The organism is Hydrogenophaga sp. (assembly GCF_018780075.1).
GTDB lineage: Bacteria > Pseudomonadota > Gammaproteobacteria > Burkholderiales > Burkholderiaceae_C > Hydrogenophaga.
On sequence record NZ_JADMKB010000141.1, the window covers coordinates 1 to 50,600 of the forward strand.

General features: G+C 68.5%; 41 protein-coding genes and 1 pseudogene. 29 read left to right on the forward strand and 13 right to left on the reverse strand.

Going from position 1 to position 50,600, the window contains the following annotated elements; translation table 11 throughout:
- The 15 genes from IV088_RS22030 to IV088_RS22100 all read left to right on the forward strand — a co-directional run.
- Window positions 1-2,100 (forward strand): bifunctional aconitate hydratase 2/2-methylisocitrate dehydratase (locus IV088_RS22030; RefSeq protein ID WP_291106228.1); only part of this gene is annotated, 2,100 nt, incomplete at its 5' end.
- Between the two features lie 260 nt (window positions 2,101-2,360).
- The gene (locus IV088_RS22035) at window positions 2,361-3,302 is read left to right on the forward strand and encodes a BTAD domain-containing putative transcriptional regulator (RefSeq protein WP_291106230.1); all 942 of its coding nucleotides are present in this window, start codon (window positions 2,361-2,363) and stop codon (window positions 3,300-3,302) included.
- Between the two features lie 253 nt (window positions 3,303-3,555).
- Window positions 3,556-3,888, forward strand: a complete 333-nt coding sequence (locus IV088_RS22040) for a hypothetical protein (RefSeq protein ID WP_291106232.1) — start codon at window positions 3,556-3,558, stop codon at window positions 3,886-3,888.
- A gap of 9 nt (window positions 3,889-3,897) precedes the next feature.
- Window positions 3,898-9,423 carry an N-acetylmuramoyl-L-alanine amidase gene (locus tag IV088_RS22045; protein WP_291106233.1) on the forward strand — a complete coding sequence of 1,842 codons (5,526 nt, stop codon included), beginning with the start codon at window positions 3,898-3,900 and terminating at the stop codon, window positions 9,421-9,423.
- Between the two features lie 10 nt (window positions 9,424-9,433).
- Window positions 9,434-10,417 carry a hypothetical protein gene (locus IV088_RS22050; protein ID WP_291106235.1) on the forward strand — a complete coding sequence of 328 codons (984 nt, stop codon included), beginning with the start codon at window positions 9,434-9,436 and terminating at the stop codon, window positions 10,415-10,417.
- A complete protein-coding gene (locus IV088_RS22055) occupies window positions 10,417-10,668 on the forward strand; it encodes a hypothetical protein (protein WP_291106237.1) in 252 nt (83 codons plus the stop codon). Before IV088_RS22050 ends, IV088_RS22055 begins: the two co-directional genes overlap by 1 nt.
- Window positions 10,665-11,438 carry a hypothetical protein gene (locus tag IV088_RS22060; protein WP_291106240.1) on the forward strand — a complete coding sequence of 258 codons (774 nt, stop codon included), beginning with the start codon at window positions 10,665-10,667 and terminating at the stop codon, window positions 11,436-11,438. The genes IV088_RS22055 and IV088_RS22060 overlap by 4 nt, the downstream gene beginning before the upstream one ends.
- The gene (locus IV088_RS22065; RefSeq protein ID WP_291106242.1) at window positions 11,435-12,856 is read left to right on the forward strand and encodes a S8 family serine peptidase; all 1,422 of its coding nucleotides are present in this window, start codon (window positions 11,435-11,437) and stop codon (window positions 12,854-12,856) included. Before IV088_RS22060 ends, IV088_RS22065 begins: the two co-directional genes overlap by 4 nt.
- A 193-nt stretch (window positions 12,857-13,049) precedes the next feature.
- Entirely contained in the window at window positions 13,050-14,792 is a 1,743-nt protein-coding gene (locus IV088_RS22070; RefSeq protein ID WP_291106244.1) for a hypothetical protein, read from the forward strand.
- A 45-nt stretch (window positions 14,793-14,837) separates the two neighbouring features.
- On the forward strand, window positions 14,838-15,890 hold the full coding sequence (locus IV088_RS22075; protein ID WP_291106247.1) for a hypothetical protein: 1,053 nt from the start codon (window positions 14,838-14,840) through the stop codon (window positions 15,888-15,890).
- Between the two features lie 82 nt (window positions 15,891-15,972).
- Window positions 15,973-17,295 (forward strand): hypothetical protein, encoded by a 1,323-nt coding sequence (locus tag IV088_RS22080; RefSeq protein WP_291106250.1) that lies wholly within the window; start codon window positions 15,973-15,975, stop codon window positions 17,293-17,295.
- Window positions 17,296-17,315: 20 nt separating this feature from the next.
- Complete coding sequence (locus IV088_RS22085) at window positions 17,316-18,563, forward strand: hypothetical protein (protein ID WP_291106252.1); 1,248 nt, start codon at window positions 17,316-17,318, stop codon at window positions 18,561-18,563.
- Between the two features lie 10 nt (window positions 18,564-18,573).
- Window positions 18,574-19,497: a hypothetical protein gene (locus tag IV088_RS22090; RefSeq protein ID WP_291106255.1), complete on the forward strand. Its 924-nt coding sequence runs from the start codon at window positions 18,574-18,576 to the stop codon at window positions 19,495-19,497.
- A gap of 2 nt (window positions 19,498-19,499) precedes the next feature.
- Window positions 19,500-21,116, forward strand: a complete 1,617-nt coding sequence (locus IV088_RS22095; protein ID WP_291106257.1) for a hypothetical protein — start codon at window positions 19,500-19,502, stop codon at window positions 21,114-21,116.
- Window positions 21,117-21,243: 127 nt separating this feature from the next.
- Window positions 21,244-21,594 carry a hypothetical protein gene (locus tag IV088_RS22100; protein WP_291106259.1) on the forward strand — a complete coding sequence of 117 codons (351 nt, stop codon included), beginning with the start codon at window positions 21,244-21,246 and terminating at the stop codon, window positions 21,592-21,594.
- 21 nt (window positions 21,595-21,615) lie between these two features.
- On the opposite strand, the gene IV088_RS22105 is transcribed toward IV088_RS22100, so the two are convergent.
- Together IV088_RS22105 and IV088_RS22110 are read right to left on the reverse strand one after the other, a co-directional pair.
- The gene (locus IV088_RS22105) at window positions 21,616-22,485 is read right to left on the reverse strand and encodes a DUF364 domain-containing protein (protein ID WP_291106261.1); all 870 of its coding nucleotides are present in this window, start codon (window positions 22,483-22,485) and stop codon (window positions 21,616-21,618) included.
- 127 nt (window positions 22,486-22,612) lie between these two features.
- Entirely contained in the window at window positions 22,613-23,446 is an 834-nt protein-coding gene (locus IV088_RS22110; RefSeq protein ID WP_291106263.1) for a helix-turn-helix transcriptional regulator, read from the reverse strand.
- Window positions 23,447-23,568: 122 nt separating this feature from the next.
- On the opposite strand from IV088_RS22110, the gene IV088_RS22115 reads away from it, so the two are divergent.
- Window positions 23,569-23,970, forward strand: coding sequence for a hypothetical protein (locus IV088_RS22115; protein ID WP_291106265.1), 402 nt, complete (start codon window positions 23,569-23,571; stop codon window positions 23,968-23,970).
- Window positions 23,971-23,980: 10 nt separating this feature from the next.
- Here the strand turns inward: IV088_RS22115 and yegQ are convergent, their stop codons facing one another.
- Window positions 23,981-25,357 carry a tRNA 5-hydroxyuridine modification protein YegQ gene (gene yegQ, locus IV088_RS22120; RefSeq protein ID WP_291106267.1) on the reverse strand — a complete coding sequence of 459 codons (1,377 nt, stop codon included), beginning with the start codon at window positions 25,355-25,357 and terminating at the stop codon, window positions 23,981-23,983.
- A gap of 194 nt (window positions 25,358-25,551) precedes the next feature.
- On the opposite strand from yegQ, the gene IV088_RS22125 reads away from it, so the two are divergent.
- The 8 genes from IV088_RS22125 to IV088_RS22160 all read left to right on the forward strand — a co-directional run bounded on the left by IV088_RS22125 (window position 25,552) and on the right by IV088_RS22160 (window position 34,848).
- On the forward strand, window positions 25,552-25,854 hold the full coding sequence (locus IV088_RS22125) for a hypothetical protein (RefSeq protein ID WP_291106269.1): 303 nt from the start codon (window positions 25,552-25,554) through the stop codon (window positions 25,852-25,854).
- A 31-nt stretch (window positions 25,855-25,885) separates the two neighbouring features.
- Entirely contained in the window at window positions 25,886-26,044 is a 159-nt protein-coding gene (locus IV088_RS22130; protein ID WP_291106271.1) for a DUF3309 family protein, read from the forward strand.
- 168 nt (window positions 26,045-26,212) lie between these two features.
- The gene (locus IV088_RS22135) at window positions 26,213-29,116 is read left to right on the forward strand and encodes an aconitate hydratase (RefSeq protein WP_291106274.1); all 2,904 of its coding nucleotides are present in this window, start codon (window positions 26,213-26,215) and stop codon (window positions 29,114-29,116) included.
- Between the two features lie 81 nt (window positions 29,117-29,197).
- Window positions 29,198-30,127: a trypsin-like peptidase domain-containing protein gene (locus IV088_RS22140; protein WP_291106276.1), complete on the forward strand. Its 930-nt coding sequence runs from the start codon at window positions 29,198-29,200 to the stop codon at window positions 30,125-30,127.
- Between the two features lie 157 nt (window positions 30,128-30,284).
- Window positions 30,285-31,286, forward strand: coding sequence for a MoxR family ATPase (locus IV088_RS22145; RefSeq protein WP_291106279.1), 1,002 nt, complete (start codon window positions 30,285-30,287; stop codon window positions 31,284-31,286).
- Window positions 31,287-31,302: 16 nt separating this feature from the next.
- A complete protein-coding gene (locus IV088_RS22150) occupies window positions 31,303-32,343 on the forward strand; it encodes a DUF58 domain-containing protein (protein WP_291106281.1) in 1,041 nt (346 codons plus the stop codon).
- On the forward strand, window positions 32,340-33,410 hold the full coding sequence (locus IV088_RS22155; RefSeq protein WP_291106283.1) for a VWA domain-containing protein: 1,071 nt from the start codon (window positions 32,340-32,342) through the stop codon (window positions 33,408-33,410). The genes IV088_RS22150 and IV088_RS22155 overlap by 4 nt, the downstream gene beginning before the upstream one ends.
- A 220-nt stretch (window positions 33,411-33,630) precedes the next feature.
- Window positions 33,631-34,848, forward strand: a complete 1,218-nt coding sequence (locus IV088_RS22160; protein WP_291106285.1) for an FAD-dependent monooxygenase — start codon at window positions 33,631-33,633, stop codon at window positions 34,846-34,848.
- Between the two features lie 201 nt (window positions 34,849-35,049).
- Here the strand turns inward: IV088_RS22160 and IV088_RS22165 are convergent, their stop codons facing one another.
- Window positions 35,050-36,210 (reverse strand): patatin-like phospholipase family protein, encoded by a 1,161-nt coding sequence (locus IV088_RS22165; protein WP_291106288.1) that lies wholly within the window; start codon window positions 36,208-36,210, stop codon window positions 35,050-35,052.
- A 45-nt stretch (window positions 36,211-36,255) separates the two neighbouring features.
- Window positions 36,256-38,223, reverse strand: a complete 1,968-nt coding sequence (locus tag IV088_RS22170) for a TRAFs-binding domain-containing protein (RefSeq protein WP_291106291.1) — start codon at window positions 38,221-38,223, stop codon at window positions 36,256-36,258.
- 319 nt (window positions 38,224-38,542) lie between these two features.
- Between IV088_RS22170 and IV088_RS22175 the strand changes: the two genes are divergently transcribed.
- From IV088_RS22175 to IV088_RS22190, 4 genes and pseudogenes are all read left to right on the forward strand, one after another.
- Window positions 38,543-39,514 (forward strand): toll/interleukin-1 receptor domain-containing protein, encoded by a 972-nt coding sequence (locus IV088_RS22175; RefSeq protein WP_291106294.1) that lies wholly within the window; start codon window positions 38,543-38,545, stop codon window positions 39,512-39,514.
- A gap of 2 nt (window positions 39,515-39,516) precedes the next feature.
- The gene (locus IV088_RS22180) at window positions 39,517-40,800 is read left to right on the forward strand and encodes an OmpA family protein (protein WP_291106297.1); all 1,284 of its coding nucleotides are present in this window, start codon (window positions 39,517-39,519) and stop codon (window positions 40,798-40,800) included.
- A gap of 53 nt (window positions 40,801-40,853) precedes the next feature.
- A pseudogene (locus IV088_RS22185) lies at window positions 40,854-41,036 on the forward strand (IS481 family transposase); the annotation flags it as partial.
- A 39-nt stretch (window positions 41,037-41,075) separates the two neighbouring features.
- Entirely contained in the window at window positions 41,076-42,050 is a 975-nt protein-coding gene (locus IV088_RS22190; RefSeq protein ID WP_291106318.1) for a tripartite tricarboxylate transporter substrate binding protein, read from the forward strand.
- A gap of 126 nt (window positions 42,051-42,176) precedes the next feature.
- On the opposite strand, the gene IV088_RS22195 is transcribed toward IV088_RS22190, so the two are convergent.
- The 8 genes from IV088_RS22195 to IV088_RS22230 all read right to left on the reverse strand — a co-directional run bounded on the left by IV088_RS22195 (window position 42,177) and on the right by IV088_RS22230 (window position 49,920).
- Window positions 42,177-43,268, reverse strand: a complete 1,092-nt coding sequence (locus tag IV088_RS22195; protein ID WP_291106299.1) for a crosslink repair DNA glycosylase YcaQ family protein — start codon at window positions 43,266-43,268, stop codon at window positions 42,177-42,179.
- A 118-nt stretch (window positions 43,269-43,386) separates the two neighbouring features.
- The gene (gene kynA, locus IV088_RS22200) at window positions 43,387-44,265 is read right to left on the reverse strand and encodes a tryptophan 2,3-dioxygenase (RefSeq protein WP_291106301.1); all 879 of its coding nucleotides are present in this window, start codon (window positions 44,263-44,265) and stop codon (window positions 43,387-43,389) included.
- 14 nt (window positions 44,266-44,279) lie between these two features.
- Window positions 44,280-45,554: a kynureninase gene (kynU, locus tag IV088_RS22205; protein ID WP_291106303.1), complete on the reverse strand. Its 1,275-nt coding sequence runs from the start codon at window positions 45,552-45,554 to the stop codon at window positions 44,280-44,282.
- Between the two features lie 128 nt (window positions 45,555-45,682).
- The gene (locus IV088_RS22210) at window positions 45,683-46,387 is read right to left on the reverse strand and encodes a cyclase family protein (RefSeq protein WP_291106305.1); all 705 of its coding nucleotides are present in this window, start codon (window positions 46,385-46,387) and stop codon (window positions 45,683-45,685) included.
- Between the two features lie 103 nt (window positions 46,388-46,490).
- Complete coding sequence (locus tag IV088_RS22215; protein ID WP_291106307.1) at window positions 46,491-47,408, reverse strand: class I SAM-dependent methyltransferase; 918 nt, start codon at window positions 47,406-47,408, stop codon at window positions 46,491-46,493.
- A 16-nt stretch (window positions 47,409-47,424) separates the two neighbouring features.
- Window positions 47,425-47,745, reverse strand: a complete 321-nt coding sequence (locus IV088_RS22220) for a YkgJ family cysteine cluster protein (RefSeq protein ID WP_291106310.1) — start codon at window positions 47,743-47,745, stop codon at window positions 47,425-47,427.
- A gap of 8 nt (window positions 47,746-47,753) precedes the next feature.
- Window positions 47,754-48,701 (reverse strand): ornithine carbamoyltransferase, encoded by a 948-nt coding sequence (gene argF, locus IV088_RS22225; RefSeq protein ID WP_291106312.1) that lies wholly within the window; start codon window positions 48,699-48,701, stop codon window positions 47,754-47,756.
- 10 nt (window positions 48,702-48,711) lie between these two features.
- Window positions 48,712-49,920 carry an aspartate aminotransferase family protein gene (locus IV088_RS22230; RefSeq protein WP_291106314.1) on the reverse strand — a complete coding sequence of 403 codons (1,209 nt, stop codon included), beginning with the start codon at window positions 49,918-49,920 and terminating at the stop codon, window positions 48,712-48,714.
- A gap of 276 nt (window positions 49,921-50,196) precedes the next feature.
- Here IV088_RS22230 and IV088_RS22235 point away from each other — a divergent pair, with 276 nt between their 5' ends.
- A complete protein-coding gene (locus tag IV088_RS22235; RefSeq protein ID WP_291106316.1) occupies window positions 50,197-50,514 on the forward strand; it encodes a DUF3579 domain-containing protein in 318 nt (105 codons plus the stop codon).
- Window positions 50,515-50,600: the final 86 nt, after the last annotated feature.

Below are 50,600 nucleotides of genomic sequence, written 5' to 3' on the forward strand. Positions count from 1 at the left end.
AAGATCACCGTCACCGTGTTCAAGGTGCCCGGCGAGACCAACACCGACGACCTGTCGCCCGCCCCGGACGCCACCACGCGCCCGGACATCCCGATGCACTACCTCGCGATGCTGAAGAACACCCGTCCCGACGCGGCCTTCAAGCCCGAGGAAGACGGCAAGCGCGGCCCGATGCAGTTCATCGAAGACCTGAAGAAAAAGGGCCACCTCGTGGCCTACGTGGGCGACGTGGTCGGCACCGGTTCTTCGCGCAAGTCCGCCACCAACTCGGTGATCTGGGCCACGGGCCAGGACATCCCGTTCGTTCCGAACAAGCGTTTCGGCGGCGTCACGCTGGGCGGCAAGATCGCCCCCATCTTCTTCAACACGCAGGAAGACTCGGGCTCGCTGCCGATCGAAGTCGACGTGTCGAAGCTGGAAATGGGCGACGTCGTTGACGTGATGCCCTACGACGGCAAGATCGTGCGCAACGGCGAAACCGTGGTCGAGTTCAAGCTCAAGAGCGACGTGCTGTTCGACGAAGTGCGCGCCGGCGGCCGCATCAACCTGATCATCGGCCGCTCGCTCACCGCCAAGGCGCGAGAGTTCCTGGGCCTGCCCGCTTCCACGATGTTCCGCCTGCCCAGCGTGCCCGCCGCCACCCAGGCCGGCTTCACGCTGGCCCAGAAGATGGTCGGCCGCGCTGTCGGTCTGCCGGAAGGCCAGGGCGTGCGCCCCGGCACCTACTGCGAGCCGAAGATGACCACCGTGGGTTCGCAAGACACCACCGGTCCGATGACCCGCGACGAGCTGAAAGACCTGGCCTGCCTGGGTTTCTCGGCCGACCTGGTGATGCAGTCCTTCTGCCACACCGCCGCCTACCCCAAGCCCGTGGACGTGAAGACGCACCGCGAGCTGCCAGCATTCATCAGCAACCGGGGTGGTGTGTCCCTGCGCCCCGGCGACGGTGTGATCCACAGCTGGCTCAACCGCCTGCTGCTGCCCGACACCGTGGGCACCGGCGGTGACTCGCACACCCGCTTCCCGATCGGTATTTGCTTCCCCGCCGGCTCCGGCCTGGTGGCCTTCGGCGCCGCCACCGGCGTGATGCCGCTGGACATGCCCGAGTCGGTGCTGGTGCGTTTCAAGGGCGAGATGCAACCTGGCGTCACGCTGCGTGACCTGGTGCATGCCATCCCGCTGTACGCCATCAAGGCCGGTCTGCTGACGGTCGCCAAGGCCGGCAAGATCAACGCCTTCTCGGGCCGCATCCTGGAAATCGAAGGCCTGCCGGACCTGAAGGTCGAACAGGCGTTCGAGCTGTCCGACGCTTCGGCCGAGCGCTCCGCCGCTGGCTGCACCATCAAGCTCAACAAGGAGCCGGTGCAGGAGTACCTGAAGTCGAACATCGTGCTGATGAAGAACATGATCGCCGACGGCTACAAGGACGCCAAGACGCTGGCTCGCCGCATCGAGAAGGTGGAAGCCTGGCTGGCCAACCCCAACCTGCTCGAAGCCGACAAGGACGCCGAGTACGCCGCCGTCATCGAGATCGACCTGGCCGACATCAAGGAACCCATCCTGTGCTGCCCGAACGACCCGGACGACGCCAAGACGCTGTCCGAAGTGGCCGGCACCAAGATCGATGAAGCCTTCATCGGTTCGTGCATGACCAACATCGGCCACTTCCGCGCCGCCGCCAAGCTGCTCGGCAACAGCCGCGACATCCCCGTCAAGCTGTGGGTCGCGCCGCCGACCAAGATGGACGAGAGCGAGCTGATCAAGGAGGGCCACTACGCCAACTTCGGTGCCGCCGGTGCGCGCACCGAAATGCCCGGCTGCTCGCTGTGCATGGGCAACCAGGCGCAGGTGCGTGAAGGCGCGACCGTGGTCTCCACCTCGACCCGCAATTTCCCCAACCGCCTGGGCAAGAACACGTTCGTGTACCTCGCTTCGGCCGAGCTGGCGGCGATCGCGTCCAAGCTGGGCCACATCCCCACGGTCGCCGAGTACTTCGAGGCCATGGGCATCGTGAACAAGGACGGCGCGGCGATCTACAAGTACCTGAACTTCAACCAGATCGAGGAATACGTGGAAAACGCCAAGGGCGTGACGGCCTGATCAGTCCCGTTTCGCGTGCATCAGAAAGCGGCCCTTCGGGGCCGCTTTTTTTTGTCGGAGCCCTTGGCATCCAGGGGTGTTCCTGTTTCAACCTGTTTCTTGTGAGGCCAAGATGTTTCAGGCGGTCCCCCATGCGGAGTAACAGGGGCTGGGGCTCCCTTGTGGGGGGCGTTCAATTCATGGATAGTCGGGACCCCGCTTGGGCATGGGGCTGCTGGGCGGAGGAGGGCGTGTCCGTTGGCCCCTTAAGGAGAGACAGGATGTTGCGCATCTGGCTGTTTGGTTCTCTCAGTGTGGCTCACGGTGTGGACAGCGAGGGGGTGACGTCGATTTCAGGCCGCTGCGGCAGCCTTCTGGCGTACCTGGCGCTGGGCCGCGGACGCTGTTTCAGCCGGAGCGAGTTGCTCGGCATCCTCTGGCCGGTGCAGGGCAATGCCTCGGTGAACGCAGGCTCGTTCAACACCGCGTTGTGGCGCCTGCGCAGGATCATCGAGTGCGGGCCGGTGCGCTGCGGCGATCTCATCGCCAGCGATCGCCACGGGGGCATTGGCCTCAGTGGTTCGGCGGACATCTGGCTGGACACCGAGGAGTTCGAGCACAGCATCGCACCGGGGCTGGCCAAGCCGATCGAGCGCCTGGTCGACGCTGAGATCGACGGACTGCGCAAGGGCGTGGCGCTGTACAAGTCCGACATCCTGACCGACTTCATCGACGACTGGGCGCTGCGGGAGCGGGAGAAGCACCGCAGGCTCTACCTGAATGCCTTGTGGCGACTGATGCAGGTGGCGACCGTTCGTGGCCAGTTCGGCGAAAGCATCCGCCACGCGCAGAGCATCCTGGACTGTGATGCCCTGCGGGAAGACGTCCACCGGGAGCTGATGCGCCTGTTCGTGCTCAGTGGCCAGCGCGCGCAGGCGCTGCTGCAGTTTGAATCGTGCCGCCAGCTGCTGCGGCGGGAACTGTCGATCGGCCCGATGCGGGAGACCATGGACCTCTACCGCCAGATCGCGGACAACGCGGTGTCGGGCGTGCAGGCGGTGCCCGTGGTGCCAACCGGTGTGGTCGACCATCCGGCGCCTTGGCTGCCAACCCTGCCGCCGGACCCGCAAACCCCGCGCCAGCAGCTGGTGGTCGCGGCCCGGCAGTACCTGGCCCTGGCCGACAGCCAGCTCGAGTTGAGCCTGCGACCTCCCCTGGCCTGAACGGCCCGTCCCGCGATCCCGGGTGGGTGCCACCCGAGGCGTCCGCGCTCCAGTCCCCCTTGTGTTGACCCCAGGCCTGGCGGCCGCGTTGTTGCGCGCCTGGCGGGGCGCCGTGCGCGCCCGTCCGGTGGGCGTCACCGAACCGTCACCGTGCACCGACGGGGGCGTGATGTTGGCGTGATGTTGGTGTGATGAGGGGGTGATGTGCCGGGCGCAGAGTGCATTCAACACACCGAAAACGCCGAGTTCACCCATGGCATTGCTCGAAGACCGCACCGCTGTTTTCATCGTCCGCATCTGGTGTGAACGCGGTGACCAGCCCAGCAGGGACCCCGAGTGGCGGGGCTCCGTGGAGCACGTGAAAAGTGGTCAGCGGGTGTATTTCCGCCAGCTGGACGCGGTGCTGGACTTCATGAAGCCGCACCTGTCGGAGATCGGCATCGATGCGCAGCAGCGCTTCTGGGAGCGCATTTCGTCGGTCATGGACGACGACGGCGCCAGCGACACCGCCGGGTTCCGGGTCGTTGCACCGGACCGCGATGCGGCGGGCGATGCCGGGGTTTCTCCAACTTGCAAACACCGCTAGGAGCCGATCATGGCCGTTATCCGTGCAAACCGCGAGTCGATTGATGACCGTTTCAGCGTGCTGGGTTTCACCGTGCGCTCCGAGCTGCCCCTGTTCGAGATCGCCATCGCGACCGACCCGGAACTGCTCAGGCCCGAGCGGCGCGCCCAGCGCACGCCCGGCAACTTCCACACCAGCCGCCTGCTGCGCACGGCGCCGTCGCAACGCGGTGAGGCCGTGTACCTGGTGCCGCCCGAGGTGGTGTCGCGCTTCGTCGGCCAGCAGCGCCTGTATTTCGGTCTCGCGACCTACCGCGAGAGCGACCGCAGCACGCCGGTGTCGATGCGCATGCCGGACCGCGGGACGATGTATGTCAGCCTCTCGGGCCTGACCGAACGGGGCCTGCGCCGGTCGGTCCGAAGCCGTGGCCCCATGAGCCACGGCGGCGCGGCGTACGGTGGCGGTGGCGTCGAACTGGGCTGGGGGGGCGATGCGGCGGGCACCCCGCCGCCGCCGTCCCGCGACGAAGACCGCGCCGTGGCGCCCAAGGCCTCGACGGCCCCGGGCGCCGGTGGGTCCACGGGCTACAGCGACGGCTATTCGGACGAGCTCTGGACGCAGCCGGCGCCCGCCGCAGCCGCACCGGCGCCCACACCGCCCGCCGCGCCGGACCCGGCGACCGCGCCGAGCGCCACGGCACAAGGCCTGGCCAGGCGCAACGGGGTGTTGCGCCGTCCCATGGTGAGCGCTCGCTCGCTGCTGATCTCTTCCGACTACCAGCCCGCCAACTTCTGGGACGCGTTGCGCGCGCAGGCGGGGTTCTTTCTCGACAGCGCCATGTGGTACCTGGGCGTGCTCGACACCCGGGTGATGCCGCATTCGGCGGTCTGCCAGATCCGTGTGCCCGACGGGTCCACCGAGGGCGGGCTGCACGGCTCCGGGTTCTTCATCGGCCCGCGCCTGATCATGACGGCCGCGCACGTGGTGAATGGCCAGAGCGAGCTGATCGTCGTTCGCGGCAAGAACGGCGGCGGCACGGCGGGCGCCAACGAGCCCTTCGGCCGTTTCAAGGTCAGGACCTTCCGTCCGCACGGTTCGTACGGCACCCACGGCAGCGACTTCGACATCGCCCTGATCCAGGTGCCGGCGGCCAACGCGGTCGGCGCCGGCCAGTATTTCGACCTGGTCGAAGAGCTGACCCAGAGCCGTCCCGAGGGCGTGGTGGTCAGCGGGTACGCCGCGCTTTGGTACGCCAACGATCTGGTCGAACACTTCGTCAACGAGACCATCGATCCGAACCGGCAGCACCTGATGGGCGGCCACATCCGCGAGCTGCCGACCGACGAGACCTTCAGCTACAACATCCAGACCCTGGGCGGCACCAGCGGGTCGCCGGTGTACTGGATCGAAGACACCGGCGCCGGTCCCCAGGCCCACCTGGTGGGGGTTCACGTGGCCGCCCACGACGCGACCACCAACCTCGGCTGCCGCATCACCGCCAACAAGCTGACCTGGATCCGCCAGGTGGCGGCCGAGTGGGGGCAGACGCTGACGTTTTCGATGGGGCGTTTCGCCCGGAGCCTGTCGGCGGTCGATGAGGACAGCGCGCACGACATCGGCGGGCCGATCCCGGACGACGCCACCAGCACCGCGCAGGGCTGGCACGGCACCCGCGGCCTGAACCTGCCCGCGCCCGAGTACCCGATGGCCAGCCGGTTCGAGGCCGCGGCCAGCGGCAACTTCCGCGCCGTCAGCGGCACCCGCAGCATCGACAGGATTGTGATCCACATCACCGACGGCGGCGCCAGCATCAACGGCACCATCAGCTGGTTCAAAAACCCCGCGGCCAAGGTCAGCGCGCACTACGTCATCGGGCAGGACGGCGAGATCGTGCAGATGGTCGCGCACAAGGACGTGGCCTGGCATGCCGGCTCGGCCAACGGCACCAGCATCGGCATCGAGCACGTCGCCAACACCAAAGGACTGAACCCGACCCCGGCACAGATGTGTGCCTCGGCGGCGCTGGTCACCTGGCTGTGTGACCAGTTCGGCATCACCGCCGACCGCGCGCACATCCTCGGCCACGCCGAGGCCGACGGCAAGACGACCCACCAGGCCTGCCCGAACGCGGTGTGGGACTGGGTCTATTACATGGACATGATCACCACGCGCACCTGCTACGTGCCCGATGCCCTGGTGCCGAGGACACAGTCGCTGGCGCTTCATCGCCACGGTCACAGCCACGGCCTCGGCGAGCCGCAGGAGACGTCGCACGATGGCCTCACCGATCCCGACGCCATGGGCATTGATGGCGACATCCCCGACGGCGACAGCGACGCCGTGTCGCAGGCGCAGGCCTGGTACGCCCGTGCGCTGGGCGATCCGGCGCCGGAGTACCCGGGCGCATTGAAGTTCGCGCCCGCCCACCCCAACAACTACACCCTGGGCCGCAAGGCGGGCACGGCCATCGACCGCATCGTCATCCACATCACCGCCAGCAAGAACGACTACGACAAGACGGTGAAGAACTGGTTCCAGAACCCGAAGCAGATGATGGGCAACAAGCGCGTCCGCGTCAGCGCGCACTACGTGATCGGCCGTGGCGGCGAGGTGGTGCAGGTGGTGGCGCATGGCGACACCGCGCACCACGCCAACGGCGCGAACAGCCGCAGCATCGGCATCGAGCACAACGCCACCACCACCCGCGACCACGCGCCCACCGACGCGCAGTACCGCGCCTCGGCCAAGCTGGTTGCGTGGCTGTGCGCCCAGCTGGGCCTGCCCGCCGACCGCACCCACGTGCTCGGCCATTCCGAGGTCGATCCCAAGACGACCCACACGAGTTGCCCGAACTCGGTGTGGGACTGGGACACCTACATGGGCCACCTCGCCACCGAAGCCGCAGCGCTGGCCGGCGGCGCGGTCGCGCAGGGCCTGGGCGCGCGCCGTGGCTATTCGATGGCTCAGGAAATCATCACCCCGTTCTACGACCCCGCCGATCCAATGAGTGCGCTGACCTGCCAGGCCGACGCCTTCAGCCAGGCGCGCGAGGAGTGGTTTGCCGGCGTGCCCAACACCACGCTCTTCCCGCACTCGGCCATCTGTCTGCTCGAGATGCAGGACGGCGCCGGCAAAGTCGGTCGCGGCACCGGCTTCTACATCGGTCGCAACCGCATCCTCACCTGCGCCCACAACCTCTACAACAAGACCAGTGTCACCATCATCCCGGGCAAGAACGGCAACGGCGGCGGTTCCACCGAACCGTTCGGCCGCACCACGCTCACCTCCGCCTCATGGCGGATCCCTGCCAGCTACGCCGGCAGCAACAAGGCGACCGATCTGGCGGTGATCGACAACGTGCCGATCGATGCGCCCAACGGGCAGTGGTTCGACTCCCTGGAAGAGCTCAACCAGTCGCGGCCCGAAGGTGTCGTGGTCTGCGGTTATTCGTCGCGTTCGGAAAAAGTGCCGGAGCTGACCAAGGCGATCGACGGCTTCAAGCAGCACCTGCACGCCGGCTACATCGCCGCGCTGGCCGACGACGACAGCACCTTCAGCTATCCCATCCTCACGCTCAAGCGCGCCAGCGGCTCGCCGGTCTACTACATCAGCGACAAGAGCGGCGTACTGAGCTCCTACGTGGTCGGCGTGCACACCGGCGCCGACACCGACGACCTCAACCGAGGCTGTCGGCTGATGCAGAACAAGATCGACTGGATCGAAGGCCGCACCACCAGCCTGTCGCTGGGTGCGCCGGGCCGCATGGGCAGCCGTGCGCTGGGCGATGCGTTCTCGGTGCACTGGACCGATACGCCGATGACCTATCAGAGTGGCCCGATGGCGTGCTGGGCCGCCGCTGCATCGATGGTGGTGGGCTGGCGCGACCAGCAGTCGATCCCGGACACCGTGATCGCCGAGAAGGTGGGGGTGTTCGATGCCTTCAACAAAGGCCTGTACGGCCGCCAGCGCGGCTACGTCGCCGACGCCTGGAACCTGATGGCCGAAGCGCCGGCGTCCTACACCATCGAAGCCTGGCGCGACATGCTCGCCGCCAACGGGCCGCTGTACATCGACCAGGCGCTCAGCATCGGCGACGGCGGCGGCAGCGGCGGTCATGTGCGGGTGCTGGTGGGCATGACCAGCGGCGGCGCGGCGGACGGCTCCGACACCACCATGTACATGCACGATCCGGCGCGTGGGCCGATCAAGCTCTCGTTCGCCGATTTCCTCACGTTCTACGAAGACCGCACCCGCAGCACCGGCGGCTATCTGGAATTCCAGATCATGCATTCGGGCGGTGTCGCCGGTCGCAGCCCGGCGTCGGCCTCGGCATTCTCGTTGGGCGCTTCCCATGCCCGCTCACTCGCCCACGGCCGTGCGCTCGGCAACGATGGCCCGTCCGACATTCCGGTGCACCTGATCCCGCAGCCCAACAAAGACGCCTGCTGGGCGGCCTCGATGGCGATGCTGCTGGCGCACCGCCGGCAGCAGTCGCACACGCCCGAATCCATCGTCAACGAGGTCGGCGGCAGTCTCGCCAGTTCCTACGGTTGGGATCTGCTCAAGGCCGTGCGCGACCGCTACGGCTTCGTCGTCATCGACCAGCCGTCCAATGCCAGCATCTACCACTCGCCCAGGCAATGGGCCGAATGGCTCAACGCCCACGGACCGCTGTGGGTGGTGATCGTCGGCGCGCCGCATGCGGTGGTGGTGGCCGGCATCCGCGGCGACCTGGACGACGCCAACGCGGCCCAGGTCAAGATCCTCAATCCCTGGGACACGCGGATCGCGTTCGACAACGACCCGATTGAATTCCGGCCTCCGAACCACGGCTACGAAGACTGGCTGCCGTTCGCCGACTTCGCCGCCGACTTCGGCAACATGTCCCAGCCCGACTACGGCAACTGGCGCATCCTGCACCTGCCGGCGAGCGCCGTGAGCGCGCAGTCGCTGTCGGTGCGCGGCAACGGCGGCCTGCGTCTGGCGTCGCCGCCGCGGTCGGTGCGCGCCTTGAATCTCGACGCCACCGGCGCGCGCCGCGAACCGATCGAACCCAGCCGCGTGCTCGGCGTGCGCATGAGCCGGGTGATCGGCGAAGCCGGCGGCAGCCGTTGGGCGCTCGACCAGCTCGAAGGACTGAAGTCGCCTTCGATGCTGTCGCCCAGCGTGAGCTCGGCCGCGCCCACCGATGTCCGGATCGACATCAACGACTGGCCGGCGATTGATGGCGCGCCCACGCCGCTGCCGTTGAAGATCGAATTTCGCGCCGCGAACGGCAGTCTCGGCGATGTGCGCATCACCGCCGGCCTGCCCGCGAACCTGGCCTATGGGGTGGAGGTGGTCGCGAAGATCGAAGACGGCGCCGACGCCGATGGGGTGGCGCGCTTGCGTGTGCGCATCGACTACCGCTTCCGTGGCCTGTCGCAGGGCAATGCCGACGCCGTCATCGAGCTGACACTGCGTGGCGACGGTCGCTACGAACGCGAGAACGGCTGGCGCGACGCCAACGCCGAAAAACCCGATGTCGACCGGTACGCCGCATTGAGCCCGGCCTGAGGAGCGAACCGTGTCCGACACCACGCGCAACAGCGGCAGGATCTTTCCGTCCCGGAACGGAACGGCGATCTCGCGTGCGCAGGCGGATGGGCAGCCGGGCGCGCCGGCGCCGGCTGCCGGCTCCGGCACCCCCGCACCGGCTGCGTCGAGCAAGCCGCCCGCCACCGAGACCATCGCCCGCCGGGCCGGCGCGATGGTCAATGAAATCGACTTCCCCGGTTTCGTCTCGCAGCTCGTGCACGGCACCTTCGACGCCATCGTCGATGCCTCGATCCGGCAGATGGAGAGCTACTCCGGCCTGGTGTCGGCGGTGGCGAAGACGGTGGATCAGTTCACCGAAGAGAACGTGACCTTCAACCAGGCGCGCGACTGGCTGGTGTCGCGTTACCCCGGCGACGTGGTGCTCCAGCTGCCGGACGCCGCCGGGACCGAGCCCCGGCTCTCGCCACGCGCGGAGGAACTGAGCCCGGTGTGGCTGGCCGACTACGGCCTCGAAGGCCAGGAACTGAGCACCGAGCTGCTGGAGCAGCAGATCCTGCCGCAGGTGCGCAACAAGGTGGGTGCCGAGCGCCAGCAGCTGCTGGCCACCATGGTGCTGCTCGGCCTGAACCGTGTCGCCGTGCGCGACGGCAGCATCAGCGCCAAGGTCATGTTCCGCGCGGCGGCGCGCGATGCCGCCGCGGTGCAGTACGCCACCAGCAGCGATCCCCAGGCGGTCGCCACCTGGGGCGAGCGCGGCAGCCTCAGCCAGACCTCGCAGAGCACCACCATGGTGTCCACGCTCGCGGTCAACGCGCAGAACGAATCCACCGTGCGCGCCGACCTGTTTGGCGAGGTCAAGCTCAACTTCGTCAGCGAGACCCTGCCGCTCGACCGCCTGGCCGACGCCGCCAAGATCGCCCTGGTGCAGCAGCACTCGCCGGCCATGCGCCCCGCCGCGCCACCGCCCGCGTTGCCACCCGCCGCGCCGCCGGCCGCCGAAGGGAGGCCGTGATGATGCGCGAGCTCTCCCAGCTGCTGGACGATTTGCACGACGGTCTGCTGGCCATCGAGGCGCGCGAAGGCCTGCGCCTGTCCCAGGTCGACATGACCCTGCCGATCGATCTGCGGCCGGTGTTCCGCGACGGCGGCTGTGTGCTGCTTGCGGACTTCACCCGCAGCAGCGAGGTCAACACCTGGAGCGCCACGCCCTCGCGGTTGACGCTCGGCTGGAGCAGTGGTGGCGATGTGGGAGCCGCACCATGAGCACGCCGCTGCTGCAGGACGCCGGCGTCCCCTTCGACCTGTTCATCTCGTCGCTGACCGAACAGCTCGACAAGGCGCAGGCCTCGATGGCCATCAAGGCGCGGCTGGGCAAGCTGCCGCTGACCTTCGCGGTCAAGGAGGTGTCGCTGGACCTGCGCGCTTTCGTGCAGATCCTGGACGACGACATCTACCTGCGCCCGGCCGGTCCCGGCGAGACCGAGGCCAGCAGCATCAAGCTGCAGCTGACCACCATCACCAAACCGATGATCGACGAGAACAGCGTCGACTACAGCACCGAAGACCCGAAGTTCTCGCTGCGCGAAGCCCTGGGCGACCAGATCTCCGAGACCGAGCAGCGCCAGCTCGAACGCATCGGCGTGCGCACCGTGCAGCAGCTCAACGAGCTGAAAGAAAAGGCCGGCACCGACGTGATCGCGCGCCTCTCGCGCATGCCGGTCAACCGGCTGCAGCAGGCCCTGCTGCGCGCGGCGGCGCCGCGGGTCACCCGGGTCGAGCCCGGCGCCGGCACCGGCCCGGGCGACACCTCGGGCCGGGTGCACCTGAGCGCGCCCGGCCTGCGCCCCGGGCGCCTGCCGCGCGTGCGCGCGGCCGGGGAGAGCGTGGCCGTGGTCGGCGCCGAGGACGGCCGCATCGTGCTCGCGCCGATGGCCTCGCAGCTCGGGTGCGAGGCCGAGGTCGACTTTGGTGACGGGCAGGTGGCGCGTGTCGAACTGAGCGACGGCCGGCTCGGGCAATGGAGACCGTCATGAACACCCCCCGCACCGTGCGCGGCCGCCTGTTGCTCACGCTCAAGCTCGGCGAGATGCCGGAGCACGTGCCGGGCTGGCGCGCCTGCACCCACCACGGCGCCGAGATGGCCGAGCGCATCGACGGCGGCGTGATCGACCGCCTGCTGCGCCACCACGGCGGCGCGCTGCGCGCGGTGCGCCTGCACAGTGCACGCCAGCCGCGCAGCGCGCGCGCCGTGCCCGGCGCCTACCGCTTCGACGAGGTCGAGCAGATCAGCGGCGTGGCCCGGGTGCTGCGGGTGCAGGTGCGCGACCCGGCCGGCATGCCGGCGCTGCTGCAGGCGCTGGCGGAGCTTCCCATGGTCGAGCGGGTCACGGCCAACCACCTCAGCCACGCGCCGTTTGCCGACGCGCCCGGGACGGTGGCCGACCTCCGGACGCTGGACCACACCTGGGTGCGGCAATGCGCCCGCATCGACGAGGCCCTGCGCTACGAAGGCGGTGACCCGGCGGTGGTGCTCGGCCTGGCCGACACCGGGGTCTCGCTGACCCATGTCGAGCTGGCGTCGCGGCTGCGCGCGGGTTTCGACAGCGTGGACCTGGACCCCGAGACCGTGGGCGGGGTCACCCTGGTCGGTGACTACCGCCGCGCCGGCGAACGCCCGCAGGACGAGGTGGGCCACGGCAGCGGCTGCGCCGGCATCATGGCGGCTCTCGGCAAGGGCATGCCCCCGGGCGCCGCGGGCGCCTGCGGGCTCACGCCGGTGCGGGTGCTGGGCGCCGCGCTCGGCCCGGGCGACAAACGCGTGGGCGTGGGCGCGCTGGACAACATCGACGCCGGCATGAAACGGCTGATCGACCTGGGCGTGAAGGTCATCAACATGAGCTTCGGCACGCCCGAGTCCATGCTCGACGCCGACGCGCCACGGCCCCACGAGGAAGTCGTGCGCTACGCGCTGGCGCGGGGCGTGATCCTGGTGGCGGCGAGCGGCAACTCGGGCCTGAGCGAGCGCTACTTCCCGGCGGCGCTGCCCGGGGTCATCGCGGTCGGCGCGATCGAGCGCGGCCTGGGCCCCGCGTCCTTTTCCACCCGGGGCGGGCACGTGGCCCTGTGTGCGCCCGGCCGCGACATCCGCACCTGTGGCATCAGCGGCTACCAACTGGCCAGCGGCACCAGCTTTGCCGCCCCGCACGTGGCCGCGGTCTGTGCGCTGCTGGCGTCGCGCGCCCAGCGGCGCGCCCAGCCGCTGGACAGCGTCGAGGCGCGGGACATCCTGATCGCCAGCGCGCGGCCGTTTGCGGTGGCCGGCGTGACCGGTTGCGGCGCGGGCGTGCTCGATGCGCTGGCCGCGCTGCGGCGGCTCGACGCGGACATCGACCACCGGCTGCGAGAAGAAGACCGCCCTGCCGATGAACCCGACGCTCTGGCGGTTGCCTGAGCACCCAGGCCACCACCGATGACACCCGGCAAACAAGGAGAGAGCCATGGTCACCCGAAGTAAACCCACCCCCTCGCGCGCTGCCCCGGGCGCCGCGGCCTCCTCGCGCCGCGCCGCGGCCACCACCGCTGGCACCCGCCGGTCTTCCACCACCACTTCCGGCCTGCGGGCCCCAACCACCGAAGGACATACCATGAACCGCATCCTCCTGGTCGACCTCGGCGAGCGCGAACTGAAAGAACGGCAGGCGTTGCGCGCTCGGCGGCAGGTCTTAGAAACCATCCAGAACACCGCCGACACCAGCGGCGGCCTCAGTGTCCGCCAGCTGGAGGAGCTCGCCGGCATCGTCGAGAAGCTGCGCAGCGACGTGGTCGCCGACCCCTTCTACCGCAAGGTGGCCGCGACCTACGCGCAGAAACCCTGGGACGAGCTGGCCGACGCCGAAGACAGCGAGTTTGTCCACAAGTACGGCCTGATCGGCACCCAGCGTGTGCCGTCCAACTTCCTCGATGCACTGCAAGCCAGCGAACGCGAGATCGTCGGCATCTGCGGCCTGCTGCAGCTCGAAGGCACGACCGACGACAGCCGCCGGGGTTTCGTGCAGAAGGTCAGCGCCGCCCAGGGCGAGTACCGCGAGTGCCGGGCGCTGTTCGACGCCGCGTTCGAGCTGCTGAGCAAGAAGTACGTGGTCACCCTGCGTTCGCAGATCCAGTCCCGGCTGATCGACGAAGACATCTTCGGCTGCATCGAACCCGGGGGCGATCCGCAGGACCGCCAGCCGGTCAAGGAGATGCAGCCCAACGCGGCCGACAAGGTCTGCGTGCTCAGCGGGCGCAACCTGGCCGCGGTCGTGCGCAAGCTCGCGGCGGACGGGGTGAGCGCCAACGACCCCTGGCTCACCAGCCGGATCGAGAACACCTACGAGATGCAGAGCGGTGTGGTCGGTGGGGCTTCGCCGTCCTCGTTCGACATCCCGCTGCCCGACCTCGAAGAGGCCACCGACGGCGAGATCGTGCGCGAGAACCTCGACGCCGCCCAGGCCATCTACTTCTCCTACCAGCTGGAAGAGGCGCGCATGCCCCAGGTGGTCGAGCGCATCGTCGAGCTGTTCCGCGCCGGCCTGCTGCCGCTGAGCTACGGCAAGACCGGCGACTACCTCTACGGCTACTACAAGAAGGCCTCGGAGCGCATCACCGAAGGCGAGCGCCGCGACCTCTACATGCGCGCCTTCGGCGCGCCCGGTGGCGACCCCAGCATCAACCAGCCCAACCGCGAGTTCAACGACCTGTGGTGGCGCTTCGTGTCGTCGGTGTCCTCGTTCGGCCGCCAGCTCACCGTCGACCGCATGTTTCGCAGCCAGATCCCGCTGTCGGTCTCGCAGGAGCAGGTGCGCAAGGCCGCACGCGACCTCGCCGCCAGCCTGTCGCGCAACTGCTACGGCATCGCCTACCAGTTCTCCAAAGAGCTCAAGACCCTGATCATCGAGTACCGCGACCTGCTCAGCGACCAGGAGATCCGAACCTCGTTCGGCGCCCGCGACATGTGGCAGGTGATGGACCAGGTCAACGCCAACTACCTCGGCGGCACCCGCAACAGCCACCGTTACCGCACCCAGGCCAAGTGCGGCGCCATTGTCATCGCCTGGCTCTCGCGCAACCACCAGCGCCTGACCAACCGCCTGGGCGAGGTGATCTCGACCAACGCGCTCACCAACCCGCAGCTGCGCGGCAGCGACCGGCCCATGGAAGACCCCACCGACTGGGACCTGCTGCAGGCCTGCGAGCAGCTGATCGCGGTGGGGGGCATCGGGGACCAGCGGGTCGAAGATTTCTCGCAGCCGGTCGAGTCGCCGACGATCACCAGCAAGCCCATCGAGATGCCGCAGATGGCGCGCGATGCGCTGGATTCGGCGGGCATCAGCCTGCCGAGCTTCTGACGCTTCGCCGGTCGCCACGCATCCCCACGCTTCAGGAGAACTTCCATGTCCTATCCAGGCACCCGAGCCCACCCGATGAAGAACCTGGTGACGCGTTCGCTGAACGCCGCGTCGCAGGCGCTGGGCACCCGCGACCCCATGCCCTATGTCGGCGACCTCATCGAGCGCACCTTCTACCTGCCGGACGACGACGTCTCCTACGCCAACAACCGCCTCACGCCGGGCGCGGTGCCCTACGAACCCTCGTTCTCGGAGTCCGATCCCCACACGCTGCGCTTCACCATCGAACCGCTGGGGCCGGGTGCCTCGCCCGTGGCCCGCCGTGACGAGGCCACGCGCGAGATGCGCCGCCTGATCCAGCCCGTGTTCGGGCGTGACGCGCTGCGCTGGTTCGACAGCCGCAGCGAGGAGTGGCGCGGTTTCGGGGGCATGAGCTGGATGAACTTCGGTGCCTGGTTCGGCAGCGCCTTTGACGAAGACGGCCTGTACGCGGCGAAGATCTACTACGAGCTGCTGCCGTCGCAGATCGACGCGCTGTCGCCGACCCTCGCCGAGCTCACGCGCCGGGTGATGGCCGAGATGCCGACCCTGATGCCCATCTTCACCTCCATCGGCTGCAAGCGCGACAGCGGCAGCCAGCGCGTGACCTTCCTGCACCGGGGGGCGCTGGCGGTCAGCGCGCTCGGGCCGCTGATGAACCGCCTGGGCATCGGCCACCAGCTGCCCAGCCTGATGCGCATCGTGGGCGTCGCGCTGGGCGGGCGCTTCGAGCTGCCGGCGGGCGGCGTGCTGATCGGCATCCGCGAGACCACCGATGGCGTGGAGCTCAAGCTGGAGATCCTGCTGGCCGCGATCCCCGACCTGCCGGCCCGGTTTCTGGACCTGATCAAGCTGGGCCTGGCCGAGCGGCCGCGACAACTGCTGGCGCTCTCGCGCTGGCTCGATGCCTTCGGTGTCGACGACGTGAGCCAGCAGGGGCACTTCTCGGTGCTCAGCCTGCGGGTCACGCCCACCACGCAGGCCCGCATCAGCCTGTATGTGCGACCGATCGAGTTCGAGATGCGGGAAGCGATCGAGGAAGCCCAGAGCCAGCAATGACCCTGTGGGCGGGTCCGCCCGCCGCAGCCCCGATGAACCACCGGCCGTGTTCCACACGGCCACAGATCCGGAGCGACCCGCCATGTCCGCCATTTTTCCTCCCCGCACCCAGGTCGCCGCACGCCCCGCACCACAGCCTGCCAGCCGTGAAACGCTGGCCGTGGCCCGCCAGCAGGTGCGCCGACTGCTCGAAAGCAGCGACGCGTTCAACCAACTGACGCCGGACAAGCGCGAGAGCCTGGCCAAAGGCATGGTCCAGATCGCGAGCTACCTCGCCGAACCGGACGGCGTGCGCCTGAAGCCCGAGCAGCAAAGCCCGCAGGTGCGGGCGCTGGCGGGTGAGAACTTTGCCTTGAAGAAATCCGCCGGCAACAACACCGACGAAGAGGGCAAGTTCACCGCGCAGAGCGCGCGCGAGGGTGCGGCCGTCGCCGGTGCGCTGCTGGAAGCGGTGAACTTCCCGGACTTCTGCGCCGGGCTCATCGACGGCGTGTTCCATTCCATCGTCAAGAGCTCGATCGAACAGATGGAGGCCTACGCCAAGCTCGTCGCCGACGTGTCCAAGAGCCTCAACCAGTTCCGTGACGACAACACCACCCAGAACCAGGGCCGCGATCACCTGATCGAGCAGTTCCCGGACGTGTTCCAGCTGAGCATGGACACCGGCGAGTTCTCCTTCGGCGACGAACAGGCGGCCGGGCCGCGGGTGACGGTGCGCGAAGGCGTCAACGAGAAGAGCGCGGTCGCGAAGATCAACCAGTCGCTGCCGCTGGACAAGCCGATCGAGCGGCTGGACGACGAACTGGTCGAGGCGCTGCTGGTGCCGGCCGCGCGCACCCAGCTCGCGACCAGCCGGCAGCAGCTGCTGGCCACGATGGTGATGCTGGGCATCAACCGCATCGTGGTCACCGACGGCAAGATCTCGGCCAAGGTCATGTACGACTTCAAGGCGCGCGACAACATGCAGTTCCGCCGCAGCGCGCAGAAGTTCGACTACGACAAGAACCTCCAGAGCACCACCAGCGAAGGCACCAACGAGCAGAGCAGCAACGAATCCAACCGCGGCTTCACCCGTTCCGCCGACGGCGCCTACGACACCGGCGGCCGCGACGCCAGCTTCTACACCAAGGGCACCTACAAAACCACGGCGCAGCCGGTGCTGAACATGGCGTCGGCCTCGCAGACCTCGATCAACGCGAGCCTGGAAACCAAGGCCAGCCTGGCCGGCAGCATGGAGGTGAACTTCAAGAGCGACTACCTGCCGCTGGAGAAGCTGGCGAACCCCGAGGCGATCGCCGCGATCCAGATGAACGCGCAGCCGGGCATGGTCAAGACGATGGCCTCGCGCCCGCCCGCTCCCGCAGCCGGCGGCCAGACACCGGCCGCGACCGCGCCGACGGCCTGATGCACTTCACGGAGCCCGCCATGTCCGCCACCATCGTCCGCAACCCGCACACCGAGCCGGCCTGGCTGGACGACGATACCCTGCGTGCGGTGCGCCCGCAGGTGCGCCACCTGCTTGAATCCTCGGCCGGTTTCCGCGAGCTCGAACCCGAGAAACAGCAGGAGATCGCGCGCACCATGGTGCGCGTTGCCTCGTACATGGCCAACCCGCAGGGCCTGGCGAAACAGGAACTCACACCCGGCAAGGGCGTGCTCGCGAAAGCGCCTGCGCCTGCGCCGGCGTTGGCGGGGCAGGGCGCGCCCGCGCAGGCGCTGGCCAACCCGGTGGACCAGGCCAAGAACAAGGCGTCCGAAAAAATCGGCACCTTCGCCGGCAGCGACTTCGAGGCCGGCTCGGTGAAGCAGGGCGCCGAGAACTTCAAGAACTTCGTTGGCGCCGTCGATTTCCCGAAATTCGTCGGCGGGCTGATCCAGAACGTGTTCCAGGCCATCGTCGATGCATCGATCCAGCAGATGGAGGCGTATGCCGATCTGTTGAAGGCGGTGGCGCAGACCGTCGACCAGTTCGCGGCCGACAACATCAGCATGAACAACGCGCGCGACTGGATGTCGCAGCGCTTCCCCACCGACCTCGCCATCGACACCAGCGACACGGAGGCAGGCCCGCGCCTGGGCATGAAGAACGAAGACAGTGCCGAAGAGGCCCTGGCGCGCGTGAGCCAGGAGTTGCAGCTGGCCGAGCCCGTGACCGACCTGTCCGACGAGGAGCAGGAAGGCCGGCTGGTGATGGCCGCGCGCATGCAGATGGCGCGCAGCCGCCAGCAGATGCTGTCGTCCATGGTGATGCTGGGCATCAACCGCATCGTGGTGACCGACGGGCTGATCAACGCCAAGGTGGTGTTCAATTTCCGCGCCTCCGACGACGCCAAGCGCGACGCCAAGGCCTCGCTGTACGACCGCGACTCCAGCTACAACAAGAACACCAGTGTGGCCGGCGCGCACTTCGGCTGGGGCGGTGCGGCCAGCGCCAACACCAACGTGCAGAGCCACATGACCACGGTCTCGTCCTCGGTCGATGAGACCTCGAGTTCCAGCCAGGAGATGAAGGCCAAGCTCACCGGCGAGGTGCGGGTCAACTTCAAGTCGGACTACTTCCCGATGGAGAAGCTGGCCTCGCCCGGCATGATCGCCAGCATCCAGGGCAACGCCACGCCGTTCGATCCGAACACCCGCTCGAACCCCGCGGGTGCGCCGGCCGCGGCGGGTTGAGGGGTGGGCCATGTTGCGCCTCGCGCCGCCGCCACCGCCACCGCCCGCCCGCGCCCCGGTGCCGCACCCGCACGCGGCCCTGCTCGGCGCGGTGTCGGTGGCCCTGTCGGCGCTCGACCGCCACGAGCGGGCCCACGCCACGGCGCTGGCCGGCATCGACTTTGACCTGCCCGAGGCCGCGCCCACGGTCGACGACCGCGTCCAGCTCGACGCCGCCGCGCCGCTGTACTTCGCCAGCGAGCTGGAGCGGGCCGGGCTGCTGGTCACGGCCGAGCTGATCGCCGGCCTGTTCGTCAGCGGCACCATCACCCAGCCGCTGGGGCCGACCGCGACGCTGCTGCACGAATTCTGGCGGGGTCGGCGCGCGCGCTTGGATGCCGATGAGCGCAACGCGATCTTCGCGCGGGTGATCGAGACGCCGCATTTCGACCGCCTGATGCGCGCCCTGTGCGAGGCCATCGTGGCGCAGGCCGACGGCGTCGACCTGCGCGAGCAGGTGCTGCTGGCGACCCACGCGCAAGGTCTGGGGGCGTTCCTCGCGCAGCGGGTCGACCCGATGGCCGCCATCGCCGCGCGCGACATCGTCGAGACCATCAACACGGCGCTGGTGTTCCTGCGCGACCGCCTGCTGCAGGCCGCGTTCGGGGTGAACGACCTGTGGCGCCTGGTGGCCATGGTCGGCAGCCAGAACGGCGTGCCCCCCGGCATGGCCCGGGAGCACCTCGAACGGGGGCGCCACGGGCAGACCGTGCTGCTGTGGCTCGGGCAGCATGTCGCGGACAGCGCCATCCGCTTCGACCCGGCCCGGCCCGAGGACGTGGCGGTGATCGCGGCGGCGCAGCGCTGGCTGGCGGCTGCGCCCGCGGCGGCCGCGCCCGTGCGCCAGCCCGGCGCCGACGCCGCGCCGATGGCGCCCCTGTTGATGGCGGCTTAGCCATGATGGCCGCAGGCGCCCTGTCGACCGCCGCGGCGCCGTCGTCCCGCACGGCCCCGGCGCAGGCGCCCCCGCCCTGGATCCGCCAGGCCGTGCGCGATGTGCTGGAGCGCACGCCCCGCTACCACGGGCTGCCCCCGCCGCAGCGCCTGGCGCTGGCGCAGGCGATGGTCAAGGTGTCCACGCTGGCCGCCGAGCTGATTGCCGAAGAGGGCCAGGCCGAGGGCGAGATCGAGCGCCGCGACACGGCCAGGCCTGCGGTGCCGCTGGCCACCGCGCAGTCGGCACAGCCGGGGTTCGGCGAGAGCGCAGACCGCATCGCGGGCATCACCCGCAACGTGCTGAACGCCGTGTCGTTCCCGCGCTTCGTCACCGACCTGATCAACGGCGTGTTCAAGGCCATGCTCGACGCCAACGCGCAGCAGATGAACCAGTACGTGCAGCTGCTCAACGCGGTGTCGGCCTCGGCCGAGGGTTTCGAGCGCACGCAGTTCGGCCTGGTGCAGGTGCGGCAATGGGTGGCCGACCATTTCCCCGAGTCGATCGAATACGACGCCCCCGATCCCGAGGACCTGCCCAAGCCCGGGGAGAAGGTCGATCCGGAGGACATGGAGGAGTTCGCCAACATCCCCTTGCGCCTGCGCGGCGGTGCCTCGATGCCGGGGGAAGCCGAAATCCGTGCCACCCTGGGCGTGCCGCCGGAGGAGTCGATCGACGCCAGCAACCCCGAGAAGCTGGTGCCGTTCGCGCGCCGCTACCTGGCCCGTCAGCGCCAGCAGCAGCTGGCGACCATGGTGATGATGGGCATGCAGCGCATCGTGATCGACAGCGGCAAGATCAACGCGTCGATGCGTTTCCACATCGACACCCGCAGCGCCGCCAACGAAGACAAGGGCAGCGAGTTCGGCTTCAAGAACCGGGTGAAAGCCAGTGGCAGTTTCGGCGTCGGCCCCTGGGGCGCCAGCGCCGAAGTGGAGAACACCATCAGCTACGTGTCCACGGAACGCACCCAGCGCACCGAGGAGATCAACACCGACCTGGAGCTCAACTCGTCGGTGGAGCTGAACTTCCACACCGACTACCTGCCGCTGAACCAGATGGCGGCCCAGGCCCAGGCCGACCGCATCCGCAACAGCACCCTGAACCCCGCGGCCCCCATCCCGGACCCGTCCGCGGCGCGCAATGCGCGCCTGCAGATGCAGCAGCAATCGGAGCAGCAGCGCCGGGCCGGGGTGGACAAGGCGGTGGCCGAAGGATCGAAACCGCCTCCAGCTCCACCTGCACCTGCACCTGCACCTGCACCTGCACCTGCAAAAGTGCCTGCGCCTGCTCCTGCAAAACCGCCACCCTCACCGCCACCGCCACCGCCACCGCCACCGCCACCGCCATCGCCATCGCCATCGCCTTCACCTTCACCTTCACCTTCACCTTCACCTTCACCTTCGCCACCCGCACCCGCACCCGCACCCGCACCCGCAAACCGCCCGCCAGCTCCAGCGAACGCGCCGGCCCCAGTGAAGGCCCCCCCCACCGTCACGACACCACCGCCCAACGCGGCAAACACCGGCGGCGCCGCGCCGGCGCCCGCTCCCAAGGACTTGTTCAGCACGCCACAGTGACAGGATGGACGGGGCGGGAGGGGGGTGGACGGCATCGTTCCTTTAGGATGCGCGCAGGGAGGCGAAGCAGGCTCGGCAACGGGTGGCGGGTCCTTGCCTGCTCGTCATTTCAAACAAGGAACACACCATGACCCGATCCCTTCAAACCCTCCGCCGCCGCGCGGTGGGCGCCCTGTCTCTGGCCTTTGCCCTGGCGGCCCTGTCGGGATGCGGTGGTGGTGGCGGCGGTGGATCGGACATCAACACCCTGCACGACGCCTACAAGGCCCTCACCCCGGGCATGACCAAGGCCGAGGTGCTCGATCTCGTGCCGTTCAAGCCCTCGCAGGGCGCGAGCACCAGCCAGGTGCTGTGGGTGGAAGGCCAGGAGGCACTGGGCGTGCGCTTCAACGGCACCTCGTCGACCGGCGTGATCACGTTCGCGCAATGGGGCCTGTCGATCCCCGCCGGTGGCCAGAACGAGTCACGCAACTTCTGAGCCCGGCGGTCCCGCGGCAGGTCAGACTCCTTGGGTCAGCGCCCGCCAGCCCGGCCATGCGCCCCGCTCGATCGCGAACTTGCGCGTGGCACCGCTCCACGATGCACCGGCGGCCATGGCCGCGGCGAAGCCGGCCGGGTCGGTGATCCGCGTGCCGCCCAGCAGCGTCACGCCGCGCTCGAACAGGGTGTCGGGCCAGAGCCCGGCCGAAGGGCCGATCACCGCGAAGCGCGTGGCCCGGGGCGCGGCCGCGAGCATGCCGTCCAGCGTGTCATTGAGCAGCATGGTGGAGGTGCCAACCACCAGATTGCAGTCGGCCAGCAGCGCGCGGTCGAGGCCGATGGTCACGCCGGGAAAACGCTCGCGCTGGCGGGCCACCATGGCTTCGTCCATCTCCACCACCGACAGGCGCCCGCCGGCCTCGGCCACGCGCCGCACCAGCGGCGGGAAGAAGCCGATCATGCCCAGGTGGTCGGTGGCGGCGAGTTCCACATCGCCCAGCGAGTTGCCGGCCGGCGGCGGCTCGTAGCCCACGCGGCGCCAGACCGAATCGGTCATGGCGTTGATGGCGGCCAGCGCCAGGGCGCGCTCCACGGCGTTGCCGTCGAGCAGCCTGGACGCCAGGCCCATCGGGTCGGCGCCGGCCAGGGGCAGGGCACCGCCGCCGTGGGCCGCCAGCAGGCTGTTGAGCGTGTCGCCGAGCAGCACGTACGAGAGGCCGAAGGCGCCGTCGTCCAGCTCGATCGCGCAGAACTCGGCATCGTGTTCGCCCGGCGCCGCGTCGCGGTGCGGCACGTGCAGGCGGCGCACGCGGGGCGTGGGCCAGCGCTGGGCGATGGCGTCGAGCTGGCGGGTGATCGCGGTGGCGACAGGGATGGTGGGGGTGGTCAATGGAATTCCCTCTGTGCTGCGCCCTGCGGGGCTGAGCGCCTTCGGAGCGGCCGAGCGGCGCTCACTGGAGTACGTTCGCCCTGCGGGCTGCGGTGCGAGCTTGCTTGGGAACGGCCCTTCGCTGCGCTCATGCCGGCATGGTAGCGGTCATCGCGCGCAAGGCATCGGCGGTGGCTTCGTCGCCGGGAAAGAAGGTTTCCAGCGCCAGTTCCTGCAGGGTGATGTCCACCGGCGAGCCGAACACGGTGGTGGTGCTGATCAGGTGCAGGGTGCCACCCGGCGTCTGGAACAGAAAGGGCATGAGCACGCCGGGGTGTTCGCCGTCCAGGCGCTGTGCGGCATCGGCGGGCTGGGCCGGGTAGGCCATCAGCTCGGTCAGCAGGTCGGCCAGACCCTCGTCGCCGGTCTGGTGGATCTGCTGGCGCAGGCGGGCGAACAGGTGCTCGCGCCACTGGTTGAGGTTGGCGATGCGCGGCGCCAGACCGCCCGGGTGCAGGCTGATGCGCAGCAGGTTAACGGGCCCCTGCAGCAGCGCGGGCGCCACACCGGCCAGCAGTGGCGCGACCATGCGGTTGGCCATCACCAGGTTCCAGTGCCGGTCGAAGGCCACGGCCGGCCAAGGCTCGTGGCTGTTCAGGATGTGCTGCACGGCGCGGCGCGCGGCCAGCATGCTGGGGTCGTCCATGGTGTGCTCCCGGTACATGGGTGCGTAACCGGCCGCGACCAGCCAGGCGTTGCGTTCGCGCAGCGGCACGGCCAGCCGCTCGCACAGCCGCAGCACCAGCTCGCGGCTCGGGCTGGCCTTGCCGGTTTCCACGCAGCTCAGGTGGCGCGTGGACAGCTCGGCGTCCGCCGCCAGGTCAAGCTGGCTCAGCCGGCGCAGTTGGCGCCAGTGGCGCAGGTGGTCGCCGACGCTGGCGCGGCGCGTGGGGGGAGCGGCGAGGGTGGTGGAGGCGTGCATGGGCACATGGTAGAGCGGGTGCGCCGATGCTCCATGACCTGCGGGGTCATGGACCCGGTGCGTGCGCGGGCCGAGCATGGCGGCTCCCGTTCCTTCTTTTCAATCCCTTCAAGGAGTTCACCATGTTGAATCTGTCGGTTTCTGCGTTGCGTCGCGTGCTCTGGCTGGATGCCGCCAGTGGCCTGGGCATGGCCGTCGCCCACTTCGGGTTTTCAGACTTGCTGACCGGGTGGCTGGGCCTGCCCCTGGCCTGGCTGCAGGTGTCGGGTGTGATCGTCTGTGGTGCGGCGCTGCTGTCGGGCGCCCTGGCTTCGCGGGCCCGGCCTCCGGCGGCGGGCGTGCGCCTGCTCGCGGCGGGCAACTTCCTGTGGGTGGCCGCCAGCGTGTGGGCGGTCTGGGGCGCGGGCCTGCCGCTCACCACGCTGGGCGCGGTGTGGGTGCTGCTGCAGGCAGCGTTCGTGTTCGGCCTGGCCGAGCTGGAGTGGGCGGGCAGCCGTCAGGCGCAGGGCCTGGCGGTGGCTTGACCCGCTGACCTCAGAGAAGGCGCGCGATCAGTGCGCCTTCGGTCGGCGCACCCAGTGGCACCCAGACGCGGATCGGGCTGCCCTGCGCGACCTCGATGGCGGTGCCGTCCTGGTTGCGCATGGCGTCGAGCTGCACGACGCGGTTGCCGCTGGGGTGGATCACTTCCAGCTGGTCGCCCACGGCGAAGCGGTTCTTGGCCTCGACCTCGGTCCAGCCGTCTTCGCGCACCTGCAGCACCTCGCCCACGAACTGGCTGCGTTGGCTGGCCGAGTGGCCGGCGATGTAGTTCTGGTAGTCCTGCGCCGGGCGGCGCTCCATCAGGCCGCCGGTGTAGCCGCGGTTGGACAGGCCTTCCAGCTCCAGCAGCAGCTCGGGGTTGAAGGGCTTGCCAGCCACGGCATCGTCGATGGCGCGGCGGTAGACCTGCGCGGTGCGCGCCACGTAGTAGTGGCTCTTGGTGCGGCCCTCGATCTTGAGCGAGTCGATGCCCATGGCGGCCAGCTTGCCCACGTGCTCCACGGCGCGCAGGTCCTTGCTGTTCATGATGTAGGTGCCGTGCTCGTCTTCCATGATGGGCATCAGCTCGCCCGGGCGGCCGGCTTCTTCGATCAGCCAGACCTTGTTGGCCTCGGGGTGGCGCTGGCCGTTGCCCACGGTGGAGAAGGCGGCGGCCGCTTCTTCGTCTTCCTGCGCGAAGTTGAAGCCGTCGAGCTGCGCCAGCGGCACGGCTTCGCCGGTGTCGGTGTCGGTGGTCGCGGCCTGGGTCTTGTATTCCCAGCGGCAGGCGTTGGTGCAGGTGCCCTGGTTGGGGTCGCGGCGGTTGAAGTAGCCACTCAGCAGGCAGCGGCCCGAATACGCGATGCACAGCGCGCCGTGCACGAAGACTTCGAGCTCGATGTCCGGGCAGTCGTTGCGGATCGCGGCCACTTCATCCAGGCTCAGTTCGCGGCTCAGGATGATGCGGCTCACGCCCTGCTTGTGCCAGAACTTCACCGCCGCGCTGTTGGTGGTGTTGGCCTGCACCGAGAGGTGGATCGGCACCTCGGGCCAGAGGCCCTTCTCCATCTGCTCGCGCACCAGCATGATCAGGCCGGCGTCGGCCATGATGATCGCGTCGGGCTTGAGTTCGACCACCGGCTGCAGGTCGCGGATGTAGGTGCGCAGCTTGTCGTTGTGGGCGATCAGGTTGCTGGTGACGAAGAATTTTTTGCCCCGCGCGTGGGCTTCTTCGATGCCCTGCGCGATCTGTTCCATGCGGAACTCGTTGTTGCGCGCGCGCAGGGAGTAGCGCGGTTGGCCGGCGTACACGGCGTCGGCGCCGAAGTCGTAGGCGGCGCGCATGCGTTGCAGCGTGCCGGCGGGGAGCAGGAGTTCAGGGGCTTTCATCACACCTGGGATTGTCCCGCAAAGCGGGGGGTGCAGCCAGCGAGGGTGGCGTGTTCGCCAACGCACAGACCGTGGCCGAACGCCCCGCTACGCTGGGCCCACGCTGGTTGGACACAAGGGTTCGACCGGCCACAAGGGTGATCCGGGCGACCAGCGCCCCACCCGCCACCACCGCTTTCGCACAAGGATGCCCCATGAAACACATTGCCCTGATCTTGACGCTGCTGTCCACCATCGGTCTGGCCGCTTGCGACCGCACCCCCGTGGTGGTCAACACACCGCCCACCACCGTGACGGTGCCCGGGCCCGCCGGTCCTGCGGGCGCATCGGGTGCCACCGGCGCCACGGGCCTGCAGGGTGACACCGGCGGCCAGGGCGTGCAGGGCAGCACCGGCACGCCCGGCGCCACGGGAGAGGAAGGCAAGACCGGCAAGACCGGCGGCAGCACCACCGTGATCATCGAGCCGGCACCCCCGGCCCCGGCACCCGCCAATTGAGCGTCTCCCACGTCACACACAGGAGCCCATCATGAGCCTTGGAACCATACTGTTGATCGTGCTGATCCTGATGCTGATCGGCGTCTTTCCCAGCTGGCCGCACAGCAAAAGCTGGGGCTACGGGCCCAGCGGCGGACTGGGGCTGGTGGTGGTCATCCTGATCGTGCTGGTGCTGATGGGGCGCATCTGATCGCCCTCACACCATGCCCCTGAGCGCCGCTCAGGGGCAGGCCACCGTTTTGCCGGCCATGCCCCGGTCGGTTGACGGCCGTGGCGGGTCATATCCACTACAGCCAGCGCGGTGATGGCCTGAGCGGCAAGAATGGTCCGGTCGGGAATCCTCCCGAAGGAGTCGTTCATGCCATCCCGCGTTGATTTCGCGCATCCGTTTGCCACCACCGTCAAATCCTTCCGGACAGCGTCCGGCAAGAGCGGACGTTTTTATTCGCTGCCCGCCCTGGCGAAGCAGCACCCCCATGTGAGCCGCCTGCCGGTGTCGCTGCGCATCGTGCTGGAGAGTGTGCTGCGCCACTGTGACGGTGAGCGCGTGCTGCCCGAGCAGGTGGTGCGTCTGGCCAACTGGCAGCCCAACGCCGAACGCACCGACGAGATCCCGTTCACCGTGGCGCGTGTCGTGCTGCAGGACTTCACCGGCGTGCCCCTGCTCGCCGACCTGGCCGCCATGCGCAGCACCGCGCTGCGCCTGGGGCAGGATCCCCGGAAGATCGAACCGCTGGTGCCGGTGGACCTGGTGGTCGACCACTCGGTCATGGTCGATCACTACGGCACGAAGAACGCGCTGGACCTCAACATGAAGCTGGAGTTCCAGCGCAACCGCGAGCGCTACCAGTTCCTGAAATGGGGCATGCAGGCCTTCGAGACCTTCGGCGTCGTGCCGCCGGGCTTTGGCATCGTGCACCAGGTCAACCTCGAGTACCTGGCGCGCGGCGTGCACATGAAGGGCGGTCTCTACTACCCCGACACGCTGGTCGGCACCGACAGCCACACCACCATGATCAACGGCATCGGCGTGGTGGGCTGGGGCGTGGGCGGCATCGAGGCCGAGGCCGCCATGCTGGGCCAGCCAGTGTCCTTCCTCACGCCCGACGTGGTGGGCTTCGAGCTCACCGGCCGCCTGCGCGAGGGTTGCACCGCGACCGACCTGGTGCTGACCGTGACCGAGATCCTGCGCCGCCACAAGGTGGTGGGCAAGTTCGTCGAGTTCTTCGGCGAGGGCACGGCGTCGCTGCCGCTGCCGGACCGCGCCACCATCGCCAACATGGCGCCCGAATACGGCGCCACCATGGGCTTTTTCCCGGTGGACGACAAGACGCTCGACTACTTCCGGGGCACCGGCCGCAGCTCGGCCGAGATCGAGGCCTTCGAGGCCTACTTCCGTGCGCAGGGGCTGTACGGCGTGCCCGGCGCGCCCGGGGCTTCGCAGGCCCGTGGCGACATCGACTACTCGCAGGTGGTCACGCTGGACCTGGGCCTGGTGACCCCCAGCCTGGCCGGCCCCAAGCGCCCGCAGGACCGCATCGAACTCGGCCACGTTGCCCAGCAGTTCGCCGAGCTGTTCAGCCGGCCGGCCGCCGACAACGGATTCAACCGCCCGGCGGCGCTTCTGCACACGCGCCACCAGCCCGAGCTGGGCGAACCGGCCGACACCCCGGCACCCGAAAAGGCGACCCCCACGCCCCCGGGCGCGCCGCGCTTCGTGGCCGAGATGGAAGCCAACAAGCCCGCGCGCGCCACCGCCCATGCCGTGGTCGAGCCCCCCTCGCACGCCGCGCAGAAAAAGCTCACCATCGGCAATGGCGACGTGCTGATCGCCGCCATCACCAGCTGCACCAACACCAGCAACCCCAGCGTGCTGCTGGCCGCCGGCCTGCTGGCCAAGAAGGCGGTCGAGGCCGGGCTCAGGGTGCAGCCGCACATCAAGACCTCGCTCGCGCCGGGCTCGCGCATCGTCACCGAGTACCTGACCCGCACCGGGCTGCTGCCCTACCTGGAGAAGCTCGGTTTCTCGCTCGCGGGTTACGGCTGCACCACCTGCATCGGCAACGCGGGCGATCTCACGGCCGAGCTCAACGAGGTCATTGCGCAGAACGACCTGGTCTGCGCCGCCGTGCTCTCGGGCAACCGCAACTTCGAGGCCCGCATCCACCCCAACCTCAAGGCCAACTTCCTGGCCAGCCCGCCGCTGGTGGTGGCCTACGCCATCGCCGGCACCGTGTTGCGCGACCTCATGACCGAGCCGGTCGGCTTCGGCACCCGGGGCAAGGCGGTGTACCTGGGCGACATCTGGCCGTCCAGCGACGAGATCCACGCGCTGCTGAAACACGCGATGCACGGCAAGGCCTACCGCGAGAACTACGAGCGCATCGCCACCGAGCCGGGCAAGCTCTGGGAGCGCATCCAGGGCGTGGACGGCCTGGCCTACACCTGGCCTCAGAGCACCTACATCGCCGAGCCGCCTTTCTTCGAGGGCTTCGAGCTGGACACGCCCCCCAGCCTGTCGGCCTCGGTCCGTGGCGCGCGCATCATGGCCTTGTTCGGCGACTCGATCACCACCGACCACATCTCGCCCGCGGGCTCGATCCAGGAGCAGTCCCCGGCGGGGCAATGGCTGCTGGCGCACGGGGTGCTGAAGGCCGATTTCAACAGCTACGGCGCGCGGCGCGGCAACCACGAGGTGATGATGCGCGGCACCTTCGCCAACGTGCGCATCAAGAACCTGATGCTGCCGGCCGGCCCCGACGGTTCGTGCGAGGAGGGCGGCCTCACGATCTACCAGCACGAGGGCACCGGCCAGGGCCAGACCATGAGCATCTTCGATGCCGCCATGCGTTACCGCGAGGCGCAGGTGCCCACGGTGGTGTTCGCGGGCGAAGAGTACGGCACCGGCTCCAGCCGCGACTGGGCCGCCAAGGGCACGCAGCTGCTGGGCATCAAGGCCGTGATCGCGCGCAGCTTCGAGCGCATCCACCGCAGCAACCTCGTGGGCATGGGGGTCTTGCCGCTGCAGTTCCAGGACGGTGAATCGTGGGAGCGGCTCGGCCTGACCGGGGAAGAGGTGATCGACGTGCTGCCGCCGGCCGACCTGCAGCCGCAGAGCGAGGCCCGGCTGGTGATCGTCGGCCCGGACGGCGCCCGCCGCGACATCCCCCTGGTGCTGCGCATCGACACGCCGATGGAAGTGAACCATTTCCGTGCCGGCGGAATCCTCCCCCATGTGCTCAGGCAGTTGTTGAGCGCTTGAGCCGCTCGCGGCAACGCGGCATGATGTGTCCAACGGACCTGTCCGTCACCCCCGCCGGCCCCCGGCGCACCAGGAGTCGCCATGCGAAAGCCTGCCCTGTACAGCCGATCGGCGCGCGCCGCCCCTGCGCCGGCGCCCGCGGGTGACGGTGCTGCGGCGGCCCGGCCGGCCCCAAGCCAGGTGGGCCAGGTGTCCCGGCGGTCGCGCTGGCGCGCCGGCCTCGCCGCCGCCGCCGTCAACCCGCGCCTGATGTGGGCGGCGCTGGCCCTGCTCGGCGCCCTGTTGCTGGCCAGCGTGTGGCAACTGTCGGCGCACGGCCCCAGGGCGCTCACGCAAAAAGACATCGACGCCGCCGTGCTGCGCACGCTCACCACCCAGAACCTGCCCTCGCGCGCGGCCCGCGCCGCCGAGAAAATCCGCCCCGCCGTGGTGCGGGTCGTGTCCTACGTGAAGAACAAGAAGGGCGAAGACGTGGAGCACGGCGTGGGCACCGGCGTGGTCATCACCGACAAGGGCGTCATCCTCACCAACCTGCACGTGGTGCAGGCGGCCCAGACCATCAAGCTGGTGTTCGCCGACGGCTCCGAGTCGGGCGCCAACATCGCGGGCGTGCAGGCCCAGCACGACCTGGCCGTGCTGCAGGCGCTGGTCATTCCCGACGACTTTCACGCGGCCACATTGCGCACCACGGCCGACCTGGCGCCGGGCGACGAGGTGGTGGCCGTGGGGTTCCCCTTCGGCATCGGGCCCTCGACCTCGGCGGGCGTGATCTCCGGCCTGGGGCGTGCCTTCAAGTCGCCCGAGGGCGAGCAGGAAATCAACAACCTGATCCAGTTCGACGCTGCCGCCAACCCGGGCAATTCCGGCGGACCGCTGGTCACCATGGACGGCGAGGTGGTCGGCATCGTCACCGGCATCCTCAACCCCACCAGCCACCGGACCTTCGTGGGCATCGGTTTTGCTGTGCCCATCGAGAGTGCGGCCGGCGCCGCCGGTCTTCCCCCGTTTTAGATGAACACCCCCTGCGCCGCTTCGCGTCTTCCCCCTCTCTCGCCTTCGGCGGGAGGGGGACCGCACCTGCGGCCTGGCAAAGCCAGTTCCGCGGTGCGACTGGGCGAAGGCCCTTCATGCCTGCGTTTGTGCCTTGTTTGAATTTTTTGGAGCACCCATGAATTCCACTGAAACCCCCGACACCGCCCGGCTCATGGAGCAGATCCTCTACGAGGTGAAGCGCGTCGTGGTCGGGCAGGACCGCTTTCTGGAGCGGGTGATGGTGGCGATGCTGGCGCAGGGCCACCTGCTGGTCGAGGGCGTGCCCGGGCTGGCCAAGACGCTGACCGTCAAGACCCTGGCCGATGTGGTGCAGGGGCGCTTCAAGCGCATCCAGTTCACGCCCGATCTGGTGCCCGCCGACCTGGTGGGCACGCGCATCTACAACCAGAAGACCGGCGACTTCAGCACCTCGCTCGGCCCCGTGTTCGCCAACCTGCTGCTGGCCGACGAGATCAACCGCGCGCCGGCCAAGGTGCAGAGCGCGTTGCTGGAGGTCATGCAGGAGCGGCAGGTGACGATCGCCGGCGAATCGCACAAGGTGCCCAGCCCCTTCCTGGTGATGGCGACGCAGAACCCCATCGAAACCGAAGGCACCTACCCGCTGCCAGAGGCGCAGGTGGACCGTTTCATGATGAAGGTGCTGGTGGACTACCCGACCGACGAAGAGGAGTACGTGATCGTCGAGCGCGTCACCGGCCCGGCCGTGCAGGTGAACGCCGTGGCCACGACCGACCAGCTCGCCGCGCTGCAGGCGCAGTGCCGGCAGGTGTATGTGGACCCTTCGCTCGTGCAGTACGCCGTCAAGCTCGTGTCGGCCACCCGCGCGCCCGAGAAGCACGGCATCAAGGACATGGCGCAGCTCATCACCTACGGCGCCAGCCCGCGCGCCACCATCGGCCTGGTCGAAGGCGCGCGCGCCCTGGCCATGCTGCGCGGGCGCAGCTACGCCTACCCCGAAGACATGGTGGACATCGTGCCCGACGTGTTGCGCCACCGCCTGGTGCTGTCCTATGAAGGCCTGTCCGAGGGGCTGGACAGCGACGCGCTGATCGCCCGCATCGTGAAAGCGGTGCCCGCGCCGGCGCGGCCGCTGGAGCACGAGAAGAAGGTCGCCTGAACCGGGGATCGACGCCATGCTGTTCGGCCTCTTCAAATCCCGCGCGCCCGAGCCGCCGCCACCGCCCGCAGCGGGCACGGGCGAGAAAGCGGATGCGCTGCTGCGCCGGCTGGAGTGGACCGTGATCCGCCGGCTCGACGGTCTGCTGCAGGGCGACTACCGCACGCTCATGCGCGGCACCGGGCTCGACCTGGCCGACCTGCGCGAGTACCAGCACCACGACGACGTGCGCCACATCGACTGGAACGTGACCGCGCGCCTGCAGCAGCCGCACGTGCGTGTGTTCACCGAAGACCGCGAGATGGCGGCCTGGTTCCTGCTCGACCTCAGCCCCTCGGTGAACTTCGGCTCGGGCGAGCAACGCAAACTTGAACTGCTGCAGGGGTTTGTCGGCGTGCTCGCGCGCCTGATCAGCCGCCACGGCAACCGCGTGGGCGCAGCGCTCTATGGCGGGCGGGGCAAGGCCGTGGTGGACACGGTGTTGCCGCCGCGCGGTGGGCGGCTGCAGGTATTGCGCCTGTTGCAGCTGATCGGTCAGCCGCTTGCGACCGAAGGCCAGGGCAATGGCCCCACGCGTCTGGCCGACCTGCTGCGCACGGCCACCCACACCGTGCGCCAGCGCAGCACCGTGTTCGTGGTGTCCGACTTCATCAGCGAGCCCGGCTGGGAGCAGCCGCTGGGCGAGCTGGCGCGGCGCCACGACGTGGTGGCCGTGCGCCTGCTGGACCCGCTGGAGCTGAACCTGCCCGACCTCGGTCTGATCCATGTGCGCGACGCCGAGACCGGCGAACAGCTGCTGGTGGACACGCACGACAAGGGCTTTCGCCAGCGCTTCGCCCACATCGCCGCACAGCGCGAAGCCCAGCTGCGCGAGAGCCTCACGCGCGCGGGCGTGGACACGCTGGAGCTGGCCACCGACGACGACCTGGCCGACGCCATCCTGCGCTTCGTGGACCTGCGCAAGCGCCGCCACGGGCTGCGCCAGGGCCTGCCGTCGCACCTGTCATCGCGCCCGACCGCACCCTCCCGCAGGCTGGCGCAGGAAGGCACCCCATGAACGCACTGCCCTTCAGTTTCCTCTGGCCGCAGCTCCTGTGGCTGCTGCTTCTGTTGCCGCTGCTGGTGCTGCTGTACTGGTGGTTGCTGCGCCGGCGCAAGCAGGCCTCGCTGCGGTTTGCCAGCCTGTCCATCGTGCGCGAGGCCATGGGCAAGGGCCCGGGCTGGCGCCGCCATGTGCCGCCCGTGCTGCTGTTGCTCGCCTTCGCCGCGATGCTGCTGGCCTCGGCCCGGCCGGTGGCGACCATCTTGCTGCCGTCCACCCAGCAGACCATCATCCTGGCCATGGACGTGTCGGGCAGCATGCGCGCCACCGACGTGTTGCCCAACCGGCTGGTGGCTTCGCAGAACGCGGCCAAGGCGTTCCTGAAGGAGCTGCCTCGCCATGTGAAGGTGGGCATCGTGGCGTTCGCCGGTTCGGCCCAGGTGGTGCAACCCGTCACCCTCAGCCGCGAAGACCTCAACGCCGCCATCGACAAGTTCCAGATGCAGCGCGCCACCGCCATCGGCAGCGCCATCGTGGTGGCGCTCTCCGAGCTGTTCCCCGGGCAGGTGGATCTGGCCAGCGTCACCTATGGGCGCAGCAACGACCCGTTTGCCCCGCAAGGCCGGGCCATCGACCAGCCCCGGGCCGAGGCCGAGAAAAAGCCCTTCGAGCCGGTGCCCCCCGGTTCCTACAGCTCGGCCGCGGTCATCCTGCTCACCGACGGCCAGCGCACCACCGGTGTGGACACGGCCGAGGCGGCCAAGATGGCGGCCGACCGGGGCGTGCGCGTCTACACCGTGGGCGTGGGCACGGTGGACGGCGAGGTGATCGGTTTCGAGGGCTGGTCCATGCGCGTGCGGCTGGACGAAGAGACCCTCAAGTCCGTGGCCCGCGACACCAAGGGCGAGTACTTCTACGCCGGCACCGCCGAAAACCTCAAGCAGGTCTACGAGTCGCTGAGCACGCGGCTCACGGTGGAGAAGAAGGAAACCGAGGTCTCGGGCCTGCTCGCGCTGGCGGCCGCACTGCTGGTGCTGATGTCGGCCGGGTTGTCGCTGTTGTGGTTCAACAGAGTGTTGTGACCCCCACGCTCCGCCGCTGCGCGGGTCGCTGCCCCCCAAGGGGGCTGGGCCTGCCTTGGGGCGGCCCGGCGGCTGGCCCGATGGCCCTCACACTCCGCCGCTGCGCGGGACGTTGCCCCCCGAGGGGGCTGATCCGGCTTGGGGCGGCCCGGCGCCGGATCGTCTCTGCGTCTGACTTTCATCAACGTTGTTGGTGCCCTGCGCGGGCACAATGGCCGGCATGACAAACAAGGTGGTGGTGGCAGGTGGTGGCATCGGTGGCCTGGCCTGCGCGTTGGCGCTGGCCCGCGCGGGCGTGGAGGTGGACCTGCTGGAGCAGGCGGCCGCGTTCGGCGAGGTGGGCGCGGGCCTGCAGCTCGGCCCCAATGCCGTCCGGGTGCTGCACGCGTGGGGCCTGACTGAGGCGCTGTACGCCAGCGCGGCCTTCCCGGAAGCTTTGCACGTCCGAGACGCTCACAGCGCGAGCCCGCTGGGCCACCTGCGGCTGGGGGCGATGTCGCGAGCGCACTACGGCCAGCCCTACGCCACCCTCCACCGTGCCGACCTGCATGGCCTGTTGCTGGAAGCGGTGCAGCACGAGCGGCGGGTTCACCTGCACCTCGACACCCGGCTGGCCGGCTACGAGGAGGGCCCCACGCGGGTGAACGTGACCTGCGAGAACGAAGCGACGTTCGAGGCCGACGCGCTGGTCGGCGCCGACGGCCTGTGGAGCCGGGTGCGCGCCGAAATGCTGGGCGCGCAGCCGGCGCGCGTGAGTGGCCACCTGGCCTACCGGGGCATGGTCGCGGCGGAGGACCTGCCCGGGGTGATGCGCGAACCGCTGGTGACGGCCTGGCTGGGGCCGCACCTGCACGTGGTGCATTACCCGGTGCGGCGCGGCGAGTGGTTCAACGTGGTGGCGGTGGTCGAAGGCATGCTCGGTCGCGGGCACGGCGGGCCGCCAGGCAGCGACCCGCAAAGCTGGACCCACGAAGCGCGGCAGGCCGACCTGCTGGCCGCGCTCGGCCCGGTCTGCCAGGAGCTCAAGGCGATGCTCGATCGCGTGGGCGAGTGGAAGCTCTGGGCGCTCAACGACCGCACACCGTTGGCCAGCGCCGCCGAACACGCGAAGGGCCGGGTGGCCCTGCTGGGCGACGCGGCGCACCCGCTGCGGCCCTACCTCGCGCAAGGCGCGGCGATGGCGCTCGAAGACGCCTGGACGCTGGGCCGCCTGGCCGAGACGGCCGGCGATGCGCCCGATTGGCCAAGGCTGTTCGCGCGCTACGCCGAGACGCGCTGGCAGCGCAACGCCCAGGTGCAGGCCCGCTCGCAGCGCAACGGCACCATCTTTCACGCCAGCGGCCCGCTGCGCTGGGCGCGCAACGCGTCGATGGCGCTGCTCGGTGAGTCTTTGATCGACAACGCCTGGCTGTACAGCGGCCCGCCGGAGCCGGTGTGACCCCCCTGCGCCGCTGCGCGGCTTCCGCCCGTGGGATCACTGTGAACCACTCATCGACTCGACGGCGGCCTGCACCATTGAACACAGGCCAGCGCGCTTCGAACATCTCAGACAGAGGGGCATTGAGGTAAGGCCCATCAACGCTGGCCTTCCAGGCGCTATGGAGCATGCTGCACTTCACGGGTGCATCGGTGACCAGACTCAGCAGAAGCCGCGCAGGTGCTCCAGCGACACATGCCGCAGCGCGAATTCTCTACCGACGCGCTGTATGTCGGGCATGTGCTTGACCGAGTCCATCTCCTGCATCGCTTTCGTGCTGATGCCCGGCAGACCCATTGCAGACAGTCCTTCAGGCGTGACGTCCGGGTCATAGCGTGCGTAGGCGAACAGCTTTGGCCCGCTCCAGTTGGACGGCTCAACAGCATCGCTCAGCATGCTGCCGAATTCTCGATCAATGCGGCCGCCGAACCGGCAGTCGCCCAGCATCCGGCAGGCCATGTCCCAGCCTGCGGCGGCCGCATTCATCAGTGCGCCAGGCAGGGTGCTGGCGTTGTAGATGATGTGCATGTCGCTGGCCTCCAGATCCATCTGTGCCTTGGCCGCTCCGCCGGTGCCCACCGAAACGACGAGCAACCGGTCTGCACCTGTGGCCCAGTTCACCGCATAGGGCGCTGCCGTGGCCATCTGGAACGCCAGGAACGCGGGGTTGTTGTAGGTGGTCACACCTCCGTCGACAAAGATGAACGTGTAGGCATCGGGCGTGCCTTCGGCCAGCGTCACGATCTCAGGTGGAAAAAAGGTGGGCGCCGCCGTGCTGGCGCGCACCAGTTGCCAAAGCGGCAGGCGCAAGTTGCAGTCCTTGCGTGCCAGCTGGTTGTACCCGGCGAACGGGTTGTTGCTGATGGGCCATGGCGAGTCGGTGGTGGCATTGCGCATCACCATCATCAGCAGGGTGCGCAGGCCTGGACTGCCGAGCGTGGGGTCGTCGCCGAGTGCTTTTCCCAGCTCGATTCTCAGCAACGTGGCGAGCGGTTCGTCGTTGTACTTGTAATTCAGCCGCCGAAGCAGGAAGGCCTTGTCGAACATCTGCTCGCCGCTGTCCTCGTAAAACTGCCGGATACGCGACATCGACATGCCACACGAGACACACGCGGCGATGATCGCGCCGGTGCTGGTCCCGCAGACGAAGTCGAAGTAGTCGGCCAACACAAAGTCGGGCCCCTTGCCGAGACGGGTGCGCAGATCGTCCTCGAGCTTGGCGAGGATCTCCACACTCATCAAGCCCAGAATGCCGCCGCCATCGCAGGCGAGGATCTTCTTGGGGCCAGGAGCTTGCATGCGCTGGATCAGGGCTTCATTCATGGGGTCCTCCTTTGAGGGGCGCTCTCAGGTTTCGCGCTGTCTGGGTTACCCGAGCGCGCGGGTGTCGATCCAGTTCACGTTGCTGGTACGGCGCTTGACTTCGGTGACCATGTGCCTGGTGCCGCCCGGTCTGCCGGAGCCGCCACCGTCCCACAGGCAGACAAAACGCACCTTCTCCGGACCATGCGACAAGGCCGTGTAAAGCAGCCACAGGTTGCAGCGCTCGAATGGGCTGGAGCCTGCCGGAAGCGGCCCAAGTTCGGTGGGCATGGTGCGTGGCGGCTCGGCATGGGGCGGCTTGAGCCCTTCTTTCAGTGCGACGAAGCGCTTGCGCCAGGTCGCGCCGTCGGATGAAGGGTTGATGGACGACTCGATGAATTCGGGTTCCTGCGATGGCAGCAACAGCTGCAAGCGCACGCCGCGCCGGACGCAGGCCTCGGCAAAGATCAGGTCACCACCGGCCGCCCCCTGCGTCAGCGCCAGGTCGCCGGGGCCAGCCTGCAGTTCGTCGAGCACGCGCTCGATCTCCGAGGTGGCACGCGGCACCATCGAGGCGGGGAAACGAGGTTTCGCCCGCGTCGGGGTGTCCACCATGTGGCCGGAGAACAGGATCACCTGACGCGGCTGAAAGGGTGGCGTGCTGCGAGCGATCTCGCGGTCGAGGATCTCCAGTGCAGCGCTCGTCTCCTCGGGGCGGAATTGCAGGTCGCGCAGCAGTGTCAGTGTCTGACGCGTCGAGTCCAGCGCAAACCAGTCGCGCTTCGCCGCCGTCGCCACGTTTCGGAATTCCTTCTCCACGACATCACGTGGACGCACCAACAGGCACAGCTCGGCATAGCTGGCTTTCGCCCAGTAGTCACTCTTGTCACGTTCTTGTGCGGTCAGTGCGGCCCAAAGCACTCCTCCGGTCAAGTTGTCGACAGCCACTTGCTGAACCTCACCGCCCAGGTGTCTGAGCAGCAGCAAAAGGGTCAATGCGTTGATGCCGGAGTAATAGTGGGAAGGATCGACGATGAATGCCTTCCGGTAGAGCGCCTGTGCATCTTCAAGGCTGGCTGTCTCCAGGCACGCTGCCATTCGAAACCGCTCCTGCGACAGATCAGCTGTCCGCCAGCGAGACTGCCAGCGGTCCTTTTCCACCCGTCCGGCCAGCGAAAGTGCCTCTGCATCGCCTGGTCGGTCCGAAACGAACTGACGCGCCGCTTCGAGCGCCTCCTCATGCTGCCCGATGCGGCCCAGGCAGACGATGCGTTTGCTGCGACACGCCCAGTCGTCGGGCTCGACACGCAATCCGTCTTCGAACTGCTCAAGTGCAAACGAGAACTGGCGCACCTGCAACAAGCTGTTGCCTGCCGCGCGCTTGGCTTCGAGCCACAGCGCCTGCGTCGGGGTCTCGCTGGCCAGCACCAGGAGGTCCCCCGCGCAGCACTTGGCGCGAGCGACCTTCATGCGGGCGTCCCAGCGTTCGAAGGCCGCACCGAACTCGCTCTTGTCCTGAAGCAGCAGGTCGCGCCAGGCCGGCTCACGCAGGTGCGGCAGCAAGGTGTAGACCGGGCTCACCTTGCGTTGCGCGTCGACCGCCAGCGTGGCAAGGGCCATGGCGGTCAACGCGGCCTTGTTGGCCTCCACGAACTCAGGGTCGGGTCCACCGTCCTTCAACCGGTAGCGCAGCTTGCGATCAGTGTAGATGTCAAACGGACTGGTCAGCCGCGGTCCCTGCACCAGCAACACCCCACGGGCGCGCAGCGCATGGCGTATACCCAACTCGTACCAGACGTTGGGGTTGTCCAGCGTCAGGTCGGCCAGCACCAGGTCGGCCACCAGCAACTCCTGAAACATGTCGGTTCGGATGTCTCCGGCCCGCTGCTCCTCGTCCGCGCGAAACACCTCGCAGCCGGCGGCTTCGAGCGCCGGTTTCAGCAGCTCGGCATAGACCCGGTTGAAGTCGATGTCTTTGCCATCCGCGCCCGGTTTGGTGCCAAAGGGCATGGCAATGAAGGCATGAGGTGTCATGGGCAGAACGCTGGTTCAAACACAGTGGCAACTCCATCGCTGGACGTGATGTCGAGCACTAGCATGCGGCAGTTCAGGCGCAAACGCAATCGTCCAATGGGGAAGCCGGGTCGTGCGCATCCCGTTCCGGCGAAGCCCCAGATCCACGACAAATGTCCATACGGGCACTTCGATGCCATCGCACAGGAGTGGGCGGCTTCTTCGTGTGCGGCTGATTGGACGGAATGCAGTTTCTGCTGTCTACTAGCAAAGGTTGGCCGGCTCGCCGGGTCGAATTGGCGGGTTTTCCGGTTTTTCTGGCCTCATCGGGGGACAGGGGATGACCGACATATTCCTGAGTTACACGGAGCGAGACCGTGACACGGCGCGGCGGGTTGCCGAGGCGCTTGGCTCGGTGGGCTGGAGCGTCTGGTGGGACCGGCGGATTCCGGCCGGGGAAACCTGGCGCAGCGTGCTGGAGCATGCACTGGAAGACATGCGCTGCATGGTGGTCTTGTGGTCGACCAAATCGGTTGAAAGTGAATGGGTGTACGAGGAAGCCTCCGAGGGCCGCCGCCTGGGCAAGCTGGTCCCGGTGATGATCGAAACCGTTCGCCCGCCGGCTGGTTTCCGCGAGATACAGGCGGCCGACCTGACAGGCTGGGACGGCTCGCCCGATTTTGATGGCCTGCGCATGCTGCTGTCGGACCTTGAGCACCTGCTGGGCAAGCCGGTGGTGACCACCGCGGATGACACTGCGTCTGCCGGCCGGCACGCTGACAGACCTGCCCCTGCAGAACATGACCCTGACCCGCCTTACAACCCGACCGATGTGCCCGGACGGGCCAAGCCGGCTGCACATGGCGCCAGCGCGCGCTGGCCACTCAGGGCAATGGCCGGCGGCGGGCTGCTGGCGGGTGTGGTGGCCTTCATCGGCCTGTCCTCTCGCCAGCAACCTGCTCCCCCGACTCCGACTCCAACCCCGGCTGCGGCCACGGCCACGGCCACAGAATCTGCCAGTCGGGAACCCGAGCGAAGCGTGCCGCCGGTGGTTCCCGCCGCCGTTCCGCCCGACCCTTCACCGCCGACGGCCAGCGTCCTGCCCGACATCTCCCGCGACTCGCGCACTGCATTGACGTCCTCGGCGACGCGCCTGTCGCGCAGCAAACCCCAGCCCGAACCTTCCTCCCCCATCAAGCGGAGCGATTCAACCCGCCTGTCCAGTGCCCGCTGCGCCGATCTGCTGGCCCGCATCCAGCTCGGCGAAACACTCTCCGAGGCCAGCCAATCAAGATTCGACAAGGAGTGTTGACCATGAACAGTCCATCCCCCCACCTATCGCGTTCAGCCCTGTGCACTGCGGCTCTTGCGGCCCTGCTGCTGGTGGCCAGTTGCAACAGCCTCCAGAAACAGACCGCTTCGCCGGCACCGCCCGCTGCCGCGGCGCCCCCGCCCGTATCGGCCAGCCCCGCCGCCCCAGCTCCGCCACCGCCAGTGCAGCCTTACGACATGGCGGTGTTGAGTGCCGCCACGGCCTTGTTCACCAATGCCAAGCTGCCACCGGCCGGCGCCCCGGCCCAGCCGAAATACCCACTGGTGATCGACCCACTGATCGACGGCATGACCGGCGCCCAATCGGTGACGACGCGCTCCATGGGCCGGCGACTGACCGATCTGATGCGTGAGCGCTACCCGCAGTTCGACGTGCAGGCCTTTTCGGCGGCCAATGTGGCGCGCAGCCCGCTGGTCCTGATCGGCACGTTCACCGGTGTCAATGCCGAGCGGAAGACAGCGGGCGCCCGCGAGGCCTACCGCATCTGCTTCGCGTTGGCCGATCTGCGCACGGGTAAGCTGGTGAGCAAGGGCCTGGCCTTTGCATTGCCGGAAGGCGTGGACCCGACACCGCTGGCCTTTTTCCGCGACGCCCCGGCCTGGTCGGAAGACCCGGCAACCGAGGGCTACATCAAGACCTGCCAGGGCACCAAGGCTGGCGACCCGATCAACCCGCTCTACTTGGACCGCATTCTGGCGGCTTCGGTCGTTGCGGAAGGCATTGAAGCCTACGAGGCTGGCCGTTACAGCGAAGCCCTCGATTTTTACAACAGCGCCCTGGCCATGCCGGCTGGCGACCAGTTTCGCGTGCACAACGGCATTTATCTCGCCAACTGGAAGCTTGGCCGCGTGCAACCGGCCGAGGCCGCCTTTGCCAAGGTGGTTGACTATGGCCTCGTGCACCAACGGCTGGCAGTCAAGTTCCTGTTCCGTCCCGGCTCGACGGCTTTCATGGCCAATGCGGCGCTGAGCAGCAGCTATCCGACGTGGCTGAAAATCATCGCCCGGCGCACCGGCGACAGCGGCAAGTGCCTGGAGATCACCGGTCACACCAGCCGGACCGGACCGGAACCATTGAATGAACGGCTGTCGCTGATCCGGGCCGAATACATCAAGACGCGTTTGGCCCAGACCTCGCCGGGGCTCGACAAACGGATGATCGCCAACGGCGTCGGTTCTAAACAGACGATGGTCGGTAACGGGCGCGACGATGCCAGCGATGCGCTGGACCGGCGGGTGGAGTTCAAGGTGATTGGGTGTGCATAACTTGCTGGCCGACGGCGGTTGCCGAAAAATTGTCTCGACCCGGGCCTATCCACAGCGGGCAAGATCAGGAGCAGACCTTGGTGCGGTACGTGGTTTTGTACAACCTCCAATGCAACCACCAATGACCCCAGTCGATCTTGAACAGCCAAACGCCGATTCAAGCCATGAAGGGCTGGTACGCTGTTCATCTTGATCTGTTGCTCAAGCGTCCTTGCGATCATCCTGGATGCGACAGTCAACCTGCTGGTCTGTTCTCCCCTTCAAGGAATCGCCCCATGCGCTTCGCCCAACGCCGTCACGCCATCGTCACCGCCATCGCCTTGGCTTGCAGCGCTTCCTCCGTGTTCGCCCAGCCCGCCTGGCCCAGCCAGCCGCTGAAGATCGTGGTGGGGTTCCCCGCCGGCTCCTCGCCCGACCTGATGGCGCGGCTGCTCGCCGAGCCGCTGCAGCAGGCGCTGGGCCAGCCGGTGGTGGTGGAGAACAAGACCGGTGCCGGCGGCAACATCGCGGCCGATCAGGTGGCCCGCGCCACCGACCACCACACCGTCGGGCTGATGATCAACGGCAACCTCACCATCGCCAAGATCCTCAACCCGGCCACGACCTACGACCCGCTAACCGACCTGACGCCGGTGTCGCTGATCGCGACCTCGCCGCTGGTGCTGACCGTGCCGGCGAGCGTGCCCACCACCGGCGCGGCGTACTTCGCGGCGGCGCGCCAGTCGGGCGACAAGTGGAACTACGGCACCCCGGGCATCGGCACCGTGGCCCACCTGGGCATGGAGCTGCTCAAGGCCAAGGCCGGCATCGCGCCGCTGCACGTGCCGTACCCGGGCAACCCGCAGGTGATCACCGCGCTGCTGGGCGATCAGATCCAGATGTCGCTGCTGCCGCCGGGCCTGGCCATGGCGCAGGTGCGCGCGGGCAAGCTCAAGGCCATCGGTGTGACCTCGGCCGGGCGCAGCAGCGTGGTGCCCGAGGTGCCGAGCCTGGCCGAGGCCGGCGTGAAAGACCTGCAGCTGGAGATCTGGAACGCGGTCGCCGCGCCCAACAGCCTGCCCAAGGCGCACGTGAACCGGTTGGCCACGCTGCTGGCCGAGATCGTGCGCCGGCCCGAGATCCGCCAGAAGATCCTGGCCCAGGGCTGGCAGGTGGCGGGCACCTCGCCCGAAGGCCTGGCCAACCGCATCCGCGTGGACACGGCGGCGATGGCGGACGTGATCCGCAAGAACAACATCAAACCGAATTGACCCACCCCTGCCGCGCTGCGCGCGACCCCCTCAAGGGGGCAACGCGAGCGGCCTGGCAAAGCCAGTTCCGCCGCGTTCTGGCCTCGGGCACGCGCGCCGGATGGTGATCAACCCTGCCACACCGTTTCAACCCCGCTTGACACCCAGGCAGGCGGCCATGGCCGACAGCTCGGCGTCCAGTGCGGGTTGGAACGTGTCGTCCTTGGGCGCCAGTCCGTCCACGTAGCCCAGGTCCGCACGCAGCCGCCCATCCGCCACCGACAGGTTGCCCCAGCCGATGACTTGGTCGCGCCACAGCAACGGCATGGCGTAGTAACCGCGCACGCGTTTGGCCGGTGGTGTGTAGGCCTCGAATCGGTAGGCCCAGCCCCAGAGGCGCTGAAAGCGGTCGCGGTCCCAGACCACGGGGTCGAAGGGCGCCAGCAGGCGGACCGCTTCGGGCGCTTTCCAGCGCCGGGAGCAAGGGTCCTCTTCGGCCGGCCAGTACCACGCGACACCGTCCACCTCGGCATGGGGCAGGCGCTGCACGGCCCGCTGCAGCGCGGCGCGCAACTGGTCCTGCCACTGCGGTACCGCGTGCCGGAGCATGGCCACGAGCTGACGCAGGCCGGGCAGCGGCAAGGGCGCGTACTTGTTCACCAGCACGTCCACCAGCTGGTCCAGCACGGCGGGCACGTCGTCGGGCGCTTGCTGTGGCTGGTGCGCTGCGTAGAGGCGGATGCCGTTGTCGCGCCGCGCCACGCGCAGCAGGCCGCGGTAGTGCATGGCGTCGAGCAGCTGGGTGCTGGCCTTGGACCGGCCACCGAAACCGTTGGTGGTGTGGCCGTGGGCGAAGTGCGCGTCGACCTCGCGCGGGTGGGCCTCGCCGCGTTGCTGCACGTGGTGCCAGACCGCTTCGGCCTGCGCCCAGCGCTCGGCCGACCACTCGGTGCGCGCGGTGCGCGGGTGCATGCGCGCGTGCAGCTCGGGCGTGACGAAACCGTAGTTGACGAAGAAGTCCTCTTCCACCGCCAGCGTCGGGTAGTGCCGCTCCAGATCACCGGCCCGGTAGCCCTTCACCCGCTGGCGCAGCGTCAGGTCCTGCGCACGGGCCGGCGACCGGATCGGGTCGGCCTGCACGAAGCCCAGGCGCGCGATGGCCTTGGGCAGGGTGGTGGGGGTGAAGAGGCTGCGGGCGACGGCGTAGCGGCGCAGGTCGGAAAGGGCAATTGAGGGCATTCCATGATCATGCCGCAGTGCTCTGAACCAGTGCCTTGTCCGGCGCGAATTGCCTTGTCCAGGATGCGGTGGAACCGGCTCTGCCGGGCCACCCGCATCGCCCCTGGGGGGCGGGGCTTCAAAGCGCCGTGCGCAGCGTCCAGATTTCCGGGAACAACACCACGTCCAGCATCTTGCGCAGGTAGCTCACGCCGCCGGTGCCGCCGGTGCCGCGCTTGAAGCCGATCACGCGTTCCACCGTGGTCACGTGGCGGAAGCGCCAGAGGCGGAAGGCGTCTTCGAGGTCGGTGAGTTCTTCGCCGAGCTGGTAGAGGTCCCAGTGCTGTTTCGGGTCCCGGTAGACGGTGAGCCAGGCCTGCTCGACCTCGGCGTGCGCCTCGTAGGGCTGGGTCCAGTCGCGCTGCGTGTGGCTCCCGGGCACGGCGATGCCGCGCCGCGCCAGCAGGCGCAACGCCTCGTCGTACAGCGAGGGCGCCTCGTACGCGGCCTGCACCATCGCCAGCCGTTCGGGGTTGTGCGCGTGCGGCTTGAGCATGGCCGCGTTCTTGTTGCCCATCGCGAACTCGATGCAGCGGTACTGGAAACTCTGGAAGCCGCTGGACTGCGCGAGGTAGGGGCGCAGCGCGCTGTATTCGGGCGGTGTCATGGTGGCCAGCACGTCCCAGGCGTGCACCAGCTGCTCCATGATCTTGGAGACGCGCGCCAGCATCTTGAACGCGGTGTTGAGCTCGTCGTTGGCGATGTGCTTCATCGCGGCGTGCAGCTCGTGCAGCATCAGCTTCATCCACAGTTCGCTGGTCTGGTGCTGCACGATGAAGAGCATCTCGTCGTGCGCGGGCGAGAGCGGCTTCTGGGCGCTGAGCACGGCGTCGAGCTGCAGGTAGTCGCCGTAGCTCATGTCGTGGCTGAAATCGAGCTGGGCTTTTTCTTCGGCAACGATGGCTTCGGTCCGCGACGCGGGTGCGCTGTCGGGTTCGGCGTGGAAGGGGCAGGACATGGTGGTGCTCCGGGTCAGGTCACGGCGTGCTTGCGGCTGAACTCGGGGCGTTGCCACTCGCCCGATTCGAGCACCTGCTTCAGGTGCTCGACCGAGTTCCACACATCGACGAAGCCGATGTACAGCGGCGTGAAACCGAAACGCAGGATGTCCTTGTGCCGACCGCCGTCGCCCGCGCGGTAGTCGCCGATCACGCCGCGCGCGATCAGCGCCTGCACGATGGCGTAGGCACCTTCGTCCTTCGTGAGACAGACCTGCGAGCCGCGTTGCGCGTGCTCGCGCGGTGTGGCCAGACCCAGACCGTGGCCGGCGCAGCGCGCTTCGACCAGCGAGATGAAGAGGTCGGTCAGCGCCAGCGACTTCGCGCGCAGCGCGGCCATGCCGCCCAGCGGCTCGGCGGCCAGCACCGTGTCCACGCCGCAGTCCAGCGCGGCCAGGCTGAGCATGGACTGCGTGCCGCACTGGTAGCGGGTGATCCCCGGCGCCGGCTGGTAGTCGGGCGTGAAGGCAAACGGTGCGGCATGGCCCCACCAGCCGGCCAGCGGCTGCCAGAAGCGGTCGGCGTGTGTCGGGTTCACCCAGACGAAGGCGGGCGCGCCCGGGCCGCCGTTGAGGTACTTGTAGCCGCAGCCGACCGAGAAGTCCGCCTTGGCGCCGTGCAGGTCCACGGGCACCGCGCCCGCGCTGTGTGCCAGGTCCCACACGGTCAGGATGCCTTCGGCGTGCGCGGCGGCCGTCACCGCGGCCATGTCGTGCATGGCACCGGTGCGGTAGTTCACGTGCGTGAGCATGAGGATGGCGACGTCGGCGGTCAGCGAGGCCGCGATCTCTTCGGGTTCCACCAGCACCAGCTCCATGCCGTGCTGCTTGCACAGCGCTTCGGCGATGTAGAGGTCGGTCGGGAAGTTGCTGCGTTCGCTCACGATGCGTTTGCGCTGCGGCGCGTCGGCGGCGGCGATGTTCATCGCGGCGGTCAGCACCTTGAACAGGTTGACCGAGGTGCTGTCGGTGGCGACCACCTCGCCGGGGCCGGCGCCGATCAGGCGCGCGATCTTGTCGCCGACCCTGGCCGGTTGCTGGAACCAGCCGTTCTTGTTCCAGCTCTGGATCAGGTCGGTGCCCCACTCGCGGGTCACCACATCGGCCACGCGCGCAGGCGCGGCGGCGGGCATCACGCCCAGCGAGTTGCCGTCGAGGTAGAGGGTGCCGTCGGGGATGTTGAAGGCCTTGCGCAGGTCGCGCAGCGGGTCTTGCGCGTCGAAGGCGATGCAGTCTTGCTGGGTGGTCATGTGGGTTGTCTCCATCAAACAGGGTGGGTATCCGGTGCGGGGCGCTTCATTCCAGGAACACCGCGGAACCGGCTTTGCCGGGCCGCTGGTGTTGCCCCCTGGGGGTGACGCCGCAGGCGGCGCGGGGGTTATTCGAGACTTCTGAGCACGGCGCGCACGGGGCTCGCGTCGGCGGTGGTGAGCTTCAGGGGCAGGGCGATGAGTTCGTAGTCGCCCTCGGGCACGTCGTCGAGCAGCAGGTTTTCCAGCACGCGCAGACCACGCTGCCGGATGGTCTGGTGGCTGGTCAGCAGCTTGCTGTCGGCCGGGTCGATGCTGGCGCTGTCGATGCCGATGAGCAGCACGCCGCGGTCGGCCAGCAGCGCCACGGTTTCGGGTGCGAAGGCGGGCAGGGCGCTGTCGAAGTGGTTTTGCGGCATGCGCTCGTAGACGCGGACCAGCACCCTGGGCGGCAGCCCCCACGCTCCGCCGCTGCGCGGGTCGCTGCCCCCCGAGGGGGCTGATTCGCCTTGGGAGCGGCCCAGCGGCGAATCGCCCAACGCGTGCGCGATGTGTTCTGGCCGCACCAGCGGCCCGCAGCCGATGGCGTGGATCACACGGCAGGGGCCGATGAAGGCCTGCAGGTCCACCGCGCCGATGGCCGCGCCCTCGGGGTCGTAGTGCAGCGGCGCGTCGGCGTGCGCGCCCACGTGCGGACTCAGCGTGATGGCGCTGACGTTGACCGGGCAACCCGGGCCGATGCTCGCGACCCACTGCTGCGAGTAGGCCGTGTCACCGGGGAAAACCGGGGCGCCAGCGTGGACGGGAGGGGAAATGTCCCAGAGCTTTTTCATGGTGCGGTGAAGGTAGCACCGGCGAAAAAACCATGGTGTCGGTAATTTCCAACGGCCTGAAAAAATACTTCAGGCCTAAATTAAATGAATCAACCCGTGCGGGTCAGGGCAGCGGCGGCATGCGCGCCACCAGCACCTTGAGCGCCCGGTCGCTGGACACGTCGGCGAACACCGCCGGGTTGGGCAGGCGCTGCGCCGGTTCCAGCTCGGGCGCTTCGGCGGCGAGCAGGTCGCGCAGAAAGCTCTCGGGGATTTCCGGCGCGTTCAGGCAGAGCAGGGCGTGGCCGCCGGGGCGCAGCAGGTCGGGCAGGCGGCGCACCAGCCGCGCGTAGTCCTTGTGGGCCACGAAGCTGCCCCGCTGGAAGCTCGGCGGGTCCATGATCACCAGCCCATACGGCCCCAGGCGCGTGACCTTGCCCCAGGAGCTGAAGAGGTCGTGCGCGAGGAACTTGGCGCCGCTGTTGATGCCGTTCAACTGGTGGTTCTGCTGGCCGGTGGTGAGCGCGCCCTGCGCCATGTCGAGGTTCACCACCTCTTTCGCGCCGCCCTGCAGCGCCGCCACCGAAAAGGCGCAGGTGTAGGCGAACAGGTTGAGCACCTTGTGGCCCTGCGCGTGCGCGCGCACCCAGCGACGGCCCTCGGCCATATCGAGAAACAGGCCGTGGTTCTGGCCGCGTTGCAGGTGAACGCGGTAGCGTGCACCGTCTTCGGTGACCACGTGCGATTCGGGCACGCTGCCCGCGAGCACGGTGGTCTCGCTGCGGCCGTCAAAGCGGGTCTGCAGCAAGGCGTTGAGCGGTTCGCCGGGCGCGATCTGCGCCTGCCGCGCCTGCAGGGCGGCGGTCAGCGCGGCCTGTTCTTCGGCCGTGGCCTCGCCGAACTTGGTGAGCACCCACACGGGCGGGAAGGCGTCCAGCGCCCAGGCCTCGCAGCCCGGGTGCAGGCCGCCGCGCCCGTGGAACACCCGTTGCGCGTCGGTGGGCATGGCCATCGTGGCGATGGCGTCGAACAGGGCTTGCATGGGAGGGGGGTGCGGGTCAGCCGCCGAAGGATGGATTCAGGGGCGCCAGCCCATGGCGGCGGCGCGCCTGTCCACAGGCGTCGCTGCCCTCTTCAAACTCGCGGCAGGGGTTGGGGCGCCACTCATAGATGCCACAGGTGGCCTTCTCGCCGATGCGGCCCGAGAGGGCGGCGCAGCGCGGGCGGCCGTGGTCTGTGCCGCGCATGCGGCTGGTGCTGTCGGTCACCGGCACCCACAGCCCGTCGGGCACGCTGCCACCCTCGGACTGGGTCTCGAACACCGAGAAGTCCACGCGGAAGCTGGCGCAGCAGGCGCCGCAAGCGGTGCAGGCGCTCACGGGCTGGTTCAGCCCAGGCGGCCCAGCAGCAGGTACTCCATCAGCGCCTTCTGCACGTGCATGCGGTTCTCGGCCTCATCCCACACGACCGACTGCGGGCCGTCGATCACTTCGGCGCTCACCTCTTCACCGCGGTGCGCGGGCAGGCAGTGCATGAAGAGCGCGTCGGGTTGGGCCACGGCCATCATGGCTTCGTCCACGCACCACTGCGCGAAGGCGGCGCGGCGCACCTCGTTCTCGGCCTCGTAGCCCATGCTGGTCCAGACGTCGGTGGTCACGAGGTCGGCGCCGGCGCAGGCGGCCTTCGGATCGTTGAACACCTTGTAGCAGGCCGGGTTGGCGACACCGGCCAGCTTCGGGTCCACCTCGTAGCCGCTGGGTGTGCTCACGTGCACGGTGAAGCCCAGCAGCTCGGCCGCCTGCAGCCAGGTGTTGGCCATGTTGTTGCCGTCGCCCACCCAGGCGACCACCTTGCCCCTGATCGCGTCCAGCGGGTTGCCACTGGCGGCCGGCCGGTACTCGACCATGGTGAACAGGTCGGCCAGGATCTGGCAGGGGTGGAACTCGTTGGTCAGTCCGTTGATGACGGGCACCCGCGAGTGCGCGGCGAAGCGCTCCAGCTTGGTCTGCTCGTAGGTGCGGATCATCACCAGGTCGACCATGCGGCTGATGACCTTGGCGCTGTCTTCGATCGGTTCGGCGCGGCCGAGCTGGCTGTCGCCCGTGGTCAGGTGCACCACCGAGCCACCCAGCTGGTACATGCCGGCCTCGAAGCTCACGCGGGTGCGTGTGCTGGCCTTCTCGAAGATCATGGCCAGCGTGCGGTCCGGGTCGGCGAAGGGCTGGTGCTTCTCGAACGCCTTGAACTTGGCTTTGATGAACGCCGCGCGCGTGAGCAGGTAGGCGTACTCGTCGGCGCCGAGGTCCTTGAACTGGAGGTAGTGGCGGATGGGCATGCGCGGGTCCTCAGGCGTTTTCCGACAAGAAAGTGGTGATGATGGGCAACAGGAGGGCGGCCACTTCGTCGGCTTCGGCGATGGTCATGATCAGCGGCGGCACCAGGCGGATCACGCTGTCGGCCGTGACGGACAGCAGCAGGCCGGCGTCGGCCGCGCGCTGGGTGATCACGCCGCAAGGTTTGTTCAGTTCCACGCCGATCATCAGGCCCTGGCCCCGGATCTCTTTCAGCCCCGGGTGGCCGGCCAGGCCTTTCGCCAGCGTGTCGCGCAGGTGAGCGCCCACGGTGGCGGCGTTCTGCAGCAGGCCGTCTTCTTCCATGATGCGGATGGTTTCCACCCCGGCGCGCATGGCCAGCGGGTTGCCGCCGAAGGTGGTGCCGTGGTTGCCCGGCTGGAAGATGTGGGCGGCCTTGGGGCCGGCCACCACCGCGCCGATCGGCACGCCCGAGCCCAGGCCCTTGGCCAGCGGCATCACGTCCGGCTTGATGCCCGCCCACTGGTGGGCAAACCACTTGCCGGTGCGGCCCATGCCGCACTGCACCTCGTCGATCATCAGCAGCCAGTCCTGGGCGTCGCACAGCGCGCGCACGTCCTGCAGGTACTGCACGCGCATCGGGTTGATGCCGCCTTCGCCCTGGATGGTTTCAAAGAACACGGCCACCACGTTGGGGTTGCCTTCGGTGGCCTGCTTCAGGGCCTCGATGTCGTTCACCGGCACGCGGATGAAACCCTCCACCAGGGGGCCGAAACCGGCCTGGATCTTGGGGTTGCCGGTGGCGGAGAGCGTGGCGATCGAGCGGCCGTGGAAGGCCTTTTCATAGACCACGATCTCCGGGCGTTCGATGCCCTTGTCGTGGCCGTACTTGCGCGCGAGCTTCAGCGCGGCCTCGTTGGCTTCCAGGCCGGTGCTGCAGAAGAACACGTTGGTCAGGCCCGAGCGCTCCACCAGCAGCTGCGCGAGCTTTTCCTGGTCGGGCACGTGGTAGTAGTTGCAGCAATGCATCATCTTGGCCACCTGTTCCTGCAGCGCGGGCACCAGTTTGGGGTGGCCGTGGCCCAGGGTGTTGACGGCGATGCCGGCCAGCGCGTCCAGGTACTCCTTGCCGTTCACGTCCCAGACGCGGCAGCCTTTGCCGTGCGACATGGCGATCGGCAGTCGGCCGTAGGTGTTCATCACGTGGGGCGACGACGGGGCGGCGGGGGCGGCGGCATTCATGCGGAACTCCGGAGTGGAAGGGGCCAAAAGAAAGCGGCTCAACGAAGGTTGAGCCGTTGAAAGGCGATTTTAGGCGCAGGCAACGGCATCATCTTTGCTTGTTGGGCATCAGAGCCATGCGGCACACCCGGTTCCGGACGGCCCGGGTTTTCCCTGATCCTGAGTCTTATATAAGATAGAATACCCATCTCACCGGGCACGAGCGATCCTCGACGTTTCGGTGGCTTTTTCACCCTCCCGCGCCCTCCATCCGAAGGCCTTTCCTGCACTCCACCGATGGCTCAACCCGCTGCCAAGCAAGTGTTCATCCAGGGCGTCACCAGCTCGGGTCGCGCTTTTCGCCCCAGCGACTGGGCCGAGCGGCTGGCAGGTGTGATGAGCCAGTTTGGCCCCGGCGGCAATCAGGGGCGCATCGGCAGCCACATCGCCTACTCGCCCTGGTGCGTGCCCACGGTGATGAACGGGGTGAAGGTCGTGGTCGTGCACACCGACCTGCGCGAAGCCGAACCCATGGCCTGGGATTTCGTCATGCATTTCGCGCGCGACAACGACCTTCAGGTGGTCGAAGCCTGCCTGATGCCGGACAAGACTTGAAGCACCCCCGCCGCGCTGCGCGCGACCCCCTCTAGGTGTGAAGCTTCAATAGGTTGTATCCGGTGTTCATCCGGATTGGGTTTGAG

What these genes read in the sequence shown, in the direction of transcription:
- IV088_RS22235 (WP_291106316.1), top strand. Translation starts at nt 50,197, where the DNA reads ATGGCTCAACCCGCTGCCAAGCAAGTGTTCATCCAGGGCGTCACCAGC.
- IV088_RS22100 (WP_291106259.1), top strand. Translation starts at nt 21,244, where the DNA reads ATGACCCGATCCCTTCAAACCCTCCGCCGCCGCGCGGTGGGCGCCCTG.
- IV088_RS22090 (WP_291106255.1), top strand. Translation starts at nt 18,574, where the DNA reads ATGTTGCGCCTCGCGCCGCCGCCACCGCCACCGCCCGCCCGCGCCCCG.
- IV088_RS22195 (WP_291106299.1), bottom strand. Translation starts at nt 43,268, where the DNA reads ATGCCCTCAATTGCCCTTTCCGACCTGCGCCGCTACGCCGTCGCCCGC.
- IV088_RS22210 (WP_291106305.1), bottom strand. Translation starts at nt 46,387, where the DNA reads ATGAAAAAGCTCTGGGACATTTCCCCTCCCGTCCACGCTGGCGCCCCG.
- IV088_RS22040 (WP_291106232.1), top strand. Translation starts at nt 3,556, where the DNA reads ATGGCATTGCTCGAAGACCGCACCGCTGTTTTCATCGTCCGCATCTGG.
- IV088_RS22070 (WP_291106244.1), top strand. Translation starts at nt 13,050, where the DNA reads ATGAACCGCATCCTCCTGGTCGACCTCGGCGAGCGCGAACTGAAAGAA.
- IV088_RS22125 (WP_291106269.1), top strand. Translation starts at nt 25,552, where the DNA reads ATGAAACACATTGCCCTGATCTTGACGCTGCTGTCCACCATCGGTCTG.
- IV088_RS22110 (WP_291106263.1), bottom strand. Translation starts at nt 23,446, where the DNA reads ATGCACGCCTCCACCACCCTCGCCGCTCCCCCCACGCGCCGCGCCAGC.
- IV088_RS22140 (WP_291106276.1), top strand. Translation starts at nt 29,198, where the DNA reads ATGCGAAAGCCTGCCCTGTACAGCCGATCGGCGCGCGCCGCCCCTGCG.
- IV088_RS22155 (WP_291106283.1), top strand. Translation starts at nt 32,340, where the DNA reads ATGAACGCACTGCCCTTCAGTTTCCTCTGGCCGCAGCTCCTGTGGCTG.
- IV088_RS22180 (WP_291106297.1), top strand. Translation starts at nt 39,517, where the DNA reads ATGAACAGTCCATCCCCCCACCTATCGCGTTCAGCCCTGTGCACTGCG.
- IV088_RS22230 (WP_291106314.1), bottom strand. Translation starts at nt 49,920, where the DNA reads ATGAATGCCGCCGCCCCCGCCGCCCCGTCGTCGCCCCACGTGATGAAC.
- IV088_RS22035 (WP_291106230.1), top strand. Translation starts at nt 2,361, where the DNA reads ATGTTGCGCATCTGGCTGTTTGGTTCTCTCAGTGTGGCTCACGGTGTG.
- yegQ (WP_291106267.1), bottom strand. Translation starts at nt 25,357, where the DNA reads ATGAAAGCCCCTGAACTCCTGCTCCCCGCCGGCACGCTGCAACGCATG.
- IV088_RS22075 (WP_291106247.1), top strand. Translation starts at nt 14,838, where the DNA reads ATGTCCTATCCAGGCACCCGAGCCCACCCGATGAAGAACCTGGTGACG.
- kynU (WP_291106303.1), bottom strand. Translation starts at nt 45,554, where the DNA reads ATGACCACCCAGCAAGACTGCATCGCCTTCGACGCGCAAGACCCGCTG.
- IV088_RS22190 (WP_291106318.1), top strand. Translation starts at nt 41,076, where the DNA reads ATGCGCTTCGCCCAACGCCGTCACGCCATCGTCACCGCCATCGCCTTG.
- IV088_RS22165 (WP_291106288.1), bottom strand. Translation starts at nt 36,210, where the DNA reads ATGAATGAAGCCCTGATCCAGCGCATGCAAGCTCCTGGCCCCAAGAAG.
- IV088_RS22145 (WP_291106279.1), top strand. Translation starts at nt 30,285, where the DNA reads ATGAATTCCACTGAAACCCCCGACACCGCCCGGCTCATGGAGCAGATC.
- IV088_RS22095 (WP_291106257.1), top strand. Translation starts at nt 19,500, where the DNA reads ATGATGGCCGCAGGCGCCCTGTCGACCGCCGCGGCGCCGTCGTCCCGC.
- IV088_RS22055 (WP_291106237.1), top strand. Translation starts at nt 10,417, where the DNA reads ATGATGCGCGAGCTCTCCCAGCTGCTGGACGATTTGCACGACGGTCTG.
- IV088_RS22170 (WP_291106291.1), bottom strand. Translation starts at nt 38,223, where the DNA reads ATGACACCTCATGCCTTCATTGCCATGCCCTTTGGCACCAAACCGGGC.
- kynA (WP_291106301.1), bottom strand. Translation starts at nt 44,265, where the DNA reads ATGTCCTGCCCCTTCCACGCCGAACCCGACAGCGCACCCGCGTCGCGG.
- IV088_RS22080 (WP_291106250.1), top strand. Translation starts at nt 15,973, where the DNA reads ATGTCCGCCATTTTTCCTCCCCGCACCCAGGTCGCCGCACGCCCCGCA.
- IV088_RS22175 (WP_291106294.1), top strand. Translation starts at nt 38,543, where the DNA reads ATGACCGACATATTCCTGAGTTACACGGAGCGAGACCGTGACACGGCG.
- IV088_RS22065 (WP_291106242.1), top strand. Translation starts at nt 11,435, where the DNA reads ATGAACACCCCCCGCACCGTGCGCGGCCGCCTGTTGCTCACGCTCAAG.
- IV088_RS22045 (WP_291106233.1), top strand. Translation starts at nt 3,898, where the DNA reads ATGGCCGTTATCCGTGCAAACCGCGAGTCGATTGATGACCGTTTCAGC.
- IV088_RS22115 (WP_291106265.1), top strand. Translation starts at nt 23,569, where the DNA reads ATGTTGAATCTGTCGGTTTCTGCGTTGCGTCGCGTGCTCTGGCTGGAT.
- IV088_RS22085 (WP_291106252.1), top strand. Translation starts at nt 17,316, where the DNA reads ATGTCCGCCACCATCGTCCGCAACCCGCACACCGAGCCGGCCTGGCTG.
- argF (WP_291106312.1), bottom strand. Translation starts at nt 48,701, where the DNA reads ATGCCCATCCGCCACTACCTCCAGTTCAAGGACCTCGGCGCCGACGAG.
- IV088_RS22060 (WP_291106240.1), top strand. Translation starts at nt 10,665, where the DNA reads ATGAGCACGCCGCTGCTGCAGGACGCCGGCGTCCCCTTCGACCTGTTC.
- IV088_RS22215 (WP_291106307.1), bottom strand. Translation starts at nt 47,408, where the DNA reads ATGCAAGCCCTGTTCGACGCCATCGCCACGATGGCCATGCCCACCGAC.
- IV088_RS22130 (WP_291106271.1), top strand. Translation starts at nt 25,886, where the DNA reads ATGAGCCTTGGAACCATACTGTTGATCGTGCTGATCCTGATGCTGATC.
- IV088_RS22160 (WP_291106285.1), top strand. Translation starts at nt 33,631, where the DNA reads ATGACAAACAAGGTGGTGGTGGCAGGTGGTGGCATCGGTGGCCTGGCC.
- IV088_RS22150 (WP_291106281.1), top strand. Translation starts at nt 31,303, where the DNA reads ATGCTGTTCGGCCTCTTCAAATCCCGCGCGCCCGAGCCGCCGCCACCG.
- IV088_RS22135 (WP_291106274.1), top strand. Translation starts at nt 26,213, where the DNA reads ATGCCATCCCGCGTTGATTTCGCGCATCCGTTTGCCACCACCGTCAAA.